Source organism: Phyllobacterium sp. (genome assembly GCF_037994425.1).
Taxonomy (GTDB): Bacteria; Pseudomonadota; Alphaproteobacteria; order Rhizobiales; family Rhizobiaceae; genus Phyllobacterium.
Map to the genome: position 1 here is coordinate 1 of NZ_JBBNAM010000446.1, position 44,065 is coordinate 44,065.

The following is a 44,065-nucleotide window of genomic DNA, read 5'->3' on the forward strand; positions in this document are numbered from 1 at the left end:
GCGAGCGTCGTCAGGCCGTCTTCTTCCGAAAGCGCCTGCAGGATGGAGTTGGTCCGCAAGAGGTCGAGCGACACGTGACCATAGGCTTCAATCGCCTCATTGATCGTCGAAAGCTCGCGGAACAGCGGCCGCCGCAATCTTAGCGTTCGCTTCTCGTGACGGTCGATCGATCGCAGGCCCTCGATCGCCGAGTTGATGGGGCGAATGATGTGCCTTGCGACCACATAGATCGCGCCGACGGCAATGAGAACAGGTAGCGTCAGGATAATGATCCACGCTACCTGGATCATCTTCGCAGTGCGCTGGATATCGCCGGACATGCCATAGGCTAGAACGGCGGCGTCGCTCACGATGGATTGGCTGAGCTGGTCCGTAACTCGCATGGCGCTTTGATAGATTTCGAGTGCCTGTCGCTCCAGCTCCGCCCTGATGGCAGGGTCAGGGCTTGCATCGCCTGCATCCATCTTGCGAACCTGGTCTCGAAGCGCCACGATCTGCTTGACGTGCGTGCTGACCTGCTGGACCCCCTTCGCCAACTGATCGTTCTCGTCGAGCGTGAAGCTCTGGGCGAGCACATGCGTTTGCAGTTGTAGCTGGCGCTCCAGTTCACGGTCCTTCGCTAGGTAGATCGAGCGCGCCAGCGATGCCAGCCGCTCGACCTTGATCGCGTTGCGGTTCTGGCTCAGCACGAGCGGCAGCTGCTGTTCCTGTGTATAGCGCGCATCGTTCTCTATCTTGCGCAGGAACACGATGGAAAAACCGGCGGCAACCACTGCGTAAAGAAGTACGAATCCGATCAACAGCCTGCCGGCCGTCACCATCGAAATCTGCATTCCTTTTTTGCGCGCTGCCATCAACTAATCACACCTAGTAAATGCTGAACGGAAAATACGTGTTGTTGATGTGGTCATACGTTCCGTTCAGCCGAAGATGGTCGAGAGCTTCATTGACCCTCTTGATCAACTCCATATTACCCTTCTGCGCGGTAATATGCGCGGAGCTCTTGAGGAAGCCGTTCGTCACCGGATCGCCAACGTAGTCGAACCTGGAATTATCGGGGGACTGAAGGAATGTGAGCAAGTCGATAGAGTCTGCCAGTACCAGATCGACCTCCCCTGCCTGAAGCAGCTTCTGTGCCTCGGGCTCATCTTTCGTCAGCACGATCTTACTCTCGGTATAGGCCTTCTCCAGGTATTCCGATTGGATCGTCTGCCGGCCGGCGGCAATGCGCATGCCCCGCAAAGCGGCGGGCGACACGTCCTTGAACCGATTGGGGTCTCCCGCAAATGCCGAATGCGAGCGATAATAGGAGCTGGAAAATTCCATTCGCTGCGCCCGGGCATCCGTATAGGACATGCTAGCGACAACGAGATCGTAATCGTTCTTTTCGAGCCCGTTGATGATCTCGTCCCAGGGAACCGCAGAAAAGGAACATTCAGCCTTCATGTCCTCGCACACGGCCTTGGCGATATCGACATCGAACCCAACGAGCTTGCCATTGGCATCGATGGAGTTGAAGGGCGGATAGGCGCCTTCCGTTGCAACTCTGAGTTTTAGTGCTTCCGCAGATGCAGTATTCGCGAACAAGTAAAGTGTGACCGTGGCCGCTGCCAGGATTGTCGATTTCATTGTTTGCCGTCCCCAATACCCCCGATGATAGCAGAATCACCCGGATGAGATGAACAAACTATGAGCGATCGGCAATAAATACGAACATGATTGATTTAAGTTAAATATCAGAAGTTGCATTGGATTAGTCGCGCGACGCGTGCAGCATTTCCGTGATTGCCGTTGCGCTGTCCTTGCGTGCAGTCGACGACGAAGGCAGGGTGATGCACCTGGAAGTGCCGATGATCTGGCCGACTAACGGAACGAATTCAGAGGCGGTTATCAGAGTTCAAGTAATGGGGGCGATTTTGATGCCAACGAATTTGCGATCCGCGCTATAAGTTGTGCCAGGGCTGGAGCTGCAACGAGAAGATGAAGCCGACAATATCAGAACAGGAATTCCAGAACATCCTCCGTCGTCTCGAAATTGCGCTGGACGCGTCGCAGATCGGCGTGTGGGAGCACAATGCCGAGACCGGCGAGGTGATCTGGAATTCACAAATGCATCGGCTGTACGGCACCGGCCTGACGCAAAGACGGGTCAGCTCAGAACTCTGGATCAATGCGATCCACCCTGACGATCGAGCAAGGGCCATACAGGATTTCGAGGAGGCAGCCGAACGCAAGAGCGACTATGTCTCCGATTTCAGGGTAGTCCTGCCGAACGGTGATGTTCGCCATATCCGGTCGCGGGCACACTACTACGACGACGGTGATAGCGGCACTTTCGTGGGTGCTGAGTGGGACGTGACGGCCGACGTCATGCTGACCCGCGAACTGTCGCATCAGAAAGCGATCGCCGAAGCCAGGGCGCTTGCGCTAGAAGCAAGCTCGGCGCAGATCGAGTACGCCGCGGAATATGATTATCTGACGGGTCTTCCCAATCGCCGTTTCTTCGACAGACGTCTTTCGGAATTATCCAATGACCCCGATCGTGAGCGGCTTGCTGTGCTCCTTGTCGATCTCGATTACTTCAAGCAGGTAAACGATGCGGCAGGCCATGCGGCAGGCGATGCCGTCCTGAAATCGGCCGCCTTGATGATCGCTTCCGTTGTTCCCGAGGGCGGGTTTGTCGCGCGCATGGGTGGCGACGAGTTCATCATTCTCCTCGCGGATTTCGCGACGATTCGGGAGTTGGAGGTCGTTGCCGACCACATCGTGCGTCTTCTCAAGCAGGGCGTGTCCCACGGGGGGACATTGCTGCAGACCGGGGCCTCCATCGGCGTCGCCTGGGTCAATGACGGCGACGCCGCGGGTCTCTTGGCCGAATCAGATATCGCGCTCTACCGCGCCAAGAAGCTTGGCCGAAACCGGGTCGAATTCTTTGCACCGCATCTGAAAAGCGAGCTTTCGCGAGATCGGCGCATTGCCGAACATGTCAAGCGCGGTCTTGAGCGAGGCGAGTTTGTGCCCTTTTACCAGATCCAAATCGATGCCGATAAACGCAACATCGTCGGCATCGAGGCATTGGCGCGCTGGCGGCACCCCAAGCGCGGCGTGCTCGGCCCCGATTCGTTCCTAAAGGTGACAAACACGCTCGGTCTCATGGCTGACCTCGACGCTGCCATGCTCGAGGCGGTGCTGCGCGACCGGCGGACGTGGCAGGAACGGGGTATCGAAGTACCTCGCATTGCGGTCAACACGTCGGCTGCCCGATTGTCCGATCCGTTACTTATCAACCAGTTGCGCCTCCTGCAGATACCGCCACAAGCCATATCGTTCGAACTGCTGGAGACGATCTTTCTCGACGAGATCGAGGACGAGGTCCTTCTCAACATTTCCCTGCTGAAGCAGATGGAGATCGACATCGAAGTTGATGACTTCGGTTCGGGACACGCGTCAATCATTGGCCTTTTGAAGCTTAAACCGAAGCGCCTGAAGATCGATGGACGCCTGGTGATGCCCATCACGATTTCACACGAGCAGAGGAGCCTTGTCGGCTCGATTGTCGGCATAGCGCGAGCGCTTGGTATCGGCGTGATAGCGGAAGGCGTTGAAACAAACGAGCACGCCAAGTTGTTGCGGCGCCTCGGCTGCGACACGCTTCAAGGCTATGCGATTGCATATCCTGTCCCCGCCGCGGAATTGGGCGCGCGACTGCTTGTCGAGCAAGGAAGAAGCTCTAGTGTTCCGTAAATGAATTTGGCGTCAGGCCTTCGTTGATCCTTCCGATTGGGAAGGGTTTCTGAAAGTATCCACGGGCTCCTAAAAAATTTAGTTCCCGGTTTGCCGCCATCGCGGCCAGTTCATCCTCATCGTGGATGCCGCTTTCGAACATCGCGATGATCGTGCGCGCAAGTTCGTTGCAGCGCGGATCGGTCTTCGGACAGCGGTCAAGCAGGATCGAAGCGCGGTTGTGCGCGCGCTGCATGACCTCCCAGTCAGTCGTCGTAAATATGCGTCGGTCGAGATCCAAAAAGGCCATGACACGCTCCCATCACAAGGCGAGAACACATCCATGATCGCGGGTCGCCTCCCGCTCGCATGGGATCAGCTAAGCGCATTTTCCAAAGGGCGGCAAATCGAATTTAATTCCTCTTTTCCGCGCACCACTTACCGCAATGCGGAATCGCATCTCGCGATCGCAGATTCCTCAAGCCGCGTTCCAGCAAGGGATCGGACATCAGTTCGCGCCTTCAAGCAGCCGCATCAAACCGGTCTCGGGGCCACTCAAACCTTTCCGAAAGGGTGAGCGCAATAGAGCGCTGCCGAGTTCGCCGGCATTGAAACTTTCGATCACCAGCGGGTGCACATAGCTCGAGCGCGTCACGGCCGGGGTGTTGCGAAGGAACTCGCTGACATGGCGCATGGCTGCGGCGACGGCACGCTTGCGTGCGGAGTCGCTCTGCGCTTCGATGCCTGCAAGGAATGCGAGCGCCCGGGCCGAACCGTGAAACGTCCGGAAGTCCTTGGCGCTTACCTTGGAGCCCGAGATCTCGCGCAAGTATTCGTTCAGCTTCCCGGCATGTAGCTTTCGCCACCGTTTCTCGTCCTTGTATTGAAATAGTCTGCCACGCCGCTTCAAGGTACGCAGCCGCTTGACGGCGGATGGATCCTTGATCGTTATCTCATTCGTTTTCTTGGACTTTCCCGCGAAGACGAAACTTGCGACATTGCCATCGATCTTGAGGTCGCTGCTCTTGAGCGAAGCGATGCCGCGCCCGCCGTCCTTGGCATATTTCTCGTGGCCCGCCCGAAATGCCTTCTGGTCGATCAGCTTGATCGCGAGTGCTGCGAGGGGCTTTCCCGACGTCGGTTTGCTGCGCATGTCCCGGAGGATTCGCTTGCGGATGCGCGGCAGCGCCTTGCCGAACGCCAGCAGGCGGTTTGTCTTCATGCTGTTGCGCACTGTCTCCCACTTCGGGTGGTATATGTATTGCCGACGCCCCAGAATGTCCTGCCCGACAGCCTGTATGTGGCCTTTGGCGCTGCCGCAGCAACGTACTTCGGTCCAGGCCGGTGGAATGACCAGAGCGATTATACGGGCTTTATCCTTGGGGGAAACGGGCTTGCCATCGTTACGCGCGTAGCGGAATCCATCCTTCAGCGGCTGGCGTATCAGGTTAAAATCTGCCGGATCGACCAATGTCAGGCCAAGTTCCTTGGCATAATCCTCATAGTCGCGCTGCAACGTCGTCTCCACATGTCTATTGCCGAGAAACGTGATTGAGGCGAGACTGTTCCAACGCCGAATGAGGCGTAACGCAATAAAGGGAGGAATGAACATGGCGAAACTTGCTCTCTATGTGCCGCTCGAAGCAAAACCGGGCAAGGAGGAAGAGGTCGCGGCCTTTCTCAAGTCTGCCTTGCCGCTCGTCAACGAAGAAGCTGGAACCGTCGCCTGGTTCGGTATTCGCCTCGGTAAGAGCAGCTTTGCGATCTTTGATGCATTTCCGGATGAAGGTGCGCGCGACGCCCACCTTACCGGCAAGGTTGCTGCAGCCTTGATGGCGCGAGCGGATGAACTTTTCGCTACTCCGCCTCAGATCAACAAGCTTGAGGTGCTGGCGGCGAAACTGCCATAAAACTGCATCGTAACTATTCGATGGTTTGAAGCATTCGTGCGGGACTTCAAGGAAAGGTAGACATGGCTCCTCGTTCTTTCTGGAAAGGGTATCTGAAACTCTCTCTCGTGACCTGTCCGGTGGCGATGGTGCCTGCAACGACGGATCAGGAAAAAGTGCGGTTTCACACGCTGAACCGGAAGACCGGTAACCGCGTCGTCAGCCAATATGTCGATTCGGTCAGCGGCAAGGCCATCGACGAGGACGACCAGGTCAAAGGCTACCAGCGCGGCGAGGATGAATATGTCTTGCTCGAGGACGATGAGATCGATGCCGTTGCGCTCGAAAGTACTCGCACGATCGACATCGAGATGTTCGTGCCGCGCGAGAGCATCGAATGGATTTGGTATGACAAGCCTCACTACCTTACGCCCGACGATCCGGTCGGCGAGGAAGCTTTCGCCGTCATCCGCGAGGGGATGGTGGCGACAGGGCGAGTTGGCATTTCCCGTCTCGTCATGTACCGCCGCGAGCGGGCGGTGATGCTCGAGCCACGGGGTCGCGGCATCGTGCTTTGGACGCTGCGCTACGGTGATGAGGTGCGCGAGGCTGACTCTTATTTCGGCGATATTCCGACCGGCAAAACCGACCCAGAACTAATGAAACTGGTGCAGACGCTTATCGAGGAGCGCACGAAACCTTGGGATCCGAACATGGCGGATGATCCCGTGCAGGATCGCCTGCTTGAAATCATCGCGGCCAAGAAAAAGGGCAAGAAGCGTCCGGCAAAGGCCAAGGCGGTGGAGGCGGAAGAGGCTCCCAGCAACGTCATCAACATCATGGATGCGCTCCGGAAAAGTATCGCCGGCGAGAGCAAGCCGACAAAAAAGCGCTGAGCGTCTTTAGTTTTTATAGGAACACTCCAGGCTCTAGGCTTTCTTCGATCGAGCAGCCTTCGGCTTTTCGATGGGGGCGGCAGCGGCGCGAAAATCCGCCCACGGATCGGCCTTGTAGGAGGCTATGCGGGTCGGTGTATTCAAGACGGTGAAGTAGGCCGGGCCAATTCCGGGCGTGAGTTCGTTCCACTCGAGCGGCATTGAAACGGCGGCACCCGCCCTTGCGCGCGTCGAATAGGGTGCAACTGCGGTGGCGCCACGCTGGTTGCGCAGATAGTCGATGAGAACCTTACCTGTGCGCTTCGCCTTGGTGATCGTGGAGACATAAAGGCTTGGACTGTCGGCGGCCATTGAATCGGCAATCGCCTTGGTGAAGGCTTTTACCTCCGGCCACGCGGCCTTGGGCTTAACCGGCGAGACGACATGGAGACCCTTGCCGCCGGAGGTCTTCAGGAAGGCTTTGAGGCCTGCCTGTTCGAGCCGGTCGCGCGTTTCCTCCGCAGCCTTTATGACCTGTTCCCAAGGAACGCCGTCGCCGGGATCAAGGTCCATGATGATCATGTCCGGATGTTCCCAATCCTTCACGGTCGAGCCCCAGGGGTGGATTTCGAGTACCGCTGCTTGCACGAGGCTGATCAGCCCGTCGAGATCCTTGATGCTTATCAGGGGCTCCTCATCCTTGTCCTTTGGATCCTTGACAAGAACGATGCTCGGGTTGAGGCCCTTCCATGCGTGCTTCTGGAAAAATGATTGCCCGGCAATTCCTTCCGGGCTCCTCAGCAGCGCGAGCGGCCGCCCGACAATAAAGGGCGAGATAAAGGGCCAGACTTCGGTGTAATAATCCGCCAGTCCCTGCTTGGTCACGCCCTGGTCGGGCCAGTAGATGCGGTCGGGATGGGTAAGTTTCACGGTAGACCTCTCCGGTTTGGTCTGGCCACTCACCTTCGGCGTTTCCCGGACGACCTCCAAGGGCGGCTTGTCCTCGCGCAAGCCGCGGAATGAGGCATGGCGCAGATTATTGTCGGCGGTCCAGGTGCGGAACTCGACGTCGGCGACAAGCTGCGGCTTGACATACCGCACCTGACGCGCCGCGTCGGCGGTGAGGCGCGTGGCAATGGGGCTTTCGGGCTGGCGGATGCGTTCCAGCCGGCGGTAGAGATCTTCGGCTACAGCCGTGCTGTAGCCGGTGCCGACACGGCCGACATGTTCAAGCTTCTTGCCATTATAGACTCCCATCACCAGCGAGCCGATCGCCTTGCGCGACGTGGTGGAGGGCACATAGCCGGCGATGACGAATTCCTGCTTGTGCGAGCATTTCGCTTTGATCCAGCTCTTGCCGCGGCCCGATCGATAGGGCGCATCACGCAGTTTTGATACGATGCCTTCAAGGCTGAGACGGCAGGCATGGGAGAGAATATTCTGCCCATCGCCTTCGAAATGCTCGCTGAACCGGATCATACCCGTGCTGGCTCCGACCAGCTTTTGCAGGATTGCTTTGCGTTCCAGCAAGGGCAGGGCCTGCAGGTCGTAACCGTCGAGGTGAAGAAGATCGAAAACGTAGAAGATGAAACGGTCGGTTCGGTCACTGCTGAGATCGGCCTGCAAGGCGGAAAAATCCGAGGCCCCGGCGGACGCTTCGACGACGAGTTCGCCGTCGATCAATGCAGTGCCAACCGCAAGGTCCTGCAGCGCGGCAATGATTTCCTTGCCGAACTTCTTCGTCCAGTCGAGGCCCGTGCGGGTGAGCAGCTTGACCCGGCCAGCCTCAATGCGCGCCTGCAGCCGGTAGCCGTCAAACTTGATTTCGTGGATCCAGCGTTCGCCGGATGGGGGCTTCGTGGAAAGCGATGCCAAAGCGGGCTCGACGAACGTGGGAAGCTTGGACTGCTTGGCACCCTTGACGCTCGACGGGTCTGGCAGACTGATTTCGATTGTTGGCGTAGCTGCCTTTTTCGAAGGCTTGGGTTTCGGCGCGTCCTTGTCGATCTTGCCTGTCTTGGAGGACCATCCCGGTGCCTCGCCGGCCACATCGCCAATATCACGTCCGGTCTTTACCGATTGCGGTTTTTCTTCAAGGATGTCCGGATCGCCCGGCGTGCGCGCAGCATCGTCCTCGCCCTTGATCAAAAGCCAGTTCTCGCGCTTTTCACGCGGGCGGCCCTGCATGCGTACAAGGTGCCATCGTCCTGAGAGTTTCTTGCCGTGAAGCTCGAATTCGAGATGACCTTTCGCATAGCCGCGTTGCGGATCAAAAACCGGTGTCCAGGTACCGCTATCCCAGACGATCACCGTACCACCGCCATATTCGCCTTTGGGGATGGTGCCTTCGAAGTCGCCATATTCGAGCGGATGATCCTCGACATGAACGGCGAGACGTTTTTCACCTGGAACAAGGCTTGGGCCGCGCGTAACGGCCCAGCTCTTCAGAACGCCATCCATCTCCAGGCGGAAATCATAGTGAAGCCGTGTCGCATCGTGCTTCTGGACGACGAAACGGTTACCGGTTTTGGTGGCCTTGCGGCCCTTGGGTTCCGGGGTGGTCTTGAAATTGCGTTTCTTCCGGTAGGTTTCGAGCGCAACCATAAGTCAGACCCAGCTCTAGCTTGCTTTTCGCCTTGCGGGTTCGGCCTTGGTCTTCGTGCCTGCCGCCTTCTTCGGCGCGGCCTGCTTTGTCATCATGCCAGCGCTTTCAAGCAGTGCCTGCATGAGATCGACAACCTTCTCCGATTTCTGCGGTTTGCGCGTGGGGATTGCCTTTCCCTCGAGCTTGGCCTTGACCAGTTCGGCAAGCGCGGATTCGTAGCGGTCGGTATATTTCGAGGGATCGAACGAGCCGCGCTTCGTATCGATAATATGCTTGGCGAGTTCAAGCATCTCGCCTTTGATCTTCATGTCGGGCACGTCGTCGAATGCCTCCTTTACGGAGCGAACCGCGTAGTTGAACTGCAGCGTGGTAGCGAGGAGCCCGGCATCATCGGGACGTATGAGCAGCGTGCGGACACGGCGGAACAGCACGGTCTGCGCAAACGCTGCGACTTTCTTGGCCTTCAGCCCCTCGCGAATAAGAGCAAATGCTTCCTGGCCATGTTTGTCGCCGGGTGTCAGGTAATAGGGTTTGTCGAAATAGAGGTCGTCGATTTGGTCAAAGGGGACGAATGCCTCGACATTGAGGGTCTTGTCGCTCTCCGGAATGGCGGCCGCGACCTCTTCGGGTTCGAGGACGATGTAGTCGTTCGAGCCGACCTCGTAGCCCTTGACTTGGTCGTCCTTTTCAACCGGCTTGCCGCTGTCGCTGTCGATGAACTGGCGCATCACCCGGTGTCCGGTGGCGCGATTGATCGTATGGAAAGCGATGCGATCTGATGTCGACGCGGCTGTATAAAGGCTCACGGGGCAACTGAGCTCCGCAACTTTCAGATAGCCTTTCCAGTTTGCACGTGGCGCCAATACTCAACTCCTTCGGCTACGCAACAAATGCCGGGGAACACGGTTGGTTCCGACCTTGGTAGCATACTATGCCGAAATTGTTAAATTGCGATAGTGCGTGCTTTCACATGCGCGGCGCGACCTGCTCCCCAGCCGAAAATGGCGACTCCAACGCCCAGCGATACAAACAGGATCGAAGTTGCGGCGTAGCTGCCGGTGAGGCTGTGGATCAAGCCGACAAGAAGCGGTCCGACGGCGGCGAGCATATAGCCGACGCATTGCGCCATGCCGGAAAGGTGCGATGCGACATGGGCGTCGGGTGAGCGCAGGACGATGATCGTCATGGCAATGGCGATGAGACCGCCTTGGCCAAGACCTTGCAACACCGCCCAGAACCAGACGGTCGACAGCGGTGCGAAGAGAAAACCCATAAGCCCGGTGAGGGCGAGGCTGATCAGGATGAGGTTGACGAATCGCTGATCCCTGCAGCGCACGGCGATCGACGGCACGAACAGGCAGGCAAAGACCTGGACCATGACCGAAACCGAAACGACAAGGCCTGCCGTTACCCCATCCATGCCGCGCTCGCGCAGGATCGGCGACAGCCACCCGAAGATGCAATATGCCAGGGCAGACTGTAGACCCATGAATAATGTCACTTGCCACGCGAGCTTGTCGCGCCAAAGCCCATCTACCCTGAAACCCGCATGCTTGGTGCGGACTTTTCGGAAGAAGGCGTGCGGGAACCAGATCCCCGCAACCAATAGCGCCGGTAGCGCCCAGGCACCGAGCGCGAGCGACCACGAGCCGCCGAGGATGCGTTGCAGTGGCAGGGTGAAGCCCGCCGCAGTGGCGGCGCCGGCGCAAAGGGCCATCGTATAGAGTCCTGTCATGAGGCCCGTGCGGCTGGCGAAGTCACGCTTAACAAGACCGGGGAGGAGAACGTTGCCGATGGCGATGCACGCACCGGCGAGTGCTGTACCGATGAACAGCAACGGCAGTGATTGCAAGCCGCGCAGGGCAGTGCCGAGTGCGAGGAAGAGTAGGACGCCGAGCAAGGTGCGTTCCGCGCCGATGCGCTGCGCCAGCTTCGGCGCGAGTGGCGCAAAGATGCCAAGGCAAACGACAGGGAGTGTCGTCAAGACACCCGCTCCAAAAGAGGACAGGCCGGTCTGGGCGATGATCTCCGGCAGCAGCGCCGAGGCGCTTGAAAACACGGGGCGGAGATTGAAGGCGATGAGAACAAGGCTGAGGCCGGTGAGAATAGCGACGGCGCGGCTCGAAAATACCGGCGGGCGCGGCTGCGGAACACTGTCGGCTTCCGCATTGATGAGTTGTTCGCTGACGATCGCTTCAACCCGGGATTTGGATGGCATGTGATTCATGATGCAAGCAGCCGATCGATTTCTTCAAGAATGGGAGCCATGAACGCTCGGGTTGTCGACGCGGCAAGGTCGGGGTCGCCCGAGGCGATCGCATCGACGATCGAAAGATGGGCGGCCATATCGGGCTCAGGGAGCTCGCCCGTCACCGTCGCCTTGATGACTTCCTGGATGGAGACCGAGAAGAAGTCGTAGACTTCGACAAAGGCGAGATTGCCCGACGCAGCAACAACAGCCTTGTGAAAGGCGAGGTCGCGCTGAACATAGCGATCGTGATGGACCGGATCATATTCGCCGCGATCAGCGAGCAGTTGCCGCAAATGCACCAGTGTTTCCGGTGTGTGTCGCGCTGCGGCTAGCCTAGCCGCTTCGACTTCGAGCGCGCAGCGGGTTTCGACCTGGTCGCGCAGGCCGGTGCGCCGCATACGCAAGAGGCTTTCATCCGTATCGATAACGGAAAGGACATAGGTTCCCGATCCCTGACGGGTCTCGAGGAAACCTTGCGCGACAAGCACGCGTACCGCTTCGCGCACCGTGCCGCGGCTGACAGCAAGCATATCGGCGAGGGTTGCCTCGTTTGGTATGCGGTCGCCGACCCGCCAGCGACTGGCGGTAATTTCGGCCCGGATATTGTTGACCGCCGTTTCGGCAAGATTGGTGCGCGCCGCTGGCTGCATAAGGGCAAAGTCCTAAAGTCATCTGATGACTTGACTAGTATGATTCAGAGTTAAGTTTGTCAAGACGCGCCTCGCGTCGGACGGCCCCGGGAAGGACTCAGTGTCGACGGGAGAGCTCGCGCGTCGCGGCCTCGATACCCGCCAGGGTCAGCGCGTACATGCGATGCGCGAATATACTGCGGATCATGGCGGTGGACGCCGTGTAATCCCAGTAGGCCTCCTTGGTGGGATTGATCCACACAGCGTTCTTCCACTGGTCGAGCACTTGAGCCAGCCAGTTAGCACCCGCCTTCTCATTCCAATGTTCGACCGAACCGCCGGGATGCGAAATTTCATAGGGCGCCATCGCGGCGTCGCCAACGAAGATGACCTTATAGTCGGGGCCATATTTATGGATGACATCCATGGTCGGCATGCTTTGCGTATAGCGGCGGCGGTTGTCCTTCCACACGGATTCGTAAAGGCAGTTGTGAAAGTAGAAATACTCCATGTGCTTGAATTCGGAGCGCACGGCCGAGAACAGTTCTTCGGCGACCCTGATGTGTTCGTCCATGGAGCCGCCGACGTCAAAGAACATCAGGAGTTTCACATGGTTGCGCCGTTCAGGCCGCGTTCTCACGTCGAGATAGCCGTGCTCGGCTGTTGATCGGATCGTGCCGGAGAGGTCGAGTTCATCCTCCGCACCCTCGCGGATCCAGCGCCGGAGACGTTTGAGCGCCACCTTGATGTTACGCGTGCCGAGTTCGACGCTGTCGTCGAAATTCTTGAACTCGCGCCTGTCCCATACCTTGACGGCGCGTCGGTGGCGGCTCTCGTCCTGGCCGGTCCGCACCCCCTCGGGATTGTAGCCATAGGCACCGAAAGGCGACGTGCCGGCTGTCCCGATCCATTTCGAGCCGCCTTGATGCCGTCCCTTTTGCTCTTCGAGCCGCTGGCGCAGCGTTTCCATCAGCTTGTCGAAGCCGCCGAGCGCTTCGACCAGTTTCTTCTCCTCGTCGGTCAGATGCTTTTCGGCGAGCTTGCGCAGCCAATCCTCGGGAAGGTTGGCGATGTTGATCCCATCTTCGCCGCCAAGTGCTTCTATGCCCTTGAAGACATGGCCGAATACCTGGTCGAATCGGTCCATATAGCGCTCGTCCTTTACGAGGGCGGAGCGCGCGAGATAGTAGAAACCCTCGACATCATAATCGACGAGCCCCGCTTCCATGCCTTGGAGCAACGTCAGATATTCCAGCAATGAAACGGGAATACGCGCTGCCTTGAGCTCGAGGAAGAAGGGAATGAACATCAGACCATTTTCACATATTTGATGAACGGCGTGACCTTGGCGATGCGGTCGTAGAGTTGGCGCGCGGTGGTGTTGTTCTGGTTGGTCGTCCAATAGACCGAATGCGCGCCGGCTTTCGTGGCTTCGGCGTGTACCGCTTCGATCAGCGCGCGCCCGATGCCCTTGCCGCGTACTTGCGGGTCGGCAAAGAGGTCCTGCAGGTAGCAGATGTTTTCGATGCTCCAGCAATGGCGGTGAAACAGATAATGGGTGAGGCCGACCGGCTTGCCATCAAGTTCCGCGATGAAGCCGCTATACTCATGAGCTTCGCCCGACGTCAGTCGGTCGAACGTTGTTCGATACACCGATTCCGGAACGGTGGTTTCATAGAAGGTGAGATAGCCGGTCCAAAGCCGGCGCCATTCAGCTTCGTCCGATTTCGCCAATGGGCGAATTTCTACGCTCATCCCTGTCTCCTTGCCATGAAAGCCAAACGTTCGAACAGATGGACATCCTGTTCGTTTTTCAGCAGCGCACCATGCAGCTTTGGCAGCATATGCTTTGGATCGGTCCGCAGATCCTCCGGTGCGATGTCATCTGCGACAAGCAGCCTGATCCAGTCGAGCGCCTCGGAGGTCGAAGGCTTCTTCTTCAGGCCCGGAACATCGCGAATCTCATAGAACTGAGTAAGGGCGGCGCGCACCAGATTTTGCTTGATGCCCGGATAGTGTACCTCGACGATCTTCGCCAAAGTATCGACATCCGGAAAGCGGATATAGTGGAAGAAACAGCGCCGCAGGAAAGCGTCGGGCAACTCTTTCTCATTGTTGGACGTAATCACGACGATCGGCCGATGTGCGGCGCGGATGGTTTCGCCGGTTTCGTAGACGAAGAACTCGTTGCGATCGAGTTCCTGCAAAAGGTCATTGGGAAATTCGATGTCTGCCTTGTCGATCTCGTCGATAAGCAACACCACCTTTTGCTCCGCAGTGAATGCGTCCCATAGCTTGCCGGGCTTGATATAGTTGGCAATGTCATTGAATCGGGCGTCGCCAAGCTGGGAATCGCGCAGGCGGCTGACGGCATCATATTCGTAGAGGCCCTGCTGCGCCTTGGTCGTCGATTTGACGTTCCACTCGATGAGCTCAAGACCGAGCGCCGCGGCAATCTGACGGGCGAGCTCCGTCTTGCCGGTCCCAGGCTCGCCTTTGACCAGGAGCGGGCGCTCCAATGCGATTGCGGCATTCACCGCGATCATCAGATCCTTTTCGGCCACGTAGGCCGCCGTGCCTTCAAAGCGCATCATCATCCCTTTCGTGAGCCCGCGAGATTAGGATTGCGGCAGCGCCGGGGCAAGAGGTTGAAATTAGCCCACAACGGTACTGGTGCAATTCCGTCCGCCGTCCTATATTTGTCATGGCGCTCTGCGCTTCTCGACAGGAGAGACTTATTCCCCGGGGCCTTAATGATCCCTTAGGGAGCTGTCCCTGAGGAGGCCCGTGGGCCTCTTCACACGGCGCCCACCTACTTTGTAGGTTCCCGGGATCGACTTCTCCATCGGTTGTGTGGACGCCACTTTTGTTTTTCAAGCTTCCAAAGCCTTGCTGTGACGCATCACTCCCCCATCAAAGAGCTGAAGAAAAAACTGCGCCTCGAGGCGCTCGGGCGGCGCGACGCGCTGACCACCGAGGCGCGGATCGAGGGGTCGATGCGCATTGCCGAGATCGGTCTCGCTTCGTTTAAGCTCGATGCCGGCGCCATTGTTTCTGGCTTCTGGCCCATCCGCTCCGAAGTCGACCTGCGCCCGCTGCTTTTTGGCCTGCGAGAACAGGGCGCAAAACTCTGCCTGCCAGCCATCATAGACAAGCATACAATCCTCTTTCGCGAACTCGTGCGTGGCGCGCCGATGGTCGATACCGGTTTCGGTACGGCTGGTCCGCCCGAGGATGCCGCAGTCTTGGATCCGACATTCATGCTAGTGCCACTCGCCGCGTTTGACGCGCGCGGGCACCGCATCGGCTACGGCGCCGGCTATTACGACCGGGCGATCGCACGGCTCGAGGACAAGGGGCTCAAGCCGCGCCTCATCGGCGTGGCATTTGATTGCCAGGAGGTTGAAATCGTGCCCGATGAGCCGCATGACATGCCCTTGGAGGCCATCCTGACGGAAAGCGGGTTGCGCAGCCTCAATCGGACGGATAAATCCCTTTGATGCAAGACTCGCCAAGGATGGCAGCTGACCTGGGATGTGCGCGTGAGATTACTTTTTCTAGGTGACATGGTGGGCCGGTCAGGGCGAACTGCTGTCTACGAGCAGTTGCCTGGTCTGATATCGGACCTCAAACTCGATTTCACTATCGTCAACGGCGAGAACGCCGCGGGCGGCTTCGGCATCACCGAGGAAATCTTCCACGACACGATCAATGCCGGCGCGGACGTCGTTACCACCGGCAACCATGTTTGGGACCAGCGCGAGGCGCTGGTTTTTGCCGCCCGCGAGGAGCGGTTCCTGCGCCCTGCAAACTTCCCGCTCGGAACGGCCGGCAAGGGGTCGGGACTTTTTCTTGCCAAGAATGGCGCACGCGTCCTTGTCGCCAACATCATGGGTCGGGTCTTCATGCATCCGGACCTGCATGATCCCTTTACCGTGGCCGAGGAAATCCTCGCTGCCTGTCCGCTTGGTGAACAGGCCGATGCCGTCGTTTTCGATTTTCACGCCGAGGCGACCAGCGAGAAGCAGTGTTTCGGCCATTTCGTCGATGGCCGCGCGAGTTTCGTCGTCGGGACGCATACCCATGTGCCGACGGCGGATACGCAAATCCTTAATGGCGGCACGGCCTATATGTCCGATGCCGGCATGTGCGGCGACTATGATTCCTCGCTCGGCATGGACAAGGAGGAGCCGCTCAACCGGTTCCTGTCCAAGGTGCCCAAGGGACGTTTCGAGGCAGCGAGCGGCAAGGCAACGATCTGCGGCGTCGGCGTCGAGATTTCGGATCGGACCGGCCTTGCCGAGAAAATTGCACCACTGCGCATCGGTCCGCGCTTGGAGGAGACCATTCCCTCATTCTGGAAATAATTTGAACTTGGCGCGAAGGGTCACCACCTGCGCGTCTAAAAAGACTTCGAACCATCATCTATTGTCTTCGATTTGCACCATCCGGGCCAACAGCAACGCAGGAACGACCCCCATGGAAGCGCTACTTTCTCATTTCGATTTCATCTTTCAGCCCGCGGGTCTCATCGCCCTTGTCACGCTTGTCGTGATGGAGGTCGTCCTCGGGATCGACAATCTCATTTTCATTTCAATTCTCACCAACAAATTGCCGAAGGAAAAGCAGGCGCGAGCCCGGCGGCTCGGCATCAGCGCTGCCCTGGTGCTGCGCCTTGTTCTGCTCTTTACGATTTCGATCATCGTGCAATTGACCGAACCGGTGTTCGAAGTCTTAGGACACGGATTCTCCTGGCGCGACCTCATCCTCATTGCCGGCGGCCTCTTCCTGGTCTGGAAGGCGACAAAGGAAATCCATCATAGCGTCGATCACGAAGACGCCAAGGAAGATGTAATCGGCAAGGCCGTTACGTTATCGATGGGCACAGCGATCACGCAGATCCTTCTGCTCGACCTTGTTTTTTCGGTGGATTCGATCATTACGGCGGTCGGCATGACCGATGAAATCGCGATTATGGTCATCGCCGTTCTTGCCGCCGTCACTGTCATGCTGCTGGCGGCCGAGCCCTTGTCGAGGTTCATCGCTGCCAATCCAACTATCGTCATGCTTGCCCTCGGATTCCTTCTGATGATAGGCATGACTCTCATTGCCGATGGTTTCGGTTTTCACGTGCCGAAAGGTTACATTTATGCGGCAATGGGCTTCTCGGCTCTCGTCGAAGGGCTTAACATGCTTGCGCGGCGCAGGAGAAAGAAAAGCCGTTGATGTGTTTCTTCCGCCAACCCAGAATTTTGACACAAGGACGTCCACTTGATGAACCCGACTCTCTCTGAAGCTTTCGTTCCCCTGAAGCTCGCTAACCGGCCGCTCGTCTACAAGGCACTCGCTGTCCTGATCGGAACGGCTTTCCTTGCCGTCAGCTCCTGGGTATCCGTGCCGATGATCCCGGTACCGGTGACCATGCAGACCTTCGCGGTCACCATGGTCGGAGCGCTCTATGGCTGGCGCCTTGGCGGCCTGACAGTTATTGCCTGGCTGGTCGAAGCCATGGTCGGGATGCCGGTGCTGGCTGGCGGGGCATTCGGGCTTGCACCTTTTGCCGGACCGACTGCGGGCTATCTCTTTGCGTTCCCGGTCGTCGCAGCCTTTGTCGGCTATCTCGCCGAGCGTGGCCTGACACGTAATCCGTGGTCATCCTTTGCGGTCATGCTTCTCGGCAATGCCCTGTGCCTGGTGCTCGGCGCATCCTGGCTGGTTCAGCTTTTTGGCCTTGAAACGGCCTGGGTGTCGGGCGTTGCTCCGTTCATCGTCGGCGGCATCCTCAAATCGGCTCTCGCTGCCGCCATCATCGAGGCACTGCGCCGCTCAGGGGTCATGGTTCGCTTGAGTTGACAATCAGGCTTCGCCCGCACCACCTCCTGTGCATGCTGACCTATGTCGGCAAAGGCTACAGCGAGGCCTTCACAGCCAATTATGACGAGGTCATCAAGCGGCTGGCGGCGGGCGAAGACATAGAGATCGGCGAGGGGCCGGATGATATCTGTGCCCCTTTGCTTAGCGAGACCGACCCCCACTGCCTGTGGGACAGCGTTTTGGAACGCGACGCCAAGGCTGCGGATGCGGTGGCCAAATTGCTTGCACGGCCACTGAACACTGGCGATATAATCGAGCTTGACGCCGGCCTGTTGCGGAAATTGCGACAGGAGTTCAAGAAGGGCGGGTCTCGCGAGGCCTGCGGTGGTTGCGAATGGTTTGATCTGTGTTCGAACATTTCGCGGGCTAATTTCCCCGACGTACGGCTGACACGGTAAAAACGCTCTAAGGTTTGCTTTCGCTGTGGCTGGACGCGCGATACGATTTTCCCTATAAGGGCGCCATTCCAGCAGCATGCTTCCGCTAGGTGTAGCCCGCAGCGTCAAATTGCAGGGCCTCCGGCGTGAAACATCAGCTAACATATCAAAGCACGCAGGGGTGCCATGGCAGGCCATTCACAGTTCAAGAACATCATGCACCGCAAAGGGCGCCAGGACGCCGTGCGGTCGAAAATCTTCTCCAAGCTTGGCCGCGAGATCACCGTCGCCGCAAAGCAGGGTCTGCCCGACCCGACAATGAATCCGCGCCTGCGTCTGGCCGTTCAGAACGCCCGGGCTCAGTCGATGCCGAAGGACAATATCGAACGCGCGATCAAGAAGGCGGCAGGCGGTGAAGGCGATAACTACGAGGAAGTTCGCTACGAGGGCTACGGCCCGGGCGGCGTTGCCGTGATCGTGGAAGCACTGACCGACAACCGCAACCGCACCGCTTCCAATGTGCGCGCTGCCTTCACCAAGGCTGGCGGCGCGATGGGCGAAACGGGGTCGGTGGGCTTCATGTTCAACCGCGTTGGTGAAATCACCTACAAGCCGGAGGCAGGAAGCGCCGACAAGGTCATGGAGGCGGCAATCGAGGCTGGCGCCGATGATGTCGGCAGCGACGAGGACGGGCATGTCATCCTGTGCGCGTTCGAAGATATTGGCGATGTTTCAAAGGCGCTTGAAAGCGCGCTTGGCGAAGCTGAGTCGGTCAAGGCCATCTGGAAGCCGCAGACCATGGCACCAGTCGATGAAGAGAAAGCTCAGTCGGTGCTCCGCCTCATATCCACGCTCGACGACGATGACGACGTTCAGAACGTCTATGCCAATTTCGAGGTGAGCGACGAAGTTCTGGCCAAGCTCAGCGCGGCCTGATTATTCCAATTCCGCAATGATGCGATCCCGTCAGCTGCAAGGCTGGCGGGATTTTTTATCAGTTCATGGGGCCGTCGCCGCCAAGGGTCTCCATGGTGGGTTCTTCGGGCTTTACCCCGCTTGCCCGGTTGATGAGGACCGTGACGATCCACAAGGCAACGCCGACACCAACAAGTATACCCGCGATCTTGTATTGAACCGGATCACGACCCGTCCATGGGCCGGCAAAGAAAGCGCATGAAATTGCCCCGACGATCGGCAGGAAAGTCGGCGTGCGGAAATGATCGTGGTCGACAGTCTCGCGCCGCAGAATGAGGACCGCGATATTGACGATGGTGAACACGAAGAGGAGGAGCAGCGCGGTCGTCCCCCCAAGCGCAGGCACCTCGCCGACAAACATGATCAGGCCGAATGCCAGCAGCGTCGTGAACGCGATCGCGAGATAGGGCGTGCGGCGTGTCGGATGCACCTTGCCGAAGAGCGGCGGCAGGACGTGTTCGCGGCTCATGCCATAAACGAGGCGGCTTGCCATCAACATGTTGATCAGGGCGCTGTTGGCGACGGCGAACATGGTGATGAAGCCGAAAATCCAGAGCGGGAAGCTCGGCGCGCCCGCCTGCACCACTTTGAGAAGCGGAGTCTCGCCTTCGCCGAGTTCGGCGGGCGGAACGAGTGTGATTGCCGATATTGATACGAGGACGTAGATCGTGCCAGTGATAAGAAGGCCAGCGAGCAGAACCTTTGGGAAAATCCGTGTTGGCTCCTTGCATTCCTCGGCCATGTTGACGGAGTCCTCGAACCCGACCATGGCGAAGAAGGCGAGGGTGGTCGCTGCCATCACCGACCAGAATACGCTGGAATCCGGTGCCGTAGCAAATTGCGTGACACGCGAGACATCACCCTGACCTGCGGAAATCGCCATCAGGCCAATGAAAATGATGATGAGAAGGCCGGTCAACTCAACGACGGTCAGGACCACATTGGCCTTCACGCTTTCGCCGACGCCGCGAAAGTTTACGGCCGCGACAATTGCCATGAAGGCGAGGGCAACAAGCGAGATGCCGATCCCCGTTTCGAGATTGAGCTGGAACGCTCCCGAAAGATTGGCAGCAAAGGCGCGTGAGGCCGTCGATGCGGAGGTGATGCCCGAGCACATCACGGTGAACGCAACGATGAAGGTAATGAAATGAATGCCGAACGCCTTGTGGGTGTAAAGTGCAGCGCCCGCCGCCTTTGGAAATTTCGTCACCAGTTCAAGGTAGCTCAGCGCGGTGACGACTGCGACGACAAAGGCGATAAGAAAGGGAAGCCAGACTACCCCGCCTACCTGTTTTGCCACCTGGCCGGTCAGCGCATAAATGCCGGTTCCGAGGATGTCACCGACGATAAAGAGAAGAAGAAGCCAGGGTCCCATGACCCTGTGAAGACTTGGCTCGACCGGCGTTGCCGATGCCGTTTTAACACCTGAAGTTACGTCGGTCATCGGGCAGTCCTCCCTTTGAGTCGGCTTGGCGTTAGAAAAAGCTATTGGCGAATCAAGTCCTTGTCAATTTGCTTGCCGACATTTCGGAGGTTCCTACCTGTTCTCCCCTTGGGTGTTTAGCCGGCATGTATGCGTAGATGGAGGAACGTACCGGCAGCAAAACTGACCAGGATAACGAGGTCCAGATGGCTCAAAAGCAAAACGGCCCCGCGCGAGCGGGGCCGTTTTAAAAAACTGCCTGGCAGGAAAATTATATGCCGAGGTTGGCGAAGCGGCTCTTGAACTTCGAAACGCGGCCGCCGCGGTCGGTCAGCTGCTGCGAACCGCCGGTCCATGCCGGATGGGTGGACGGGTCGATGTCGAGGTTCATCGTGTCGCCTTCCTTGCCCCAGGTCGAGCGAGTGAGGTATTCAGTGCCGTCGGTCATGACGACCTTGATCGTGTGATAGTCGGGATGAATCTTGGCTTTCATCTTTCTTGTCCTAAACTAGAGGGCGCAAAACTGGAGCCACCATCGATGTGACGAGCCGGTCCGGAGCCGATTGGTAGAGATGAAGCCATACGTCACAGGGCCGTGGGCTTCCAAAACTGTTGGCGAGCCTATACATCAGCCTTTAAGCAATAACAAGGCCGTCTGGTGGTTCGATTCCAACATTCGCTTGCGGTTGAGACGAGGAAACAAGGAAGTATGGCCGATCTGGCTCTTGAAGAAGCGGAAAGAAAGCGGCGTTCGTTGAAGCCGCTGCGCCGCGTCTTTCCATACATGGCCCGTTACAAGGGCATGATCGCTGGTGCGCTCGTCTCCTTGATCGTGGCGGCCGTGACGACGCTGACGCTCCCCCTCGCTGTCCGCCGCATGATCGATCACGGCTTTTCCGACGTGAACGGAGCCTTCATCAACACCTATTTCAGCATGCTTGTCGTGCTTGCCGCGCTTTTGGCCATTGCTTCGGCCGGTCGCTACTATTTCGTCATAACGCTCGGCGAACGTATCGTTTCCGATCTGCGCCACGACGTCTTCGAGCACCTGACCCGCCTCTCTCCCGCCTTCTTCGACAGCACCCAATCGGGCGAGATCGTTTCGCGTTTGACAGCGGATACGACGATGATCAAGTCGGCCGTGGGTGCAACAGCGTCGGTTGCCCTTCGCAACGTCATCCTTGCCCTCGGCGCCATTGTGATGATGGTCATTACCAGCCCCAAGCTTTCGGGCCTCGTGATCGCGGCAATCCCCCTGATCATCATACCACTTGTCGCCTTTGGCCGCTCGGTGCGGCGTCGCTCGCGCGCGGCGCAGGACCGACTGGCGAATGCCACGGCCTATGCCAGTGAATCGATCGTCTCCGTCCGCACGCTGCAGGCCTTCACAAATGAGAAACTCGCAACCCGCCGATTTGCGGCTTCGGTAGAAGACGCCTTCGACGCAGCGCGGTCGTCGGTGATGGCGCGCGCAATACTCACGGCCTTTGCCATCTTCATGATTTTCTCGAGCGTCGTTGCGGTGCTCTGGTTCGGGTCACGTGATGTTCTTGCGGGAGCAATGACTCCGGGCACGCTCGGGCAGTTCCTGCTTTATGCGGTGTTCGCGGCTGGCGCCCTTGGCGCACTGTCTGAAGTTTGGGGAGAAATGTCGCAGGCTTCGGGCGCGGCGGAGCGGCTCATGGAAATCCTGGCCGAACAGCCGACAATCGCGGCCCCGGCCAATCCCGTGGCGTTGCCCCAGCCGCCCGTCGGCAGCGTCGTCTTCGACAGGGTGCGGTTCAACTATCCGAGCCGGCCCGATGCGCCCGCATTGAAGGGCCTCGAATTCGAGATCAAGCCCGGCGAAACTGTTGCGATTGTCGGCCCGTCTGGCGCCGGCAAGAGCACCGTGTTTTCGCTGCTGCTGCGCTATTACGATCCAGTATCCGGCAATATCAAAGTTGACGGCGTCGATTTGCGCAACGCCGATCCGCTCGATCTGCGCTCGCGCATCGCCATCGTACCGCAGGATACGACCATCTTTGCCACGAGCGTGCGCGAGAATATCGGCTTTGGCCGGCCCGGTGCCAGCAACGAGGAGATCGAGGGTGCCGCGACGTCCGCGCTTGCCCATGATTTCATCATGGCCCTTGATCACGGCTACGAGACGCAGGTGGGCGAACGCGGCGTGACACTTTCCGGCGGGCAGCGGCAGCGTATTGCCATTGCCCGAGCGATCCTGCGCGATGCGCCCATCCTGCTCCTAGACGAGGCCACCTCAGCCCTTGATGCCGAGAGTGAAATGCTGGTGCAGAGGGCGCTTGACCACTTGATGCAGGGACGGACGACCCTGGTTATTGCTCATCGGCTCGCGACCGTGCTCAAGGCTGATCGCATCCTTGTCATGGAGGATGGCAAGATCGTCGAGGAAGGCACACACCAGACGCTGGTCAAGCAAAACGGCATCTATGCCGGCCTTGCCAAGCTGCAGTTCGAGGCGGGAGCCGATGCCTTCAAGGGCGCTGCGGAATAGACGAACCCTTATCGCTCGGTCAGCTTCAGTTCGATACGCCGGTTGCGCGCACGAACCTCGGTAGAGTCGCCTGGTTCAAGCGGCTGGAATTCGCCGAAGCCCGCCGCGACCAGCCGGTTCGCCGGTACCCCATTGGCAATCAGAAACTTGACGACCGAAATGGCGCGAGCCGACGAAAGCTCCCAATTGTCCTTGAACTGCCCGGATCCCGAAAGCGCAATATTGTCGGTATGGCCGTCAACGCGCAGAACCCAGTTGATGTCGTCGGGAATTTCCTTCTGCAATTCGATCAAGGCGACAGCAAGTTTTTTCATCTCCTCCGAACCGGCGGGGTTGAGCACAGCCGAGCCCAGGGGGAACAGCACTTCTGACTGGAAGACGAAGCGGTCGCCGACGATACGGATGTTTTCGCGGTCGGAAAGGATTTCGCGCAACCGGCCGAAAAAGTCTGAGCGATAGCGATTAAGCTCCTGCACGCGCTGCGCTAGGGCAACGTTGAGGCGCTTGCCGAGATCGGCGATCTTGGCATTCGATTCCCTGTCACGCGACTCGGAAGCGTTGAGAGCGTCTTCGAGCGCGGCAATCTGTTTGCGCAAGGCGGCGATCTGCTGGTTCAGAATTTCGACCTGCGAAAGGGCGCGAGCGCTGATCTGTTTTTCGTTCTCAAGACCCGTGGAGAGCTCGCTGATCTTTCCCTCCGCGGCCGCCCCCGCACCAGCACCCTGTGACAGCAGCGACTGCAGGCGAGATTGTTCGTTCTGGGCGTTGGTCAGCGATGCTTGCAGATTCGCGATCGTATCTTCGAGATCCTGCTTGTTGCCCTGTTCGAGCGACAGAAGTTGCGTCAGCTCATTGATCTGGGCATTGAGGCGGTTGAGTACGGCATCCTTGCCCGTGATCTCCTGGCTGAGCAGAAACTGCGCCAATACGAACACCGACAAGAGGAACATGATTGAAAGGAGCAGGGTCGAAAGGGCATCGACGAAGCCCGGCCAGTAGTCGACGTGGCGGATAGCCTTGCGGTTACGACCGAGAGCCATGCTCAGTTGGCCTTATCGCGGGCTATGGCATCGCCGAGCTTCGACAAGGTCTGGCGGATGTTCTTTTGTTCGTCAGCCTGTTTCTCCACCCAGTCTCGCATCATCTGCTGCTCGGAGCGCATATTCTTGACCAGCCCCTGAATGCCCTCGGCGAGGCTGGCAAGCGCCGCCGTCGTGCGCTGGCTCGATCCTCCACTCTCCTGAATGTTCTGCAGGCGTTCGGCCAACGCGCGGAGTTCGTCGCTTGTTCCGCTGCTGGCGGCATCGAGCGCTTGAAGGTCGGAGCCGAGGTCGGTGACGCTGGAGAGCCAGTTTTCAAGTTCGGTATAGAAGCGGTTTTGTGCCCGGCCGGCCTGCAGGTCGAGAAAGCCGAGGATGAGCGACCCGGAAAGACCGAAGAGCGAGGACGAAAAGGCGGTCCCCATGCCGCGCAATGGTGATTGCAGACCGGCCTTCAGCGAGTCGAGAACGCTGTTGGCGTCACCGGCGCGCGGATCAAGTGACTGGATGGTCTGGCCGATGGAACCGATTGTTTCAAGGAGACCCCAGAAAGTACCAAGCAGGCCGAGGAAGACGAGGAGGCCGATCAAATAGCGGGATATGTCGCGCGTCTCATCAAGGCGTGAGGCAATCGAATCGAGCATCGAACGCATGGCGCTTGTCGACAATGCCATCGATTGGCGGCGGCCTATGAGCGCTCGCATCGGTGCGAGCATGATGGGACGCGCGTTTGGATCGCTGTTGCCCCGGCGAAAGGAGTTGACCCATCGTACTTCGGGAAAGAGCCGGATAACTTGGCCGAAGGCGAGAAGGATGCCGATGGCAAGAACGCCGAGGATCAGGCTGTTGAGGCCGGGGTTTGTGGCATAGAAGACCGAGATCTGGCGAAACAGGATGGCGGCGAGAAAAGCAACGATCGCCAGAAATATTGCCATGGACAAGAGGACGAACCTCGGGCTTGAAAGCCGGTAAGGATCGTATTCTTCACCATCCCGACCCTGGCGGGTCGAACTGAAATCTGCCATCGCATCGTCTCCGCGTCGCCTAATCCGTACACCATGTGGCGCACAACTCCCCAGCCGCCCCGACACGCGCGCAGCGGCGCGGCCAAATCGGTCCCGTCGAACCTAACCGAAATTGTAGGCAAAATGGAAGGAGCAATAAGCAGCAGGCGAATTTGACCGCGACCGCAGAAATTTCACACTAGATTGGCTTTTTCAATGCCTTGACCAGCGCCTTCTGGATGGCCTCGTTCCCCGCGACGATCGAATTGCTCTCGACCACATCCTGCCCGCCGTCGAAATCTGTGACGAAACCGCCCGCTTCACGAACAAGGATGATGCCAGCGCCGATATCCCAGGGTGAAAGGCCGCTTTCCCAGAAACCGTCAAGCCGGCCAGCGGCAACATAGGCGAGATCGAGCGCTGCGGCGCCCATGCGGCGAACCCCGGAAACCTCGCCCATGACATTGCGCAGTTCGACGAGGTAATTGCCGTGGTGGCCACGGCCAAGATGGGGAACGCCGGTGCCGATGACGGCGTCGACCAGCTTGGTGCGGCCCGCAACACGCAGGCGGCGATCGTTAAGAAACGCACCACCGCCGCGTTCGGCGGTATAAAGCTCGTCCATGGCCGGGTTGAAGATCACGCCCGCAACGATCTGCCCCTGACGTTCGAGAGCGATCGAGACGCCAAAAATAGGAATGCCATGCAGGAAGTTGGTGGTGCCGTCGAGCGGATCGACCAGCCAGCGATGCTGGCCGTCGCTGCCCTCGACAACGCCGGATTCTTCCATCAGGAAACTATAATCGGGACGCGCGCGGCTGAGCTCGGCATAGACGATCTCCTCGGCGCGCTTGTCGGCCTGGCTTACATAATCGCCAGGACCCTTGAGCGATACCTGCAAGTTCTGTACTTCGCCGAAATCGCGCGCCAGCGAACGGCCTGCCTTCATGGCAGCCTGAACCATCACATTGAGTATCGCTGAACGCGCCATTCGGGGTATTTCTCCGTCAAATCAGGTAAGAGAGCCGGCCGGACCGGCTCCCGCGGCCGGCTTAGTCAGCGCGGCGGATATAGGTGATTTCGTTGGTGTCGACGACGATGCGCTCACCCGACGAAATGAAGGGCGGAACGAGAACGCGAATGCCATTCTCGAGCAGAGCGGGCTTGTAAGACGATGCCGCAGTCTGGCCCTTCACAACCGGGTCGGCTTCGGTGATCGCCAGCGTGACCTGATCGGGTAGCGAGATACCGATCGGCTTCTCGTCATAAAGTTCGACTGTAACCATCATCCCATCCTGCAGGAAAGCAGCGCGATCGCCAACGAAATCCTTCTGCAGTTCGAGCTGTTCGTAGCTGTCTGTGTCCATGAAAACCAGCGCTTCGCCCTGCTCATAGAGGAACGAGAAATCCTTCTGTTCGAGGCGCACTTTCTCAACAGTCTCGGCCGCGCGGAAGCGTTCGTTCAACTTGGTGCCGTTGATGAGATTCTTGAGTTCAACCTGATTGTAGGCGCCGCCCTTGCCGGGCTTCACGGCATTTGTCTTAACCGCGACCCAAAGACCGCCATCGTGTTCGATCACGTTGCCTGGACGGATTTCATTCCCGTTGATTTTCATTTGTCTATCCGGATTGTTGTTGGAACTTGGCACCGATTTCCGCGGCACGGCCAAATGTTGGCGCCTCCAAGACCACAAATTCGCGAAATAGGCAAGAGATAGGGCGCAAACTGCTGCTGTATGCGTCCTATCTTATTGGTCAGCCTTCAGGCGGCCAGCGCGGTTTCGGCCAGCGCAACCCAATAGCTGATGCCATAGGGAATGGCATCGTCGTTGAAATCGTAGGCTGAATTATGCAGGTACGGCGTGTCGCCATTGCCAATGAAGACGAAAGCGCCTGGACGGCTTTCCAGCATGTAGGAGAAATCCTCAGCGCCCATGACCGGCGGCATATCGCTATTGACGGCCGATGCGCCAACGATGGACGCGGCAATGCCGACTGCGAATTCGGTCTCGCGGTCGTGGTTGAAGGTTACCGGATAGCCGTCCTGGTAGACCACATCCGCTTTCCCGCCGAAGACTGCGGCCGTTGCTTCCGCGATCTCGGTCACGCGCTTCTTGGCGAGCTCGCGAATTTCCGGCACGAGCGTGCGCACCGTGCCACCGAGTTTGACGCGATCGGGGATGACATTGGTGGCATCGCCGCCGCCATTGAGCTGCGTTACGGAGACAACCAGTGCCTTCAATGGATCGGTCTCGCGCGAGACGATCGATTGCAGCGCGATCACGATGTGGGCGGCGATCAGCACGGGGTCGATCGCCGATTGGGGTTTCGCCGCGTGGCTGCTGCGCCCTGTGACGGTAATCTCGAACTCGTTCGTCGCCGCCATGATCGAGCCTTTGCGCGTGGCAAATTCGCCGAGGGGGAGCCCCGGCGCATTGTGCATGCCATAGACCTCGCGGATGTCGAAACGGTCCATCATGCCATCCTCGATCATCGCACGGGCACCAGCGCCACCTTCTTCGGCCGGCTGGAAGATCACGGCGATTGTGCCCTTGAAATTGCGCGTTTCGGCAAGGTGCTGCGCGGCGCCAAGCAGCATGGCGGTGTGACCGTCGTGGCCGCAGGCATGCATCTTGCCCGGTGTCTTTGATGCCCACGGCTTGCCGCTCTCCTCGGCGATCGGGAGCGCGTCCATGTCGGCGCGGAATCCCAGCACTGGTCCATCGCCGTGGCGTCCGCGGATGATGCCGACAACACCCGTCTGGCCTATACCGGTCTCGACCGCGTCACAGCCGAACGTGCGCAGCTTTTCAGCGACAAATCGCGAGGTCTCATGCACGTCGTAAAGAATTTCCGGATTTTCATGCAGGTGCCGGCGCCACTCGGCGACGTGTTGTTGCATTTCATGAGCTCGGTTGATCAGGGGCATTTCGAATTCCCATCGCTTGCTTGTGCGGATGGAGCGAAGCTACGACCGGCATGTACGATCCGTCAACGCACGGAATCATTCATTGCAGCTTGTTGGCTTCGGCGATCGCCTGGTTCTTCTGGTCATCGTCGAGACCATCCATGAAGGATTCAAGATCGGGATCGTTGAGCCCGGCACGCTTTGCGACGATGTACCAGGCTGCAGCCTTGATGAAGTCGCCCTCGACGCCGATGCCATCGCGATAGAGCTTGGCAAGCCGGGCCTGCGCCGCCACATTGCCTCCGGTGGCCGCCCGCAGCATCCAGCCGAAGCCTGCCTTGTACTCGTGCGGACCACCAAGTCCGGCGACCAGCCAGCTTCCGAGGTCGAGTTGTGCCGTATCGTAACCTTTGACTGCTGCCTTTATGAGATATTCACGCGCCTTGGCCATGTCCCGAGGGATCGTCGGCGTGCCATTGGCGAAGACCTGGCTCACCGCATATTCTCCATCGGCAAGGCCCTTGTCAGCGGCCTTCTGGAACCAGGGATAGGCGTTTTCGACGCCAGCGGCTCCAGGATGTTCCTGCATGAGGATCTGCCCGTAGTTGAACTGGGCCGCCGCATTCCCCTTGTCGGCCGCCGCCTTCGTCAATGCCTTCGCCTTCTTGGCATCCTTCGGGACATATTTGCCCTGGAGAAGAATGCCCGCATAGCGGAATTGTGCTTCGGGCACACCCTGGTCGGCGGCCTTACCGTACCATTTGGCCGATTCGGCCATGTTGACCGGCATACCAAGGCCGCGCGCCAGGATTTCGGCGAGAAGCACCTGCGCGGCGCTGTCGCCAGCCTCGGCCCGCGGTAGGGCAAGGTTATAGGCCGTCTTGTACAGCCCGCGCTGATAGGCGCCGAAAGCTTCGTCGGCTGGAGCCCGACCGAACCGTGTCGGATTGACCGGGTCGGTTTTGGTATCTCCTTCCGATTTTGGCCGATCCTGCTTGGTTGACGTTACAGGTGCACCCAGTTCCTGTTGCAGGGGCGCCGGCTTGGGGTCGACAGGGGAAGGTTGTGCGACGTCCGCCGCGGGCGGTTCCGGCTGCGCGGACTGGGCCAGTGCGCCGGTGACCATGCCGCAAAATGCAAGCGCCGCGACAGCCCGGATAAGGTTTGCTGACCTTGCTCCCATCAATCTCATTCCTCGAATCTCGGCGCGTACTGGTCGAGAAGCCTGTTCGCTTCCCTGATCGCCGATTCCGGGTTGTTTGCGTCAAATATGGCGGCACCAAGGGCGATGAACTCTGCGCCCGTCGATACCGCGTCAGGGATGCTTTCAAGCGTGTTGCCCGCCTGGATGATGCAGGGAATCTCGATCATCGCGGCCCACCAGTCGGCAAGCTCAACATTGCGCGGATGCGCCTCCGGTTTGGTGTCGGCGCCTATCTTGCCAAAGAGAACGTAGTCGGGCTGAGCCTCGCCGATCTCCAGCGCCGTATGGCGGTTCTTGATGTTGCCGGTACCGACGATCAGCTTCGGGGAAAAGCGGGAAACCGCATCGGCGATTGCAGTGGTCGCGCCTTCGATGTGGAGGCCGTCGGCCTTCACACGTCCCGCAATCTGCGTGTTGCCGACGATGATTGCGGCAACGCCTGCTTCCTGGATGATCGGAACCGCTGCCTCCGCAAGCGCCTGGAATTGCGTCGCCTCGGTATCGTAGGGCGGGAGCAGCACCGAGGCCACATCACCGCCAGAAAGTGCTGCGCCAAGACGACTGACGAGTTCTTCGCCGCTTGCCGCTGGCGGTGCGATCAGAACGATTCGGCAGCGTTCGGGTGTTGTTTTGGTATTCATGGCTGCAACCTATTTCGTTCTCGAATGAATTGGGCGCCCCCATAGACCGGGTGCTCGTGATGGAATTTGGGCATAGAGGATGGCGGCTGGTTTGAATAGTCCTCCCTTGAAATAGCGGGTGCTCCCATTTCGTGTGTTCAGCTTCTGTGTATCAAATCGGGGCACAATTCCAAAAATCATTTTTCAAGCGCCGCGCGCGGCGTTAGACAATACATTCCCATCCGCCGGATTTCCTGACATGCCCGACCTTCTGATGAACCCATGGTTCTATGCTGCCGCCATTCCGGCCACGATCCTGATCGGGCTGTCCAAGGGCGGACTTGGTGGCGCAATGGGCCAGGTCGGCGTGCCTTTGATGGCTCTTGTGATGCCGCCTGTTCAGGCGGCGGCGATCATGCTGCCGATCCTTATCGTCATGGATATCGCGAGTCTGTGGTCATGGCGCGGCTATCGCGACAACCAGACGCTGAAACTCATGTTGCCGGGGGCGTTCCTTGGAATTGGTATCGGCTGGCTTACGGCTTCAATCGTCACGGACGATATGGTCAAGCTGATCGTCGGGGCCATCGCGATCATCTTTTTCGCCCGCTATGTGCTCGCAAGTGCGGCGAAGCGGGCGACGGCGCGACCGCACAACGCGGCAAGCGCGACGCTGTGGTCAACACTGGCCGGCTTCACAAGTTTTGTCGCTCATGCGGGCGGTCCGCCCTATCAGGTTTACGCCTTGCCGCTTCGCCAGGATCCGAAAATCTACAATGGAACCAGCGTCATATTCTTCGCCATCGTGAATGCTGTGAAGGTCGTTCCCTATTTCGCGCTCGGCCAATTTGATACCGCTAATCTCAGGGCTTCTGCGGTTCTCTTGCCGCTCGCACCGCTTGCAACTTTCGCCGGCGCCTGGATCGTGAAGCGCATGCGGCCAGAGGTCTTCTACCCCTTCATGTATGCCATGATTCTGCTGATGGGCTTGAAACTGACCTATGACGGAGTGGTCAGTTTGTTATAATTTTCAACGAAAGTTGATCGGCCGAAACGCAACTTTTGCCCTATGTCAACATTACCAACCACATTCAGATGGTCGAATCGCGCCACTACACGGTGTGTGTGAATTCAATTTTGCATAACGGAATACGGGAAAGCCATGACACACATTCAGCTGAAACAGCGGGATACCCGTATCGACGTTTTCAGAGCATTGGCGCTGTTGACGATTTTCATCAATCACGTGCCAGGCACTGTTTATGAAAATCTCACGCATAAGAACTTCGGGTTTTCCGACTCGGCTGAGGCTTTCGTGCTGATTTCGGGCATCGCGGTCGGCCTTGCCTATGGCTCGAAGTTTGAACCAGGCAGCCGCTTCCTGATGACGCTCAAGGCGTGGCGCAGGGCGGCAACTCTCTATAGCACGCACATTCTGACGACGATCGCGACGCTCGCTATTTTCTGCGCCGCCGGTCTCTATCTTAAGCGTCCCGAATTCATGTCGTTCATCAATATCGGCCCGCTCATGGATCAGCCGGCAAAGGCCCTGATCGGGCTTGCAACCATGGGTCACCAGCTTGGCTACAACAATATTTTGTCGATGTATGGCGTGTTGCTGCTGATGCTGCCGGTTTTCCTGGCGATCGGTCAATTCAGCCTTACCCTCCTCATCGGGCTCTCAGGGGCCCTATGGCTGGTGTCGGGCGTTTACCAGATTGCCCCGCCTAACTACCCTACTGATGGCGTGTGGTTCCTTAACCCCCTGTCGTGGCAGTTCCTGTTCGTCATCGGCATGGCCGGTGTCATGCATGTGCGCCGTGGCGGGACGATCGCCTTCAACAAGTGTCTGTTCGGCTTGTCGGTCGCCTACATTCTGATTGCGCTGGTCTGGGTTCGCTGGCCTCTCTGGGGTATCGATACCTCGCTTGGCCTGCCCATGGTCGTCACCGGCTTCGACAAGACGTTCTTGTCGCTGACCCGTCTCGCGCACGTCCTTGCCCTTGCCTATGTTATCGTGTCAGTCCCGGCGATCTCGAACCTCGCGCGCACCTCGGTGGATCATCCTTTGGCCATTCTCGGCAAGCATTCCTTGCCTATATTCGTCGCGGGCACGATCCTTGCAATGGTGGCGCAGGTCGTGAAGGTGATGAACCCCGGCGGTATTCTTGACGATACGCTCCTGATTGCGAGTGGCATCATGGCACAGTTCGCGCTCGCCTATTATCTCGAGTGGCTGCCGCGCCTCGGTTGGGGCGGACGCCCGGTGCAGAAGGCGGAGAAGGCCAAGCCCGTGGTGGCCGGCAAACCGGTCGCCGTGGTATGAAGCCGGCAGCCGCGCGCTCCGCCTAACGCCAGTGTTCCGTGCATTCTCGGTTAGCCCGGGATGCATTGCGCCCTCCCAGCGTTTTCTTTCTCCACCCACAAAAAAGCTGTAGCTTGAACAACGGCAATAGCCGTAAGTTCGGGAAGCTGTCGCGTTGGGAGGCGTTGATGGGCGGAATCTTCGATCGTGACCTTGAGCGGAACGCGGCAAATCATCAGCCGCTGACGCCGATTTCCTTTCTTGAGAGAGCGGCGCGGGTTTATCCTGGTCGGCCGGCCATCGTTCATGGTGACCAGCGCACCGATTACGGCACATTCTACCGGCGCGCGCGCCAACTGGCTTCAGCCCTTTCGCGGCTTGGCATAGGCAAGGGTGATACGGTGAGCGTCATGCTTTCCAACACGCCGCCCATGCTTGAAGCTCATTTCGGCGTACCCATGACGCAGGCTGTGCTGCATTCGCTCAATACACGCCTCGATGCTGCGGTGATCGCATTCCAGCTTGATCATGCCGAAACCAAGGTCGCCATTGTTGATTCTGAATTTGCTGCGGTATTCCGCGAGGCGCTGCAACTCGCCAAGGTCAGGCCCAAGGTGATCGATTTCGTTGATGACCAGTACCCGGCGGATGCGCCCTATCCGCAGGGCTCCCCGTTCGGCGAGATCGATTATGATGCCTTCGTGGCTTCTGGCGATCCGGAGTTTGCATGGTCGAAGCCAGATGACGAATGGGATGCAATAACGCTCAACTATACATCCGGCACCACCGGCAACCCGAAAGGTGTCGTCTATCACCATCGCGGCGCCGCGCTGATGGGCTATGGCAATATCATTGCATCGGGCATGGGGCGCTATCCGGTCTATCTCTGGACACTGCCGATGTTCCACTGCAACGGCTGGTGCTTTCCCTGGACGCTGGCGCTCCAGTTCGGCACACATATCTGCCTGCGCTGGGTGCGCGCCAAGCAGGTGTACGATGCAATCGCCGATTATGGCGTCACCCATCTCTGCGGTGCTCCCATTGTGATGTCGACGCTGATCCACGCGAAGGAGGAAGACAAGCGTTCATTTCCCCAAATAGTCACGTTCAACACCGCAGCTGCCCCGCCGCCGGAATCTATCCTGGCGGGGATGGCCGAGGCCGGCTTTGCCATTACCCACCTCTATGGCTTGACGGAGACTTACGGCCCGGCCGTGGTCAATGAGTGGCAGGACGAATGGGATGCGCTGGAGGTGGCGGCGCGTACTGCCAAAAAAGCGCGGCAGGGCGTCCGCTATGCGGCGCTAGACGATCTTGCGATCCTCGACCCGGAGACCATGCAGCCGGTGCCGCACGACGGAGAAACCATCGGCGAGGTCATGTTTCGTGGCAACATCGTCATGAAGGGCTACCTCAAGAACCGTCCGGCCAGCGACGAGGCTTTCGCCGGCGGCTGGTTCCATTCGGGCGATCTCGGCGTCATGCATCCAGACGGCTATATTCAGTTGAAGGACCGATCCAAGGACATCATCATTTCGGGCGGCGAGAACATTTCTTCCATCGAGGTCGAGGATGCGCTTTACAAGTTCCCCGCGGTCAGCGCCTGTGCGGTCGTTGCAAGGCCCGACGATAAATGGGGCGAGACACCGCTCGCCTTTGTTGAACTGAAGCCGGGGTACGAGGCCAGCGAAGCCGAGCTTGTCGCCCATTGCCGCTCGCTGCTTGCAAAGTTCAAATGTCCCCGCAACGTACTTTTCGAACCGATCCCGAAGACGTCGACCGGCAAGATCCAGAAGTTCGAATTGCGCAAGCGGGCAAAGGCACTTTAATGTCCCCTAAAGGGGATCCCGTTGACGGCGGTTTTATGATTCACGGTCTGCAAAAACGGAGATCACAGATGCGGCCGTCTGCCGCCACTGTCACCTAATGGTTATAAGTCAGGGCAGGAATTCACGTAAAACAGCCAGATGCGAACAGCATTTCTTTCGTTCTCACTTGGCGGCGCCAAGCAGGTAGCCTCCCTCCCCGTGCCAGATCTGCTTGTCGTCGACCGTGACCTTGACGACCGCCTGGAATCCGGCGAGCGTCCCGCTGCCGGCATGGAACGCACAGGTTCCGAGCGGGGGGCTGGCCGTGTCGTAGACGACGCAGTACCCGACCGCCGAGTCTCCGTTTCCGACGGCAATGACCGCCGTGCTGCTGCTAAAAAGGGGACTGCCGGTCACCGGCCCATAATATAAGATTTTGGTGCCCGCCGGGATCGCCGCGAAGTTCGATTCCGTAATGGTGCAAAAGCTCGGGGTATCGCCGGTGTACTGGCTGCATTCCTTAGAGATCTTGAGCGGTTGCATGGCTGGTGCAGCGGACGCCACGGATGTCAGTGCCAGGATGGCACCAGCGGACAGGATAAACAGTCTGCTCATTGCCTGCTCCTTATGGTCGAATTAATGCAAAAAATTCTACTCGCTTTCTCGCCTCCCAGCAATTCGCTTGCTTTGAATCTGGGGCGGGGTTGCCGTCTGTCTCGCCGGCGCCGGCTTGCTATGAGTTTGGACCCCAGAGAATCTCGGGCGGCGGTGAGGCAGGGTCGTCTTCGGTGCGAGGTGTGGATCCCTCGGGCTAGACTGAGGATCCATCGGCGCCATCAGCTTCGGGCGCGCATTCCGCCCAACTTTATTGTCGGCGTTAACGAGTCGTTAAGCATTACAATCTATAAATTGATCATCCAGTTTTCTGGATTCTTACCAAGTGGTTTGGCCACTTTGTTTGACGCCTCCCTGTTAGACTCCTGAGAGCCGCCATGTTTTGCGGCTCTTTTTTTATGTTCATATCTTTGGCCTGACCCTGCCGTTAACCCTTTATTAAGGATAAACTTGCGCTGATGTGAGTATGCAGGCAGGTTGCTGGGGAATACTGCCCGTCGACCGTTGTGGTGTCCCGCTTGCTGTTTCAGTAAGGGTGCACAGCTTTGGCAAGATTCGGTTCGCGGCAGCGCATTGGTACCAGGGCATATGATGGCTGAACAGGAATTCCACGTGGACAACACGATACGGCTTGCGGAGCGCATGGTTCGGTCGGAAAGCTTCAATCACCTTTATGATGAAGGCATGAGTCTTGTGGAAGAAGCCGCTTCCTATCTCGATGGCGAGGGACGCGCCGCAGCAAGGCGGCTTTCCCGCATTGCGGCCACGCTCTATGCCGCCGAGTCGATGCGCCTGACCACACGGCTGATGCAGGTCGCATCGTGGCTGCTGCTACAACGTGCATCCCGCAGCGGCGAGATGACGCCCGATCAGGTGCTGTCGGAAAAGGCCAAGGTGCGCCTCGATACCGATTCGGCACCGGAAAGCGTAGCCGGCTGGGATGAGATCCCGCTTTCATATTGCGATATCGTTCACCGTTCGTTGCGGTTGCAGGCTCGTGTCCGGCAGATGGATGATGAGATTTACAATGAACGCGTCGAGGAGCGACCGCTCTTCTCAGCAAATCCGGTCTCGGACCAGATCACGCTGCTGGCCACGGCCTTTGGCCATCGTTGAGCCAAACCTTCGGAAATCATAAACAGTTTCGTTTCGCTTTTGTTCACCTTTCTACTGTCAACATGTGCGGCAGATAGGTAAGGTCCTCGACATGAAAGAAGCGATTCGAATCATCGGTATTGATCCAGGTCTCCGGCGGACCGGCTGGGGCATCATCGAAACGCTAGGCAATTCGTTGCGCTTCGTCGCTTCAGGCACCATCCTTTCCGATGCGAAGCTCGATCTGGCCTCGCGACTGTGCCAGTTGCATGACGGACTTGCCGCCGTAATTCATCAACTCATGCCGAATGAATCGGCCGTGGAGCATACGTTCGTGAACAAGGACGCGACGGCGACTCTCAAGCTCGGACAAGCGCGCGGCATCGCGCTGCTCGTTCCGGCGCTTGCAGGATTACAGGTTGCCGAGTATGCCCCGAATGCCGTCAAGAAGGCAGTGATCGGTGTGGGTCACGGCGAAAAGCAGCAAATTCACATGATGGTAAAGGTGCTGATGCCGAAGGCGACGTTCGATACAGACGATGCCGCCGATGCGCTGGCCGTCGCCATCTGCCACGCACATCACCGGCAAAGCGCAATCGGGCGCATAGCCATCGAACAAAAATTGGCGGCGCTCGGATGATCGGCAAACTAAAGGGTACGGTAGACGAAATCGGCGAGGATCACGTCATCATCGACGTGCATGGGGTGGGCTATGTCGCCTACTGCTCGGCGCGAACGCTTTCCAACCTGCCGGCGGCGGGCGAGGCGGTAACGCTTTTCATCGAAACCTACGTGCGTGAAGACATGATCCGGCTGTTCGGATTTGCCTCGCCGCTCGAACAGGAATGGTTCCGCCTGCTGCAGAGCGTGCAGGGGATCGGTGCCAAGGTAGCGCTGAGTGTTCTTGGTGTGCTGACGCCGTCGGACCTCGCCAATGCGATTGCCCTGCGCGACATCGCCATGGTCAGTCGTGCGCCCGGCGTCGGCAAGCGTGTCGCGGAGCGCATCGTCACCGAACTCAAGAACAAGGCGCCGGCGTTCGCCGGCGAAGCGAGCGGTACGATCGGTCTCAAGCAGGAAATCGGCGAAGGCGTCGCGCCCCGCCCGGTGGCCGATGCAGTTTCGGCCCTCACCAATCTCGGTTATTCGCGCGACCAGGCTGCCAATGCCGTTGCCGCCGCGTTGAAAGAGGCAGGCGAGGGGGCCGATTCGACCAAGCTGATCCGGCTCGGCCTCAAGGAGCTGTCGCGCTAATGCCATTGTCTGACGAAGCGGGTTATGCGAGGACAGGCGCATGAGCGATGCCAGCCGTCTGATTTCACCCGACAAACGTGGCGAGGATCTTGATACCTCGCTGCGGCCGCAAACCCTTGCCGACTTCGTCGGGCAGGCTGCCGCACGTGCCAATCTGAAGGTTTTCATCGAGGCGGCCAAGTCTCGCGGCGAAGCGCTAGACCACGTGCTGTTCGTGGGGCCGCCCGGCCTCGGCAAGACCACGCTCGCGCAGATCATGGCCAAGGAACTCGGCGTCAACTTTCGCTCGACCTCCGGCCCGGTCATCGCCAAGGCAGGCGATCTTGCGGCGCTCCTTACCAATCTCGAAGAGAACGATGTCCTTTTCATCGACGAGATCCATCGCCTCAATCCTGCGGTTGAGGAGATTCTCTATCCGGCAATGGAAGATTATCAGCTCGACCTGATCATCGGCGAGGGACCGGCGGCGCGTTCCGTCAAGATCGACCTTGCCAAGTTCACGCTGGTTGCGGCAACGACGCGGCTCGGCCTTTTGACCACGCCGCTGCGCGATCGCTTCGGTATCCCCATCCGGTTGAACTTTTATACGGTCGAGGAGCTTGAACATATCGTACGCCGCGGCGCGCGGATCATGGGCATCGGCATGACCGATGACGGCGCGCTCGAAGTCGCCCGGCGAGCAAGAGGTACGCCGCGCATTGCCGGCCGGCTGCTGCGGCGCGTACGCGATTTCGCAATTGTGGACGGCAAGGACAAGATCGACCGCGAGACGGCTGATTCAGCGCTCTTGCGGCTCGAAGTGGATGCGCTCGGCCTCGATCAGCTCGATCGTCGCTACCTATCTATGATAGCCCACAATTTCGGCGGCGGGCCGGTGGGCATCGAGACGATCGCTGCCGGGCTCTCGGAGCCGCGCGACGCGATCGAGGACATTATCGAGCCTTATCTCATCCAGCAGGGCTTCATCCAGCGCACTCCGCGCGGGCGTGTGCTCACTGCAAATGCCTGGAAACACCTTGGTCTCAACGCGCCTGCCGAGATGATCAAGCAGCAGATCAGCCTTTTTCAAGACGACGACTAAGGCTCATTCGGTCTTTAGTGAATCGAGAATAACCGGATCGAACACGCGCTTGTCGTCGGCAAGCGTGATGCCGAAGGCACCGCCCCAGGACCAGACAGACCAGGGGAAGCCACGCTTGTGGGCCGCCGAAACAACGTCTTTCATGTAAGCTGCGCGCCACTCGGGCGGCATGCGGAAATCCTTGCCAAATTCCTGACGGATCATGCCGAACTCGCCGAGGTAGATGCGTTCCGGCGCGATATTGTACTGCCGGCGCCAAACGTCTGCTTGATCAAACGGCTCGTTCAGTCTCGCCAGCGCCTTGGCGTCATCTGCGACACCACCGGCCATTTCATCGAGGTTTTTCAGCAGGGCCAGCCGCTTGTCTTCCGGCGCCTGCGTCTCGATGCGATGGCGCGCTTGCTTGAGAACGTCGTCGAAGGGGGCCTCGCCAAGGCGACCGGGCGGGTAAGGCAAGCCCTCGACATAGGCCATGGCGTCGCCGGTCCATCCGGCGCCCTGATGGGTGAGAATGTAAGGCTCGTAGGAATGGAAGGTCCAGATCACATTGTCGTCGGCAACGGCGGTCGGGTTGATCTGGATCAGACCGTATGCGCTGGCCCAGCACCCACCCGTCAGGATCAAGGTGTGGTTGGGCAGTGCTTTGCGCGCCGCAGTGTGCAATTGCCGAAGCAATGCAGGCCATTTCGGATAGACCGCTAGGTCGCAGTCCACCACCGGCTCATTGAAAGGTTCAAAGGCCGTGAGCGCAGGGTCGGTGATTGATAGGGTACGACCAAGGCGGCCCACGAGCTCGAGATAGCGGGCGAAGAGTGCTGGATCGGCCAAAATCTGGTTTGTGCCGATCTTGCGCTGATCGCTCGGGATGGAATGCAGGTCGACAATGACCTTGAGGCCGGCCTTGTGGAGCATGCTGATCGCTTTGAGCGTGCCGGCAATCAGCTTGGTGATACGCGCTTCGGATGCATCTTCAAGGAAGATCGCGGGATCAACCGGCATGCGCACGAAGTCGAAACCGGCCTTCCGGATCGCCTGTAAATCTTCAAGGCTGGCACTGTGCCGCCATTCCGGGAAGTTGCTGAGGATGTCTTCATCGTTCCAGCGCTCGGGAGGCGGCCAGGTTACCCATGGATCGAGGTTGACGCCGCGCTGCATCGTGAACGTGGTGGCCGCTGCCGTTGCGACCGTGACAAGCAGGCATGCAAATGCGAAAAGCACGTGAAACAATCGAAACGCCAACTCTTTCACGTCCTCCATCTGGGTCTGGACAAAATGCCCGCCAAACCGGCAAAAGAAAAGAACCATGAGTGAAAACAACGATCTTTCCTTAACGGGCAACCTCGCCGGTGAACTGACCGATATCGGACACCGACTTCTTGCCCGCGTTTACTATGCTGACACCGATTTCTCCGGGGTCGTCTACCATGCCCGCTACCTCGAATTTCTCGAACGGGGACGCACCGACTATCTGCGTCTTCTCGGCGTGCACCACTCGGAACTTGCCGACGGCAAGCTCGGTGAAAGCATCGTCTGGGTGGTAAGGCGCATGGAGATCGACTTTCGTTCGGCGGCGCGCATCGACGATGTTCTGACGGTGGAAACGCATACGGCGGAAATATCGGGTGCGAGGGTGCGCATGGCCCAGTCCATCAAGCGCGGTGATGAACTCTTGATCGCGGCAAGGGTGGAGGCAGCGCTTATCAACGGCGCAGGCCGTCCGCGAAGGTTTCCCGCAGAATGGATCAAGCTCTTTAAGCCGCAATCGTAGGTTCTTATAATTTAAAATGGCCGATCGGCCTGAATCATAACTGATCCTTAACCATAACAAACCATGAATAAGGCCATCAAACAGGGCGTTTTGCGTTAACGCCTTCGTTTTACCAAAATTAACCGTGAGAAGCCGCGGTGTGGATACTGGAAAAATCCGGTCTCAATAAACGTGGCTCATCTGGAGTGAGAGACGATTGCGCCCCGGTCAACATGCCGGGTTTTCGGATTCGAGGGTTGTGGTTATGGAAAATTTAGCGGTTGCCGTTCAAGCATCGGATACTTCGCTTTGGGGACTGTTCTGGCAAGCCGGATTTATCGTCAAGCTTGTGATGATCGGGCTTCTCGGTGCGTCCATCTGGACATGGGCCATCATCATCGACAAGGCCCTCGGATTTGGGCGCGCCAAACGTGCCTTCGACCGTTTCGAACAGATCTTCTGGTCGGGCCAGTCACTCGAAGAACTCTACCGCAATCTTGGCGACAAGCGGACGACGGGCATGGGATCCATCTTCATCGCCGCCATGCGCGAATGGAAGAAGTCGTTCGAGAAGGGCGCCCGCTCGCCGATCGCACTGCAAATGCGTATCGACAAGGCAATGGACGTCGCCCTCGCCCGTGAAAGCGATTATCTCGCCGCGCGCCTGACATTCCTTGCAACGATTGGCTCGGCCGGCCCCTTCATCGGTCTTTTCGGGACGGTCATCGGTATCATGACCTCGTTCATGGCGATTGCCGGTTCGAAGTCAACCAGTCTCGCCGTTGTCGCCCCCGGTATTGCCGAAGCACTGTTGGCTACGGCAATCGGTCTGGTCGCCGCTATTCCTGCCGTTATCGCCTACAACAAATTGTCGAGTGACGCCGGCAAGCTGACTGCGCGGATGGAGGGGTTCGCCGACGAGTTTTCCGCCATACTCTCGCGGCAAATCGATGAGAAGCTGCCGCGCACCTAAAGTGACGCCCGAGTAACCGATATTTGAACTAGCGAGATTGATGCCATGGGCATGTCGATGGGAAACAATGGGTCTTCGGGCGGACGCCGGCGCCGTGGACGGGCCAGCAAGGCGCTGATGAGCGAGATCAACGTCACGCCGCTGGTCGACGTGATGCTGGTTCTCCTGATCATCTTCATGGTCGCTGCGCCGCTCATGACGGTCGGTGTGCCGATCGATCTGCCGGACACGCAGGCCAAGGCGCTGGATACTGATACGAAGCCGATCACCATTTCGGTCAACCAGCAGGGACAGATCTTTATCGAGGACTCGGAAATTCCCATCGAGGAAATTGTGCCAAAACTGCAGGCAATCGCCAAGACCGGCTATAACGAGCGAATTTTCGTTCGCGGTGACAAGACTGCTGATTATGGCGCGGTCATGAAGGTCATGGCGCGCATTTCCTCGGCCGGATTCAAGAACATTGGTCTGGTCAGTCTACAGGAGCAGGATAGCTGAGCGAAATGAAGGGCAGTGTCGTATCCTCTGCTGTTATTCATGCCGCCATCCTTGGCTGGGGGCTGCTGACGTTTTCTGCGCCCGCCCCAATGGTCGCGGACGTCGAGTCCATGCCTATCGATATCGTTCCCGTCGAATCCATCACCCAGCTCCAGCAGGGTGACAAGAAGGCGCCGAAGGCCGAGAAGGCCGCGCCGAAGCCCACGGAGAAGCCGCAGACGCAGCTCGATGCCCAGAATACCGGCGACAGTGACGTCGACACCAAGACGAAGCCGGTACCTGAAACCAAACCGAAGCCCGTCGAATCCGCGCAAGCGCCGAAACCCTCGGAAGCACCGGTTGCCAAGCCGGAACCGCAGCCTGAACCCAAGCCTGAGGTAAAGCCCGAGCCGAAGCCTGAGCCCGTTCCTGCCACGGAGGTAAAGCCGGAGCCTGCGCCCAAGCAGGAGGTCAAGCCCGATCCGGTGGCTGAGGCGATCACAGAAGCGAAGCCCGATCCGGCGCCGCAGGAAGAAACCTTCAAGCTGCCTGAAAACGTGGCCAAGCCGGAATCGAAGCCCACCCCTCCGGCGCAGACGGCGAAGACGCCGGAGCGCAAGGAACCCGAAAAGCCTAAGCAGACGCAGACAGCGGCCAAACCCTCCAAGGAAAAGGGCATTGCCGACGAGGTTGCAGAGTTACTGAACAACCAGAAGCCTTCTGCCGGCGGTGCGAAGCGTTCGTCAGATCGGGCCTCCCTTGGCGCGGAAAAGGCAACCGGTGGTTCCAAGCTCAGCCAGAGTGAAATGGATGCTCTGCGAAGCGCGATAGAGGGCAACTGGAACAAGCCGGTCGGCGCCGAGGAATATCCGGATATGAAGATCATCGTCTCGTTCAAGCTCACGCCGAGCGGCGAGATCGAAGGTACCCCGGAAGTGAGCGGCAGCGGTGGCGAACCCGGCCTTCTGAATGCAATCAAAAGTAGTGCCTTGCGCGCCGTGATGCGCTCAGTGCCATTCAATCTGCCGCAGGACAAATATGACACCTGGAAAGACGTCGAACTGACTTTCTATCCAGGCACGACTTGAAGATGACAATTGGCCAGCCAAAAGAGGGCCCTGAACTTATGCTAAGAACGACCCGGACAATTCTTTCCGCTTTCGCGATGATCATCGCAATGTTGGCTGTAGCGACGCTTCCAGCGCGCGCGCAGCTCAAACTCGATATCACCAAGGGCGTGGTCGAACCCATGCCTATCGCGATTACAGATTTTCTCTCCGGTGATCAGCTCGGGACCAATATTTCCGGCGTGATTGCTGCCGACCTTGAGCGGTCCGGCCTTTTCGCCCCGATCGACAAGGGCGCCTTCATCGAGAAGATTTCCAATCCCGATGCTGCGCCCCGGTTCGAGGACTGGAAAGTAATCAATGCCCAGGCTCTCGTCACCGGCCGTGTCACCAAACAGGGTGATGGCAGGCTGAAGGCAGAATTCCGCCTGTGGGATACGTTCGCAGGCAAGCAATTGATTGGTCAGCAGTTCTTCACATCGCCGGAAAGCTGGCGTCGTGTTGCCCATATCATCGCCGATGCGATCTACAAGGAATTGACCGGTGAAGACGGCTATTTCGATACCCGTGTCGTCTATGTCGACGAATCCGGTACCAAGGAAAAGCGTGTCAAGCGTCTCGCCATCATGGACCAGGACGGCGCGAACACCCGCTACCTCACCAATGGCAAGGACCTCGTTCTGACGCCGCGCTTCTCGCCGAGCCGTCAGGAAATCACCTACATGTCCTTCGAAGGGGGCAAGCCGCAGATTTACCTGCTGCAGCTTGAAACGGGCCAGCGTGAGCTTGTCGGCAATTTCCCCGGGATGACGATCGCACCGCGCTTTTCGCCTGACGGGCAGAAAGTCGTCATGAGCCTCCTGCAGGAAGACGGCAGCGCCAACATCTATACGATGGATCTGCGCAGCCGTACCACGACGCGCCTGACCAGCACGTCCGCGATCGACACAGGCGCTTCCTATTCGCCGGATGGCACGCAGGTGGTGTTCGAGTCTGATCGGGGCGGCCGTCCGCAAATCTACAAGATGGGCGCTGATGGCTCGAATCCACAGCGAATCTCCTTCGGCGACGGATCCTATTCGACGCCGGTCTGGTCACCGCGCGGCGATCTCATCGCCTTCACCAAGCAATCGGGCGGTGAGTTCTCCATCGGCGTGATGAAGACCGACGGCTCCGGTGAGCGCATTCTTTCGAGCGGCTATCACGATGAGGGCCCGACCTGGGCGCCGAACGGCCGTGTCCTGATGTTCTTCCGTCAGCCGCCCGGCTCGAACAGCCCGCATCTGATGACCGTCGACCTGACGGGGCGCAATATACGCCAGATCCAGACGCCGAACCTATCGTCCGATCCGGCCTGGTCGCCGCTGCTCGAATAGCTGGACCGCCCATCAAAATTCGATCTGTGCATTCGCGGGAGTGTTGCCTGACATTCGCCGCGAATGTCGTTTTTCCGCCGCATTGTTTGCATTAAGGGTACGCAAACACGCTTTCGATTCGCCGTTAATCCTGGTTTTAAGAGGGGATTAACCCTGTTTCTTGAACTGGCCTTAACCTCAATATGGTTACTGCTTGTTCACCGAAACAATTCAGTTCTTAAGGAGTCCAGGCCATGCGCCGGTTCGAAATGATCGCACGCAGTCCAGTTGTCGTTGCACTGTTCATGTCTCTCGCCATTGCGGGTTGCGCCTCGAAGAAAAACATGCCCAACAGCGCCGGCGACCTTGGCCTTGC

Annotated in this window: 43 protein-coding genes, 1 other RNA gene and 2 pseudogenes; 24 read left to right on the forward strand and 22 right to left on the reverse strand. The window is 58.6% G+C overall.

The window, feature by feature from the left end; genetic code table 11:
* Positions 1–854 (reverse strand): annotated as a pseudogene (locus tag AAAB35_RS29275) (hypothetical protein); the annotation flags it as partial.
* Positions 855–867: 13 nt separating this feature from the next.
* Positions 868–1,629: a transporter substrate-binding domain-containing protein gene (locus AAAB35_RS29280; protein WP_340671839.1), complete on the reverse strand. Its 762-nt coding sequence runs from the start codon at positions 1,627–1,629 to the stop codon at positions 868–870.
* 351 nt (positions 1,630–1,980) lie between these two features.
* Between AAAB35_RS29280 and AAAB35_RS29285 the strand changes: the two genes are divergently transcribed.
* Positions 1,981–3,744, forward strand: coding sequence for an EAL domain-containing protein (locus AAAB35_RS29285; protein WP_340671840.1), 1,764 nt, complete (start codon positions 1,981–1,983; stop codon positions 3,742–3,744).
* Here AAAB35_RS29285 and AAAB35_RS29290 read toward each other — a convergent pair.
* Positions 3,731–4,033, reverse strand: a complete 303-nt coding sequence (locus tag AAAB35_RS29290) for a hypothetical protein (protein WP_340671841.1) — start codon at positions 4,031–4,033, stop codon at positions 3,731–3,733. The genes AAAB35_RS29285 and AAAB35_RS29290 overlap by 14 nt on opposite strands.
* A 198-nt stretch (positions 4,034–4,231) precedes the next feature.
* Entirely contained in the window at positions 4,232–5,335 is a 1,104-nt protein-coding gene (locus tag AAAB35_RS29295) for a DNA topoisomerase IB (RefSeq protein WP_340671842.1), read from the reverse strand.
* Between AAAB35_RS29295 and AAAB35_RS29300 the strand changes: the two genes are divergently transcribed.
* Positions 5,334–5,633 (forward strand): antibiotic biosynthesis monooxygenase, encoded by a 300-nt coding sequence (locus AAAB35_RS29300; protein WP_340671843.1) that lies wholly within the window; start codon positions 5,334–5,336, stop codon positions 5,631–5,633. The two genes, AAAB35_RS29295 and AAAB35_RS29300, sit on opposite strands and share 2 nt — an antisense overlap.
* Positions 5,634–5,695: 62 nt before the next feature.
* Positions 5,696–6,508 (forward strand): Ku protein, encoded by an 813-nt coding sequence (locus AAAB35_RS29305; protein ID WP_340671844.1) that lies wholly within the window; start codon positions 5,696–5,698, stop codon positions 6,506–6,508.
* Positions 6,509–6,541: 33 nt separating this feature from the next.
* Here AAAB35_RS29305 and ligD read toward each other — a convergent pair whose 3' ends face one another.
* From ligD to AAAB35_RS29340, 7 genes are all read right to left on the reverse strand, one after another.
* The gene (ligD, locus tag AAAB35_RS29310) at positions 6,542–9,091 is read right to left on the reverse strand and encodes a DNA ligase D (RefSeq protein WP_340671845.1); all 2,550 of its coding nucleotides are present in this window, start codon (positions 9,089–9,091) and stop codon (positions 6,542–6,544) included.
* Positions 9,092–9,106: 15 nt separating this feature from the next.
* Entirely contained in the window at positions 9,107–9,955 is an 849-nt protein-coding gene (locus AAAB35_RS29315) for a Ku protein (protein ID WP_340671846.1), read from the reverse strand.
* Between the two features lie 80 nt (positions 9,956–10,035).
* Positions 10,036–11,319: a CynX/NimT family MFS transporter gene (locus AAAB35_RS29320; protein WP_340671847.1), complete on the reverse strand. Its 1,284-nt coding sequence runs from the start codon at positions 11,317–11,319 to the stop codon at positions 10,036–10,038.
* Positions 11,316–11,993, reverse strand: a complete 678-nt coding sequence (locus tag AAAB35_RS29325) for a FadR/GntR family transcriptional regulator (protein WP_340671848.1) — start codon at positions 11,991–11,993, stop codon at positions 11,316–11,318. Before AAAB35_RS29325 ends, AAAB35_RS29320 begins: the two co-directional genes overlap by 4 nt.
* A gap of 97 nt (positions 11,994–12,090) precedes the next feature.
* On the reverse strand, positions 12,091–13,281 hold the full coding sequence (locus AAAB35_RS29330) for a VWA domain-containing protein (RefSeq protein ID WP_340671849.1): 1,191 nt from the start codon (positions 13,279–13,281) through the stop codon (positions 12,091–12,093).
* The gene (locus AAAB35_RS29335; protein ID WP_340671850.1) at positions 13,281–13,727 is read right to left on the reverse strand and encodes a GNAT family N-acetyltransferase; all 447 of its coding nucleotides are present in this window, start codon (positions 13,725–13,727) and stop codon (positions 13,281–13,283) included. The genes AAAB35_RS29330 and AAAB35_RS29335 overlap by 1 nt, the downstream gene beginning before the upstream one ends.
* A complete protein-coding gene (locus tag AAAB35_RS29340; protein WP_340671885.1) occupies positions 13,724–14,563 on the reverse strand; it encodes a MoxR family ATPase in 840 nt (279 codons plus the stop codon). The genes AAAB35_RS29335 and AAAB35_RS29340 overlap by 4 nt, the downstream gene beginning before the upstream one ends.
* Before the next feature lie 115 nt (positions 14,564–14,678).
* On the opposite strand from AAAB35_RS29340, the gene ssrS reads away from it, so the two are divergent.
* The 7 genes from ssrS to AAAB35_RS29375 all read left to right on the forward strand — a co-directional run bounded on the left by ssrS (position 14,679) and on the right by AAAB35_RS29375 (position 19,159).
* Positions 14,679–14,835: non-coding RNA, 6S RNA (ssrS, locus tag AAAB35_RS29345), on the forward strand.
* Between the two features lie 31 nt (positions 14,836–14,866).
* Complete coding sequence (locus AAAB35_RS29350) at positions 14,867–15,472, forward strand: 5-formyltetrahydrofolate cyclo-ligase (protein WP_340671851.1); 606 nt, start codon at positions 14,867–14,869, stop codon at positions 15,470–15,472.
* Between the two features lie 42 nt (positions 15,473–15,514).
* Positions 15,515–16,339 (forward strand): TIGR00282 family metallophosphoesterase, encoded by an 825-nt coding sequence (locus AAAB35_RS29355; RefSeq protein WP_340671853.1) that lies wholly within the window; start codon positions 15,515–15,517, stop codon positions 16,337–16,339.
* A gap of 112 nt (positions 16,340–16,451) precedes the next feature.
* Complete coding sequence (locus tag AAAB35_RS29360; protein WP_340671854.1) at positions 16,452–17,198, forward strand: TerC family protein; 747 nt, start codon at positions 16,452–16,454, stop codon at positions 17,196–17,198.
* 48 nt (positions 17,199–17,246) lie between these two features.
* Positions 17,247–17,825 carry a biotin transporter BioY gene (locus tag AAAB35_RS29365; protein WP_340671855.1) on the forward strand — a complete coding sequence of 193 codons (579 nt, stop codon included), beginning with the start codon at positions 17,247–17,249 and terminating at the stop codon, positions 17,823–17,825.
* Entirely contained in the window at positions 17,822–18,244 is a 423-nt protein-coding gene (locus AAAB35_RS29370) for a DUF1284 domain-containing protein (protein WP_340671856.1), read from the forward strand. Before AAAB35_RS29365 ends, AAAB35_RS29370 begins: the two co-directional genes overlap by 4 nt.
* Positions 18,245–18,409: 165 nt before the next feature.
* Positions 18,410–19,159 (forward strand): YebC/PmpR family DNA-binding transcriptional regulator, encoded by a 750-nt coding sequence (locus AAAB35_RS29375; protein ID WP_340671857.1) that lies wholly within the window; start codon positions 18,410–18,412, stop codon positions 19,157–19,159.
* Positions 19,160–19,217: 58 nt separating this feature from the next.
* On the opposite strand, the gene AAAB35_RS29380 is transcribed toward AAAB35_RS29375, so the two are convergent.
* Positions 19,218–20,642: an APC family permease gene (locus AAAB35_RS29380; RefSeq protein WP_340671858.1), complete on the reverse strand. Its 1,425-nt coding sequence runs from the start codon at positions 20,640–20,642 to the stop codon at positions 19,218–19,220.
* A gap of 250 nt (positions 20,643–20,892) precedes the next feature.
* Positions 20,893–21,114: a 50S ribosomal protein L31 gene (gene rpmE, locus AAAB35_RS29385; protein ID WP_106667026.1), complete on the reverse strand. Its 222-nt coding sequence runs from the start codon at positions 21,112–21,114 to the stop codon at positions 20,893–20,895.
* 216 nt (positions 21,115–21,330) lie between these two features.
* On the opposite strand from rpmE, the gene AAAB35_RS29390 reads away from it, so the two are divergent.
* The gene (locus tag AAAB35_RS29390) at positions 21,331–23,136 is read left to right on the forward strand and encodes an ABC transporter transmembrane domain-containing protein (protein ID WP_340671859.1); all 1,806 of its coding nucleotides are present in this window, start codon (positions 21,331–21,333) and stop codon (positions 23,134–23,136) included.
* An 8-nt stretch (positions 23,137–23,144) separates the two neighbouring features.
* Here AAAB35_RS29390 and AAAB35_RS29395 read toward each other — a convergent pair whose 3' ends face one another.
* The 7 genes from AAAB35_RS29395 to AAAB35_RS29425 form a co-directional block, all read right to left on the reverse strand.
* On the reverse strand, positions 23,145–24,176 hold the full coding sequence (locus tag AAAB35_RS29395; RefSeq protein WP_340671860.1) for a peptidoglycan -binding protein: 1,032 nt from the start codon (positions 24,174–24,176) through the stop codon (positions 23,145–23,147).
* A gap of 2 nt (positions 24,177–24,178) precedes the next feature.
* Positions 24,179–25,201, reverse strand: coding sequence for a MotA/TolQ/ExbB proton channel family protein (locus AAAB35_RS29400; protein ID WP_340671862.1), 1,023 nt, complete (start codon positions 25,199–25,201; stop codon positions 24,179–24,181).
* 178 nt (positions 25,202–25,379) lie between these two features.
* Positions 25,380–26,171, reverse strand: a complete 792-nt coding sequence (locus tag AAAB35_RS29405; RefSeq protein WP_340671863.1) for an inositol monophosphatase family protein — start codon at positions 26,169–26,171, stop codon at positions 25,380–25,382.
* Positions 26,172–26,232: 61 nt separating this feature from the next.
* On the reverse strand, positions 26,233–26,796 hold the full coding sequence (efp, locus tag AAAB35_RS29410; RefSeq protein ID WP_340671864.1) for an elongation factor P: 564 nt from the start codon (positions 26,794–26,796) through the stop codon (positions 26,233–26,235).
* Positions 26,797–26,942: 146 nt separating this feature from the next.
* Positions 26,943–28,109: a M20 aminoacylase family protein gene (locus AAAB35_RS29415; protein ID WP_340671865.1), complete on the reverse strand. Its 1,167-nt coding sequence runs from the start codon at positions 28,107–28,109 to the stop codon at positions 26,943–26,945.
* Between the two features lie 79 nt (positions 28,110–28,188).
* Entirely contained in the window at positions 28,189–29,271 is a 1,083-nt protein-coding gene (locus AAAB35_RS29420; RefSeq protein WP_340671866.1) for a tetratricopeptide repeat protein, read from the reverse strand.
* A 5-nt stretch (positions 29,272–29,276) separates the two neighbouring features.
* The gene (locus AAAB35_RS29425) at positions 29,277–29,933 is read right to left on the reverse strand and encodes a thiamine phosphate synthase (RefSeq protein WP_340671867.1); all 657 of its coding nucleotides are present in this window, start codon (positions 29,931–29,933) and stop codon (positions 29,277–29,279) included.
* Positions 29,934–30,171: 238 nt separating this feature from the next.
* Here AAAB35_RS29425 and AAAB35_RS29430 point away from each other — a divergent pair, with 238 nt between their 5' ends.
* The 3 genes from AAAB35_RS29430 to AAAB35_RS29440 all read left to right on the forward strand — a co-directional run bounded on the left by AAAB35_RS29430 (position 30,172) and on the right by AAAB35_RS29440 (position 34,046).
* Positions 30,172–30,939, forward strand: coding sequence for a sulfite exporter TauE/SafE family protein (locus tag AAAB35_RS29430; protein ID WP_340671869.1), 768 nt, complete (start codon positions 30,172–30,174; stop codon positions 30,937–30,939).
* A gap of 135 nt (positions 30,940–31,074) precedes the next feature.
* Positions 31,075–32,238: an OpgC domain-containing protein gene (gene opgC / locus AAAB35_RS29435; RefSeq protein ID WP_340671871.1), complete on the forward strand. Its 1,164-nt coding sequence runs from the start codon at positions 31,075–31,077 to the stop codon at positions 32,236–32,238.
* A 167-nt stretch (positions 32,239–32,405) separates the two neighbouring features.
* Positions 32,406–34,046, forward strand: a complete 1,641-nt coding sequence (locus tag AAAB35_RS29440; protein WP_340671872.1) for an acyl-CoA synthetase — start codon at positions 32,406–32,408, stop codon at positions 34,044–34,046.
* A 162-nt stretch (positions 34,047–34,208) separates the two neighbouring features.
* Here the strand turns inward: AAAB35_RS29440 and AAAB35_RS29445 are convergent, their stop codons facing one another.
* Positions 34,209–34,640, reverse strand: coding sequence for a hypothetical protein (locus tag AAAB35_RS29445; RefSeq protein ID WP_340671873.1), 432 nt, complete (start codon positions 34,638–34,640; stop codon positions 34,209–34,211).
* A gap of 588 nt (positions 34,641–35,228) precedes the next feature.
* On the opposite strand from AAAB35_RS29445, the gene AAAB35_RS29450 reads away from it, so the two are divergent.
* The 4 genes from AAAB35_RS29450 to ruvB all read left to right on the forward strand — a co-directional run bounded on the left by AAAB35_RS29450 (position 35,229) and on the right by ruvB (position 38,070).
* Entirely contained in the window at positions 35,229–35,756 is a 528-nt protein-coding gene (locus tag AAAB35_RS29450) for a DUF1465 family protein (protein WP_340671874.1), read from the forward strand.
* A gap of 91 nt (positions 35,757–35,847) precedes the next feature.
* On the forward strand, positions 35,848–36,375 hold the full coding sequence (gene ruvC / locus AAAB35_RS29455) for a crossover junction endodeoxyribonuclease RuvC (RefSeq protein WP_340671875.1): 528 nt from the start codon (positions 35,848–35,850) through the stop codon (positions 36,373–36,375).
* Complete coding sequence (ruvA, locus tag AAAB35_RS29460; protein ID WP_340671876.1) at positions 36,372–36,989, forward strand: Holliday junction branch migration protein RuvA; 618 nt, start codon at positions 36,372–36,374, stop codon at positions 36,987–36,989. Before ruvC ends, ruvA begins: the two co-directional genes overlap by 4 nt.
* Positions 36,990–37,029: 40 nt before the next feature.
* Positions 37,030–38,070: a Holliday junction branch migration DNA helicase RuvB gene (gene ruvB / locus AAAB35_RS29465; RefSeq protein ID WP_340671877.1), complete on the forward strand. Its 1,041-nt coding sequence runs from the start codon at positions 37,030–37,032 to the stop codon at positions 38,068–38,070.
* Between the two features lie 3 nt (positions 38,071–38,073).
* Here ruvB and AAAB35_RS29470 read toward each other — a convergent pair whose 3' ends face one another.
* Complete coding sequence (locus AAAB35_RS29470) at positions 38,074–39,387, reverse strand: cellulase family glycosylhydrolase (RefSeq protein ID WP_340671878.1); 1,314 nt, start codon at positions 39,385–39,387, stop codon at positions 38,074–38,076.
* On the opposite strand from AAAB35_RS29470, the gene ybgC reads away from it, so the two are divergent.
* From ybgC to AAAB35_RS29500, 6 genes and pseudogenes are all read left to right on the forward strand, one after another.
* Positions 39,374–39,838: a tol-pal system-associated acyl-CoA thioesterase gene (gene ybgC, locus AAAB35_RS29475; protein ID WP_340671879.1), complete on the forward strand. Its 465-nt coding sequence runs from the start codon at positions 39,374–39,376 to the stop codon at positions 39,836–39,838. The genes AAAB35_RS29470 and ybgC overlap by 14 nt on opposite strands.
* A 244-nt stretch (positions 39,839–40,082) precedes the next feature.
* A complete protein-coding gene (gene tolQ, locus AAAB35_RS29480; protein ID WP_340671880.1) occupies positions 40,083–40,790 on the forward strand; it encodes a protein TolQ in 708 nt (235 codons plus the stop codon).
* A 45-nt stretch (positions 40,791–40,835) separates the two neighbouring features.
* Positions 40,836–41,288 carry a protein TolR gene (gene tolR, locus AAAB35_RS29485; RefSeq protein ID WP_340671881.1) on the forward strand — a complete coding sequence of 151 codons (453 nt, stop codon included), beginning with the start codon at positions 40,836–40,838 and terminating at the stop codon, positions 41,286–41,288.
* Between the two features lie 5 nt (positions 41,289–41,293).
* Positions 41,294–42,355, forward strand: coding sequence for a hypothetical protein (locus AAAB35_RS29490; RefSeq protein ID WP_340671882.1), 1,062 nt, complete (start codon positions 41,294–41,296; stop codon positions 42,353–42,355).
* Positions 42,356–42,393: 38 nt separating this feature from the next.
* Complete coding sequence (tolB, locus tag AAAB35_RS29495) at positions 42,394–43,710, forward strand: Tol-Pal system beta propeller repeat protein TolB (RefSeq protein ID WP_340671884.1); 1,317 nt, start codon at positions 42,394–42,396, stop codon at positions 43,708–43,710.
* Between the two features lie 233 nt (positions 43,711–43,943).
* Positions 43,944–44,065: pseudogene (locus tag AAAB35_RS29500) on the forward strand (peptidoglycan-associated lipoprotein); the annotation flags it as partial.

Coding starts and splice junctions, on each gene's coding strand:
- AAAB35_RS29280 (WP_340671839.1), bottom strand. CDS start 1,629: ATGAAATCGACAATCCTGGCAGCGGCCACGGTCACACTTTACTTGTTC.
- AAAB35_RS29285 (WP_340671840.1), top strand. CDS start 1,981: ATGAAGCCGACAATATCAGAACAGGAATTCCAGAACATCCTCCGTCGT.
- AAAB35_RS29290 (WP_340671841.1), bottom strand. CDS start 4,033: ATGGCCTTTTTGGATCTCGACCGACGCATATTTACGACGACTGACTGG.
- AAAB35_RS29300 (WP_340671843.1), top strand. CDS start 5,334: ATGGCGAAACTTGCTCTCTATGTGCCGCTCGAAGCAAAACCGGGCAAG.
- AAAB35_RS29295 (WP_340671842.1), bottom strand. CDS start 5,335: ATGTTCATTCCTCCCTTTATTGCGTTACGCCTCATTCGGCGTTGGAAC.
- AAAB35_RS29305 (WP_340671844.1), top strand. CDS start 5,696: ATGGCTCCTCGTTCTTTCTGGAAAGGGTATCTGAAACTCTCTCTCGTG.
- ligD (WP_340671845.1), bottom strand. CDS start 9,091: ATGGTTGCGCTCGAAACCTACCGGAAGAAACGCAATTTCAAGACCACC.
- AAAB35_RS29320 (WP_340671847.1), bottom strand. CDS start 11,319: ATGAATCACATGCCATCCAAATCCCGGGTTGAAGCGATCGTCAGCGAA.
- AAAB35_RS29325 (WP_340671848.1), bottom strand. CDS start 11,993: ATGCAGCCAGCGGCGCGCACCAATCTTGCCGAAACGGCGGTCAACAAT.
- AAAB35_RS29330 (WP_340671849.1), bottom strand. CDS start 13,281: ATGTTCATTCCCTTCTTCCTCGAGCTCAAGGCAGCGCGTATTCCCGTT.
- AAAB35_RS29335 (WP_340671850.1), bottom strand. CDS start 13,727: ATGAGCGTAGAAATTCGCCCATTGGCGAAATCGGACGAAGCTGAATGG.
- AAAB35_RS29340 (WP_340671885.1), bottom strand. CDS start 14,563: ATGCGCTTTGAAGGCACGGCGGCCTACGTGGCCGAAAAGGATCTGATG.
- AAAB35_RS29360 (WP_340671854.1), top strand. CDS start 16,452: ATGGAAGCGCTACTTTCTCATTTCGATTTCATCTTTCAGCCCGCGGGT.
- AAAB35_RS29365 (WP_340671855.1), top strand. CDS start 17,247: ATGAACCCGACTCTCTCTGAAGCTTTCGTTCCCCTGAAGCTCGCTAAC.
- AAAB35_RS29375 (WP_340671857.1), top strand. CDS start 18,410: ATGGCAGGCCATTCACAGTTCAAGAACATCATGCACCGCAAAGGGCGC.
- AAAB35_RS29380 (WP_340671858.1), bottom strand. CDS start 20,642: ATGACCGACGTAACTTCAGGTGTTAAAACGGCATCGGCAACGCCGGTC.
- rpmE (WP_106667026.1), bottom strand. CDS start 21,114: ATGAAAGCCAAGATTCATCCCGACTATCACACGATCAAGGTCGTCATG.
- AAAB35_RS29390 (WP_340671859.1), top strand. CDS start 21,331: ATGGCCGATCTGGCTCTTGAAGAAGCGGAAAGAAAGCGGCGTTCGTTG.
- AAAB35_RS29395 (WP_340671860.1), bottom strand. CDS start 24,176: ATGGCTCTCGGTCGTAACCGCAAGGCTATCCGCCACGTCGACTACTGG.
- AAAB35_RS29400 (WP_340671862.1), bottom strand. CDS start 25,201: ATGGCAGATTTCAGTTCGACCCGCCAGGGTCGGGATGGTGAAGAATAC.
- AAAB35_RS29405 (WP_340671863.1), bottom strand. CDS start 26,171: ATGGCGCGTTCAGCGATACTCAATGTGATGGTTCAGGCTGCCATGAAG.
- efp (WP_340671864.1), bottom strand. CDS start 26,796: ATGAAAATCAACGGGAATGAAATCCGTCCAGGCAACGTGATCGAACAC.
- AAAB35_RS29415 (WP_340671865.1), bottom strand. CDS start 28,109: ATGCCCCTGATCAACCGAGCTCATGAAATGCAACAACACGTCGCCGAG.
- AAAB35_RS29420 (WP_340671866.1), bottom strand. CDS start 29,271: ATGGGAGCAAGGTCAGCAAACCTTATCCGGGCTGTCGCGGCGCTTGCA.
- AAAB35_RS29425 (WP_340671867.1), bottom strand. CDS start 29,933: ATGAATACCAAAACAACACCCGAACGCTGCCGAATCGTTCTGATCGCA.
- AAAB35_RS29430 (WP_340671869.1), top strand. CDS start 30,172: ATGCCCGACCTTCTGATGAACCCATGGTTCTATGCTGCCGCCATTCCG.
- opgC (WP_340671871.1), top strand. CDS start 31,075: ATGACACACATTCAGCTGAAACAGCGGGATACCCGTATCGACGTTTTC.
- AAAB35_RS29440 (WP_340671872.1), top strand. CDS start 32,406: ATGGGCGGAATCTTCGATCGTGACCTTGAGCGGAACGCGGCAAATCAT.
- AAAB35_RS29445 (WP_340671873.1), bottom strand. CDS start 34,640: ATGAGCAGACTGTTTATCCTGTCCGCTGGTGCCATCCTGGCACTGACA.
- AAAB35_RS29450 (WP_340671874.1), top strand. CDS start 35,229: ATGATGGCTGAACAGGAATTCCACGTGGACAACACGATACGGCTTGCG.
- ruvC (WP_340671875.1), top strand. CDS start 35,848: ATGAAAGAAGCGATTCGAATCATCGGTATTGATCCAGGTCTCCGGCGG.
- ruvA (WP_340671876.1), top strand. CDS start 36,372: ATGATCGGCAAACTAAAGGGTACGGTAGACGAAATCGGCGAGGATCAC.
- ruvB (WP_340671877.1), top strand. CDS start 37,030: ATGAGCGATGCCAGCCGTCTGATTTCACCCGACAAACGTGGCGAGGAT.
- ybgC (WP_340671879.1), top strand. CDS start 39,374: ATGAGTGAAAACAACGATCTTTCCTTAACGGGCAACCTCGCCGGTGAA.
- tolQ (WP_340671880.1), top strand. CDS start 40,083: ATGGAAAATTTAGCGGTTGCCGTTCAAGCATCGGATACTTCGCTTTGG.
- tolR (WP_340671881.1), top strand. CDS start 40,836: ATGGGCATGTCGATGGGAAACAATGGGTCTTCGGGCGGACGCCGGCGC.
- AAAB35_RS29490 (WP_340671882.1), top strand. CDS start 41,294: ATGAAGGGCAGTGTCGTATCCTCTGCTGTTATTCATGCCGCCATCCTT.
- tolB (WP_340671884.1), top strand. CDS start 42,394: ATGCTAAGAACGACCCGGACAATTCTTTCCGCTTTCGCGATGATCATC.